The following is a 41,661-nucleotide window of genomic DNA, read 5'->3' as shown; positions in this document are numbered from 1 at the left end:
AGGTGGTCAACAATTTCATCACCATATTGTTTATTTACGTGGTCTGCATCTACTAAAGTTTGTACACTTTTTTTGATTGCTTCATTTCTGCTCGTAGCTTTAATATGTGTTTGAATATGATGTTCAGGTATGACATCTTCTAAGCTAGGTCCAACCATTTTGAAACTAGAAATATATCTTTCTCTATAATCATTAATCATGTGATTGATTTTATTTCTATCTTCTTTATTTAAAAATGGTGAAACTTCGATAGTCGGTACTGAAAAGCCATCAACCGGTACAGTTGAAAGGATATAGTCTACTCCATGTGATTTTAGAAAACTTTCCGAAATATCATAAATTGAAAAAGCATCTAAGATTTCTAATTCTGGATAAATATTCTTAATACGACTTTTCAACAATTGTGAAGTCCCAACACCAGAACCACATAACAAGATGACTTTAATTTGAGTTGTTTCTTCGCTAGATAATCGTTCTATTGAAGAAGCAAAATGCAGTGCTAAATATGCAATTTCATCTTCATTAAACGTAACTTGATATCCTTCTTCTAATATCCAAACTTATTTTTTAATCGCTTGTACTAAATCTTGATACTCTTTTAAGATTTCATTTTTCAATGGATTTGAATGTTCCATATTAAAAGTCATTCTATGGATGGCGGGTTGTAAATGTGTAACAAGACCCGTCAGCAATTTATGATCGTGAATAAGCGGAATACCTATTTGAGCACTGACTTTTTGAATGAACAAACTAGATAAATGAGATAAATTTTGTTGTGTTTCTTCTTGATGAAATTTATTTACCCTAGCACCTAATAAATGTAATGTAATAAATGCAGCTTCACTTTTAGGAAACTCAATATCAAATAATTTTTCTAACTCGGTGGTAATTTGAATTGCAATGTTAAACGCGTCCGTATTACTTAACCTCTCATACTCTTCATCAGGAATTTCAAAAACAAATTTCTTTTTCGCGCGATGAATTGCAATAATAATGTGATAAATCAATCCATCAATACCAACTTGAACTAATTGAAAATCTTGTTCACTTATTGTTGTAATGACAGCACGTCTTATTTTTTCAAGTTCATCTTTAGAAAAAATTTCAATTCCAATTTGAGCAGTAGATTTACGAAAATACTCATTCACCACGTTGGCATAAGCTTCTCTTAAATTCTTTTCATTACCTTCAATAACAAATCCTTTATTCTTTTTATATTCAAGAATAAGAGCATATTCTTCTAACCAAAGCTGTACAGACTTCAAATCATCTACAACCGTTCGGCGTGATACATTAAGAAGATCAGCTAAACTTTGAGAACTAATCGGACTTGAAGATTCAAATAAACTTAAGATAATCTGTTCTTTTCTTTCATTTTTAGAATAATGAATGTCCAATTCGACATTAGAATTTTCATTATAATTTTCTTTTTGTGATAATTTGACGCCCAAACTTTTATTTCTATCAACATCAACATTCAAATCATTTTTAAACGATTCAATAAACTCCAAATCATATTGAATCGTCCGTTCAGTAACTTGAAATAAAGATGCCAATTCAGAGATCATTACGAAGTCCTTCTCAGCTGATAAATATGACAATATATTTCTTTGACGTTTGCTAAGCAATCAAATAACCTCCTTGTTTATATTGTAAGCGTTTGCTTAAAGTTATAGATGTGTAATCTACTTCGTTTTATAATCCGAAACATTTCACATCAATGCAAATAATAAGAACTTTTAGAGTTGGGAGTGGACTTAATCTATGTCTCCAACATCAAAAAAGCTGAGACAAGTAATTTTGATCAGCATTTAAATATTTTATATAGTTGTTCATATTCAGTTCATATATTTGTATTAATATTTTATTTGTTAATAAAAACAATTAAAAGGAGAAACAATAATGAAAAGATTATTTTACAGTTCAGCAATTTACACGGCATTAGGATTATTAAGTGGACTATTCTATAGAGAAATGAGCAGAGCTAACGACTTCGAAGGTTACTCTCAATTAAATGTTACGCATACACATATGCTCGTATTAGGTACAATCATGTTTCTAGTATTCTTACTTATAGAGAAAAACTTTAGCCTAACAAGAAATCACAAACTATTTAACTGGTTCTTCATCACGTATCACGTAGGTCTACTATTAACAGTTGCTATGCAAATGACAAACGGAATTATGACAATAAAAGGTATAGAAGCTAGCCCAGCAATTGCAGGTATGTCAGGGTTAGGACATATATTCTTATCAGTTGCATTCATCTTATTCTATGTACTATTAAATAAAAGCTATGAATTTAAAAAGCATTAAGAATCAGGCTTCATAATTTAGATTGTGAATCGCACGATATCTTTGGAGTCTTCGTGCGTTATATACTTGCTTGATTTGAACTTGATAAGTTAAACGTAAAATCCTGGGACATATATCCGAGGATTTTCATTATGTTAGGGACATAATTCCGAGTAATGTCCGTAAGAGGTACTGTTAGGGACATAATTCTGAGTAATGTCCGTAAGAGGTGTCGTTAGGGACATAATTCCGAGTAATGTCCGTAAGAGGAGCTTCCTAAGGAGCACTATTCGGAATTCTGCCAGTTAGCGCTTTCTAAGGAGCACTATTCAGAATTCTGCCAGTTAGAGCTTTCTAAGGAGCATTATTCGGAATTCTGCCAGTTGGAACTTTCTAAGGAGCACTATTCAGAATTCTGCCAGTTAGAACTTTCTAAAGAGCATTATCCAGAATTCTGCCAGTTAGATCTTTCTAAAGAGCACTATCCAGAATTCTGCCAGTTAGAACAACCTAAGGAGCACTATCCAGAATATTACAAGTTAGCGCACGACCTATATACACCAAGCTCCCAATCAAGATCCACAACCAAGCCTATCCACAAACCACACATCGCCCACTTCCTCCACACTAAAAAGAGCCGAGACAATTAATTTGTCCCGGCCTCATATATTTATAGCTATGTTATGCATGTCCTCTATTAAATCTATGTGCATATTCTTTAAAAGTGATAAAGCATTTATTTTTTTCGTCATAAAGTTTATATTTTAAAGATTCGAAGCTATCTTTGATTGTAATTGTAGTTGCATGATGTAATGGTGGTGTCTTTTCATGTGCTTGTTCTAATTGATAGTTTGGTATTCTTGGGCTTAAGTGATGCACATGGTGGTAGCCGATATTACCAGTCATCCATTGTATAACTTTAGGCAATTTATAATAAGAGCTACCTTCTATAGCTGCTTTTACATAATCCCATTCAGATGACTCTTCAAAATAAGCATCTTCAAATGTATGTTGAATATAAAATAACCAAATTCCTAACATTCCAGCTATAAATAGCATTGGTAGGAATACTAGCATAAATGGAACGGCTCCAACTAAGAAGAACATACCAACATAGAATGTTAGTAATACGATATTATGAATCCAAGTATTACGTTTTTCTTTTGGTTTAGCATCTTTTGCGTTCATTCTATTAGAAATAAACAATAAGAATATAGGACCTAGTATAAACATTACAAACGGATGTCTATACATACGATATTTAAACTGAGTAAATTTCGAAGCATCATGATACTCTTCAATCGTCATAACCCAAATATCACCAATACCACGTTTTTCTAAATTACCACTACTCGTATGATGAATAATGTGTTCTCTACGCCATTTTTCATACGGGAAGAACGTCATAAGTCCAGTTATGTTACCTAATAAATCGTTATTCTTTTTCTTACTTAAAAATGATCCATGACAACAATCATGGAAGATAATGAATGATCTAATTAAAAATCCCGAAGCCAAAACGCCACAAATCAACGACAATGACCAATGTAATTGATAACTTAAGAATCCTACTACTACAAGTGCTATTAACGGAATTAATGTATTTATTATTTGTATTGTACTTTTCTTTAGATTGTTATTTTCAAATGGCTTTACCATTTTTCGTAGCAACTTCTTCTTCTCTTTTTCGATAATTCTCCACGTCCTTTTATTCAATAAATATAGAAAAAAGAAACACCTGAATGAATCAAATACTTCCATCTCTAATACTTATGATATAGCATAACAAGACACTTTACAATTAATATCTATTTCAAAAAAGTTGAATTCAATCAAGAAATATTGTTTTATTTTAATAATAATTTATTACTTGGTCATAATACTTGATGTAAAGCCTGTTATTAAAGGATTTATGCTATAACTTTTTTATTGGTCGCGATGATTATATAAAAAAGGCTCAAAAAAAGACCGAAACAAATTAATTGTCTCAGCCTCTCACTTTTTCTATTTACCACATAATATCTTTTACTGTATCGTCGTTTAATGCTTTTACGATTTCTGCTACTAATTTTACTGCGTTTAAGTAGTCTTCTTTATGAAGAATCGATACGTTTGAGTGCATATAACGTAATGGTACGCCTATTGAGATTGTTGGTGTACCTTCGTTTGCAACGTGAATACTCCCTGCGTCTGTTCCACCGCCTGTAATATTATCCCATTGTACGTCAATCCCTTTATCTTTTGCTACGTTTTTAATGAATTTTCTAAAGCCAACGTGACCAATATTCGTTCCATCCATTAATAATACAAGTGGACCTTCACCTAGTTTAGTTTCATGATCTTGACCTTTCATTCCAGGTGTATCATATGCAATTCCAACGTCTACTGCGATTGATAAGTCTGGTTTAATTTTATTTGCTGCTACTTTCGCACCACGTAAACCGACTTCTTCTTGTACTGTCGCACCTGAAACTAAATTTATACCAAGTTCATCGTTTTTAAGTTTATTTAATACATCAACACTTAACGCACAACCAAAGCGATTATCAAATGCTTTTGCTGTTAAATAGTTGCTATCACCTAGCTCTTCAAACTCTGAATATGGCGTAACCATGTTACCTATTTCTACACCTAATTTTTCTACCGCTTCTTTACTACCAACACCTAAGTCAATAAACATTCCTTTCATATCTACCGGACTTTTACGTTCTTCTGGCGTTAATACATGTGGTGGTTTAGAGCCTATAATACCTCTTAATTCTTTACCGTCATCTGTAGTAACTGTAACTTTTTGAGAAAGCATTACTTGGTTCCACCAGCCACCGATCGGCGTAAATTTAATATAACCATCTTCATCGATACGTGTAACCATAAATCCAATTTCATCTAAATGTCCTGCGATTAAAATTGTTTTAGAACCATTTTTAGCATTCTTCTTCCCGAAAATGCCCCCTAAATTATCTTCTACAATTTCATCACTTACAGGTTCTAAGTATTCTCTCATCTTAGCTTTAACATTGTACTCATATCCAGATATACCATTAATATCTGTGAGTGTTTTTAATAATTTTACTGAATCTGCCAATTTAAATCCCCCTTAAATGTAGTCAACACTTTTATAATATCACACTCTTTATAAAATGTATCTTAGAAAGGATTGATTTATTTGATTTTTCAGTATTTTTATACATTATCATTCATCATTTAGACCTTTTCCGTCGAGAATATGATCAATATATTTTTCAACTCGACTCATACGAGTCGCTTCCCGCTTCGCTTGACTAATATAATAAATATATTGGCGTTGTCGTCCAGGCGTTAAATTATAGAATGCTTCTTTTAAATTTTTATTTTGATTTAATTGTTCTTGAAGTTCTACTGGCATTTCATATTGTTCTGTCTTTTTTAATTCAACTTTAGCTCCTGATTTTTCAAGTTCAATAGCTTCAACAACATAATCTTTAATCATCTCTCTTTGTTCTTTAATTTCTTCAACGTTAGTAAACCTTAATTGTCTAGCTGCTTGTACATTTTTTGTTTGTTGTATTAATAATTTATGAGGATCTTTTAATAATGTTCCTTTATGAAATAAAAGTGCACAATACTCTTTAAAGCCATGAATGAGCACCACATTCTTACCTTTTAATGTGTAACAAGGATGCATCCATTTATAATCTTCTTCTAGCTCACACTCACGAATAATTTCTCTTAGAAGTTCAAACTCTGCTTTCCATTTCTTCTCTCGTTGCATAAAAGCTTCAACTTTAGGATGTCTATCCATGTTCCCCACTCCTTTAATCTATAATTGTTTATTTAAGATTATAATACATTATGAAAATAAAAAAGAGGCAAGACCATTACGATGACCTACCTCTCACTCTTATTATTTATCTATTTTTAATAAATGATCCGTTTCATCCTGATAAATTTCATCATTCATTTCTTGCATTTTTTGTTCTACATTCGTAATTTCAATTGAGCATTCTTTTAATTTCTCTTGGTATTGCTCAGTTAAAACGTGTGTATTCTTATATCTTAACTTATGTTCTAAACTCGCCCACATGTCCATACCTATCGTGCGAATTTGAATTTCAACAGGTATTACTTGCACACTTTCAGCTAAAAACACTGGAATAGATACAACTATATGCAAACTTTTATAACCATTTAATTTAGGATTCTCGATATAGTCTTTTCTTTTTAATAGTTTGACATCAGCTTGTCTCAGTAATAATTTTTCAATAGTATATACATCTTCAAGATAATTACAAACTACTCTCATCCCCGCTATATCTTGAATATTTTTCTTTGCCGAATCAGCATTTAAAGGGAACCCTTTACGTCCTAACTTTTTAATTAAACTCGGAAACTCTTTAACACGTTTTTCCATATGATGAATCGGATTATGCTTATAAGCAACTTGAAATTCATCATCTAAAATTTTTAATTTAGTACCAATTTCTTCTAAAGCAGCAGCGTAATTATGTTGTAATTCAATAAAATTAAAAAGTTCTTCTAAAGCTTGTTCAGATGATTGTGCATATTCAATTTCCCCTAGATTACTAGTGAATTCCTTCTTTAATTCCGCTAAATTGATAGTTGGCTTTCTCTCTATATACATAGATATTCTCCCTTATATTTTTAAATAAAAATATATAACTCTTGAATTAATTATATCACTTAGAAGATTTCTATTAAAGAAAGATGGTATGGGAAAAACGGCTGAGTTAATCTACAACTTACGCTATCTCTTCGATTAACTACCGAGTTAATCTACAACTTACACCATATCTTCGATTAACTGCCGAGTTAATCTACAACTTACGCCATCTCTTCGATTAACTAACGAATTAATCTACAACTTACGCCATCTCTTCGATTAACTGCCGAGTTAATCTACAACTTACGCTATCTCTTCGATTAACTAATGAATTAATCTACAACTTTACCCATCTCTTCGGTTAACTAACGAATTAATCTACAACTTTACCCATCTCTTCTATTAACTGCCGAGTTAATCTACAACTTAGACCATCTCTTCGATTAACTCCTATCTCACTCCTCATCTTTACTTTCAAAACAGAAAGCTGAGACAAATTAATTTGTCTCAGCTTTTTCAAATCATTTCAGTTCTGGCCAATAGCCTTTGTTTGCTTCTATTAGATCGTCTAATATATCTTTTGCTACGGATGCACTTGGTACTGTTCGAGATAATGTGAGTGCTTGCCATAATTTCTGATAAGATTGCTCTTCATAAGCTTCAACAGTCAATTTTTCTACGCCTACTTGTTGTTCCATTAAACTTTTTTGGAATCTTGGTATTTCTCCTACAGATAATGGTTCTGGCCCTTCACTACCAACTAAACATGGTATTTCAACCATTGCTGTTGGCTCAAAGTTTGATATTGCGCCTTTATTTTCAACAATCATTAACATTCTTTCTTTTGTGTTAAATGCAATTGCTCTGGCTAAGTCTACGATATAAGATGCATGTTCATCTATTGTTAGCTCTGTTCCTTCTGCAGTCCCTTTTTCAATAATACTTTTACATTCTCCAAATACAAACTTTTCTCTTCCTGCCATTACTTCATTCGCTCTTGTATAGTCTTTGTTTGAATGTTCTACTACATAATCTGGGAAGAAGTAATATTTCAAATATGTGTTCGGTAATGTATCTTTATCTAATGCTTGAACGTCACGTGCTTTTTTAAATGTATCGTTCCAACTTGCTTCTTGTTCCATTTCACTGCCCGTATCAGTTGAGTACCCAAACTTTTCTACGTGTTTAATGATACTAGGCATCAAGTCTTTACCTGATTTATCTCTAATATCTGTCCACCAACCGAAGTGATTAAGCCCATAATATTTAACGACCATTTCTTTTCTAGATTCTAAACCAATATTTGTAGCCATTAATTCTTCAATTCCTATTGGCATATCACAAATATTTAATATTTTTGAATTTGGTCTTAGTTTTCTAGTTGCTTCTGCTACTATAGCAGCTGGATTTGAATAATTGAGCATCCAAGCTTCTGGAGAATACTTTTCCATATAATCAACAATTTCAAGCACCCCTGTTATTGAGCGCATACCGTATGACAAGCCTCCTGGTCCACATGTTTCTTGACCAACAACACCATGTTTTAGTGGAATTTTTTCATCTTGTTCTCTCATTGCATATTTACCTACACGGATATGTGCCATCACAAAATCTACATTTTCAAATGCTGTTTTAGGATCTGTACTTGCTAATAATTTAACACCTGGTGCTCTTTCATTTAAAAGTATTTCGCAAGCGTCAGCTATAGTTTGTTGTCTTTCTCCATCATTATCATAAAGTTTAATTGTATCAATTGGAAAATCTTCTAAATGATCTAATAACATTAATATAATACCTGGTGTAAATGTACTTCCGCCGCCTGCTACTGTAATATTAAATTTCTTCATTATTCATGACCTCCAAATTTTTGTTTAAATCATTGTTTCAAATGAATCTCTTACTTGTGGCACACTTAACCCAACAATAACTTGTACGTTCGTACCACTTTTCGCAACACCATGTGCCATTTGGTTATGTGTGAAATAATCATTATCTTTTACTAGATCTGCATCATAAACAGTTACTCTTAATCTTGTCGCACAATTTGTTACATCTTTAATATTCTCTTTACCACCTAGACCTTCTAAGAAGTAAATGGCTCTTGTATCATATTCAGATGCATTGTTATCAAGATGCGTATCTGCACTACCTTTTTTAGATTTATAATCGTCTTTTGTATACAGTTTTGCGTCACCGTCATCAGCAACTCGTCCAGGTAAAGGAATATTGAATTTCTCTATAATAAATTTAAAAACAAAGAAGTAAATGACAACAAATATGATACCGATAATGAATTGTGCCACATAAGTACTGCCATGGTTAGAGAACAATGGAATCCAGTTAATTGCAGCAAGTTCTATTGCGCCACCACCTTGAATACCAACAACACCGAAGAGATACATAATGGTAACCATCGTTGCACCTAACAATGCATGAATTAAGAATAAGTATGGTGCTATAAATAAGAATGTAAATTCTAAAGGTTCGGTAATACCAGCGAAAATTGCAGTCAATCCAGCAGGTAATACAAGTGCTAAAACTTTTTTCTTATTTTCTTTAGGTGTTGAAGCAAACATTGCTAAAGCAATACCTAAACAACCGAACATTTTAATGTTACCTTGTAACAAGAATCCATATGGATATAATTCTTTAAGTGATTTTGTAGAATTAGAGAATTCTGTTAAATGTTCAATCCAGTAAGGTTTCAAGCCACCATTCACAACAGCTGGACCGTATTCAAACGGTGTGTAAATGAAGTGATGTAATCCTGTTGGTATAAGAATTCTTTCTAAGAAATGGAACAACCAAACTCCAACAAATCCTGAATGTAGCATTACGCCTTGTAATGATGCGATACCAGTTTGAACTGTCGGCCAAACTGTACAAACAATAAAAGCAATTGGGATCATAACAAAGAATCCAATTATAACGACGAATGGTAACCCTTGGAAAATACCAACCATTTCAGGAAGCTTTTTATCATAGAAACGATTATGTATCCAAATAACAATTGCTGATATGAAAATTGCACCGATAATACTTGTATCTAAAGTTTCAATTCCAGCTATTTCTTTAACACCTGTTAAATTTTCAACACCTTTTGATAAATCTACTCCAAAAGTTTTTGGCCAAAGTGTTAATATAGAATTTATAAAATTGTTAAATACAAGATAAATCATTAATGCAGCTAATGTTGCTCTACCTTGTGCTTTTTTAGCTAGTGAAATCGGCAATCCTATTACAAAAGCTAATTCCATATGATCAAATATCGTCCAACCACCAGCTTCAATTATGCTCCAAATTTTAAACCACATTGTGCCTTCATTTGCTATATCACCCATAATATTTGGATTTTTAAATAAAGTTGCAAATCCTACAACAATACCAAAAAATGCAAATAGCAATACCGGAACAATCATGGCACTACCAAATCGTTTAATTGCATTCATATATTAGCCCCTTTTCTGTATCAAGTTAACTCCACAATATAGGAAGCGTTTACATTTTCCAATAGGTTTGACGTAAATAGAAATCACATAGTAAACTTAGATTATATTTTCATAATACAAAAATATTTTCACTTCAAATGGAGGATTATAATGATTTTGGATAAACTGATTAATGAGCATTACCAACGACTTAACGATAATGATATACATATCATACAAATGATTAACCAAAATATTCACTTGATTCATCGCTTAAAAATTCAAGAAATAGCTGATCTATCACATACTTCAATATCTTCTATCCACCGTTTAGCTCGCAAATTAGGATTTGATGGCTATAGTGATTTCAAAGCTTACATTAAACTAAACAAACAAGTTTCTAAACCATCTAGCGATATCATAGAAAGTCTCGAGCAAGATTTACAACAATCAATAAAGCACTTAAAAATGATTGATTATGATTATATAAGTGAACAAATTGATAAATCACCATACATCTATATATATGGAACAGGTGTCGCACAATTAAATGTCGCGAGAGATGCACAACGTCATTTTCTTTCTATTAATAAAAGAGTAATGGTCATAAATGATGAAAGTGAACTTAAAATTTCAATGAATCAAATGAAAGAAGACGATTTAATATTTATCATTTCTTTATCTGGTGAAACACCACATCTTAAAGAGAATATTGAAATTATGCATACACGTAATATCAGCTACATTTCTCTTACAACTTTAAAAGACAACTACTTAGCACAAAATGCACGCTACAATATATATGTAAACAGCTCACCAATAGAACTCTACAATCAAGTTTCATATTCAAGCTTTTTACCCTATCATATAGCTTTTGAAATCATCGTACGCAAATTCAGTGAATGGAAAATGTTACACTAGGGTATAGCTAATATATATTAAGATTTGTAGGAGGTAGCAACATGAAAAAAGTATTCATAACAGGAGAAATACCAACTGAAGGCTTAAATTTATTAAAAGAACATTTTGAAGTAGATGTATTTAAAGGGGACAAATTAATCACAAAAGAAACATTACTTCAAAGTGTACAAGATGTAGATGCAATTATAAGCCCACTATCTACTAATATAGATAAAGAAGTAATCGATCAAGCATCTAACTTAAAAATCATAGCAAACTATGGCGCTGGATTTAATAATATAGACGTTAAATATGCTAGAGAAAAAGGCATCGATGTTACAAATACACCAAAAGCATCAACAAACGCAACAGCAGATTTAACAATAGGTATAATGCTCGCTGCTTCTAGAAGAATTGCTGAAGGAGACAAACTATGTAGAACTACAGGTTTCAATGGTTGGGCACCTTTATTCTTTAGAGGTAGGGAAGTCTCCGGTAAGACTGTCGGTATAGTAGGACTAGGTGAAATTGGTTCTGCAGTAGCCAGACGTGCCAAGGGATTTGACATGAATATACTTTATACAGGTCCAAACAAAAAACCAGACAAAGAAGCATCATTAGGTGCCACTTATGTCAGTCTAGATGAAATGTTAGAACAAGCAGATTTCATCATAATTAATGCAGCATACTCAGAACAATTACATCATTTATTCAATAAAGATGCTTTTGAAAAAATGAAAGAAATAGCTTATATTATCAATGCATCACGCGGACCAATTGTAGATGAAAAAGCATTAGTAGAAGCACTAAAAGAAAAAGAAATCGAAGGCGCTGCATTGGACGTATTTGAGTTCGAACCAAAAATAACAGATGAACTTAAAACAATGGATAATGTAGTACTTACACCACATATCGGAAACGCTACATTTGAAGCAAGAGATGAAATGGCACGAATCGTAGCAAACAATACAATTAAAAAACTACAAGGAGAACAACCAGACTTTGTAGTGAATTAATGTTGAGATAAGAAGATTTTTTTTAAAAAAATGAGATAAGAAAATCGCACGATATCGTCTCAGTCTTCGTGCGTTTCGGCATCCTTAGAGTCCTATTAAATTCCAATATTTTTACTTATCTCTATCTTCCTCTCTTCCAGTAAAAAAATCACAAAAAAACTGCCGGCAAAGTTCCCTACTTTGTCGGCAGTTTCATAATTTATTGATTATTTTGTTGCAGTTGCAATAATTCATCTGCTGTAAATTGTACATCTGTTCCAATTATAATTTGGATGTTTTTATCGCTTATAACTTTATTTCCTAGTGCACCTGATTTTTTGACTTTTTCTAAATCTACTTTACTTGTGTCTTTTAAAGTCAATCGTAATCTTGTCGTACAATGATCTATTACTTCGATATTGTCGTTTCCACCTATAGCTTCGTAAATAAGTTGTGTTTTATTAGAAACTTTTGCTCTACTATTGTTTGCAGTTTGATCATCGCCTTCTTCTACAAGACTTGGGTCTTGTTTAGCCGCTTCTTCCATCAAACCGTCTCGTCCAGGTGTTTTCAAGTTAAATGTACGTATAGCAAAATCAAATACTAAGAAGTATACGACACCCATTATTAGTCCAAGTAACAATAACATGAGTGGTTTATTAGCTATTGGAATACTTAAGCTTAATAAGTAGTCAATCAATCCCGCACTAAATGTAAACCCTGCTGTCCATTGGAATGTTGCTGCAATGAACATAGACACACCAGTAAGTACGGCATGAATACCGAATAACAATGGTGCTGCTACTAAGAATGAAAATTCTAATGGTTCAGTGATACCAGTAACGAATGAAGCAATTGCTGCTGTTATCATTAAAGAACCAACTACTTTTCTGTTACGTTTTTCAGCATTTTTCCAAATTGCTAATGCTGCTGCTGGTAAACCGAACATCATAATTGGGAATAAACCAGCTTGATATCGACCAGTTACACCTTGCTCGCCATTACTTGACCAGAAATTAGCGATATCATTAATACCTGCAATATCAAACCAGAACACTTGGTTTAATGCATGATGTAAACCAAATGGTAATAATAAACGGTTAAAGAATCCGTATAAGCCAGCACCAAATGGTCCAAGATGAGCTATCATCTCACCGAATGCAACTAAACCATTATAAACTGGTGGCCATATAAACATAAGTGCTATTGAAATAACCAACATTGCTGCTGCTGATAAGATTGGTACTAAACGTTTACCACTAAAGAATGCAAACGCTGTTGGTAATTTTGTATCTTTAAATCTGTTGTAAATTGCTGCAGTTACTAAACCACAAATTATCCCGATAAACACATTGCTAATACCTGTAAATGCTAAATCTACTTTATCCTCCGCAACATGTAATACTTTCGCCATAGACTCTGGCTTTAAAACTTCTGTAACAACTAAAAATGATACAAGACCACTAAGTGCAGCTGCACCATTTTTATCTTTAGACATCCCAAACGCTAACCCGACAGCGAATAGTATGGGTAAATTGTTAATAACAGCTAATCCACCATTTGCTAAAAGTTAGCAACACTGTTTCCTTCTCCGTTAATTGCTCCCGAATCAATAAAAGATGCTATACCTAACAATAATCCTGCAACCGGTAAAATTGAAATAGGTAGCATAAGAGACTGTGCAAATTTTTGCATATAAGCCTTCATGTATTTTCCCCCTAAAATTATTTGAAAACGATTTCTATATACCATATTTACCATAAAAATCATTATATGTACATAACAAATTAATTTTCGAAATTCTTAAAAAAGTCTATTAATTATTATATTCTTTAAATATTCAACTAGTGATATTAATTTATAAATAAAGAATATTAGAAAGTATAAACTGATTTAACAACATTCTTATACACAAAAAGACTAAGGATGAGACAAATTAATTGTCTATCTTCAGTCTTTATTAAATAAATCTACTTACTTACTTTTTTAACTACAGATGATTTCAGCCCTATTTGACCGAATCCTGGTATTTTACAATCGATATCGTGTCCATCTTCTGGATCCACTAATCTGATACCTTTTACTTTAGTTCCTTGTTTGATTGAATTTGAAGATCCTTTAACTTTTAAGTCTTTGACTACTGTAACAGTATCTCCATCTTTTAATTCGACGCCATTTACATCTTTAATGATTGCTTTGTCAGCGTCTCCTGATTCTTCTCCATTAGCTGTCCATTCATAGTTACACATTGGACAAATGTATGATACACCATCTTCATAAGTGTATTCTGAATCACATTTAGGGCAATTTGGTAATGTAGCTTCCATTTCTCAACCTCCGAGAGTTTATAATAACCTCTATAATTTACCATAATTTCACTCATATAGGTATTTAATCTATAAATATTTTTAATTAAATTAAGGCTTCATAATGATATATGAAGTAATTTTTTTAATCTTAGAATCTTTTTTATGATTTTCAAATTCATATATTTCAGCAAAGTGTATTGTTTCACCTGTTTGATTTATTATCGTCCCATGAGTAGAAGCTTCTTTGCCATGTGTGAGCATTGATGCTATTTCTAAACTTGATACTTTTTGTAAGTGCTCATTTATTTCTTCTATAAATGCTGCTTTACCATTTAATTCAAATTCTCCCGGGACTATCCATATAAAGTCATCAGCTAACCATTCGTTAAGGTAATGTTCATCTCCAACTACAGATGCAATTACAATATCCTGGACAATTCGTCGTTTAGGCGCATTATCACATTTCAAATCACCGAGAACTGTAAATTCCAAGTCGCTTAAATCAGCGTCTAACTTACTAAATGACATGCCTTGTTCATTCAAAGCTTCTTTTAAAATATTTATAGCTTTAGGACCAACACCGTGTAATTTCGATAAATTATGATCGTCTAGTTTAGAAACTTGTTCCAAAGTTGTTACATTAATCTTATCTAAAGCATTCGTCGCCGGTTTACCTATTTTCGGTAAATGTGTCATCTTGGTACCCCCTTTATGAAATGTCTTTACGATTAAATCCAATCAACCCTACAATAATCAAAACGACTGATATAACGATTAATATACTTATACCCGAAAAATCCATTTCTTCTACAGGAATTTCAGGAATTTCAGGAATATGTTGAAACGGTGTTATATTTTTTAGCCACTCTTTAATATTTAATAACTGCCCTAGATATACAACAAAAAATGTATAAGTTAAATATAAATACACAGCAAAATGCCATTTATTCACCCATCCTAAAAGCAGTACACCTAATGACACAAAGGATATTATCGCTGGCACATGAACGATTCCTGCCTTTATTATTGTCCAAAATTCAAAAGGATCCTTTAAAACGAAAGCTTGTGCTACATACATGCCTAATGCTGCTAAAAATATCATTAAAAATGAATTAACCAATGATACTAGCAGATAACTGCTTAATAACTTCATTCTAGAAACTTTTTTGGATAAAATATTTTCAATTCTATGTGTTTGTATTTCGTTTTTAATTTTGTAGAGACTTTGCAAAGCTGGAATTGTTGATACTATTGCCATAATAACCATTAGTGTTGGTAAAAAGGATTCTACATAATCATCACTATTACTCGAAAGCATTTGCTGTAACATTTCATTGCTCTTAATAAAATCATCTAATTCTCCAAAAATCGACCCATAAGATGCTCCAAATATAAACATACCTATTGCCCAGGAAATTATTCCTACTTTGTACAATTTTAATTGCATTCCTAATGGTGATAGCCATATTTTGTGTGCATGTTTATTACCAGGCTTAGATGGCAATAATCCAGATTCTATATCTCTTCTAAAATAAAGTGTCATTGCTATTACTAAAAATAATATTGCAGTGATTATCATAACAACAACTGGCCACCAATTATTATCAGAATATGCAAACGTTCTTGTTAACCATCCAAGTGGAGAAATCATAGATATACTATCATTTATGACGTCACCTACCGCGCGTACTAAATAACTTAACAACAACACTGTTACGCTTAATCCAGTAACACTGCTGCTTGTTTCTGTTAACTGAGCAAATATAGCTGTAATCATACCGAATAAGATACCTATAGACCCAAGTGAAACACCATATAATATAGAACCTTGCCAAGTTATACTATCTATATTTAGTAAAGGTAATGTTATAGACAATATCACAGCAATCGCTAAGTTAACTATTATCATAATGACTATCGAACTGATTAAAGGCGAAACTCTTCCTATTGGTAAAGCTCTTATCATTTCAATACGGCCATCAGATTCATCACCTCGTGTATTTTTAGAGACGAGCAATATGCTCATGATTGCAACAAGTATACTTGTAAAGAGCATCATTTCATGCGTGAACAATGCACCAACTGAAACTTGGTCAAATTGACCTGGACCCAACATAGCCTCCATTGCAGGGTTTTTAGACGTTTCAACAATTGGTTGCATATCAGCTTTATTTGGATACATTTCATAAAATGTCGGTGGGATTATAAGTGTTAATGCAACTATCCCTATTATCCAAAAAATCATTTTCCATTTATTCGTTCTTAAGTAAAATAACGTTAGTTTACCGACTCCGTTAAAGAGATTATGCATCGCTATTCACCTCTTTCAATATCAACGCCGTAATGAGTCATAAATAAATCTTCTAAAGTAGGTGGCATGCTCTCAAGTTTCAACAGTTCAAATTGACTTAAATATTTAATGACATTTGATACATGTTCAGAATCTACTTGAAAGTGATACGTATTTTCTTCATTAAAAATATCATGGATACCTGTCTGTTGGTCCAAATTCATCAATGCTTCATTAGTTTGGACAACAAAACGCATTCTTGTTAAATGTCTTAAATCATCTAACGTACCCATTTCAACAATTTCTCCCTTTCTAATAATGCCAACTCTATCGCACAGTTTTTCAACTTCACTTAAAATATGACTAGATAATAGTACACTTTTTCCTTCCTTTTTCTTATCTAATACACAATCTTGAAATACTTTTTCCATTAAAGGATCTAGACCAGAAGTTGGTTCGTCTAATATTAGAAGCTTTGCATCTGTTGTAAAAGCTGCAATGAGCGCTACCTTTTGCCGATTCCCTTTAGAATAAGAACCACATTTTTTAGTAGGATCTAAATCGAATTTTTCAATTAATTCATCCCTTTTTTCTACATTATTTGTACCACTTAACTTTAAAAATAAGTCTATAACTTCCCCACCAGTTAAGTTTGGCCATAAATTGACATCACCAGGAACGTAAGCGATATTTTTATGAATGTGAACTGCATCTTTCCAAGCATCTTTTCCAAAAATCTCAATAGAGCCACTCGTTGGTTTAAGCATCCCTAAAATTGCTTTGATAGTTGTAGATTTACCAGATCCATTAGGTCCAATAAAGCCAAAGATTTCCCCTTCTTCAACTATGAAATCAACGCCATTTAACGCTTTGAACTTTCCAAAATACTTCGTAACGTAATCCACCTTTAATAATGTCATTTCCATTCACTATCCTTTATAGGAGATTTTTAGTGTTATATAAATTATCGGTCATATTTACTTCTTATATCCATAATATACCCTTCTCTGAATGATTATTTCAAAGCGAACAAAAAAATGAGCAAACTTATATGACAGAATCTGTCATACAAGTTTACTCTTAATTGTTTATTATTGACTAAGCTGAGGCGAAAAGACTTTATAAAATTCTGCATTAGAGCTTGATCCTATTAAATTTAAAACTTTATTATAATCATTAATAATGTCTGTTAAGTTTTGATACATTTTTTCAAGATTTATTGTTGTATTTTTTTTCAAACCAAGACAAAATATAATTTGTACTTCTTTATCATCCCATGCGATTGGCTTATCCATAGTTATCATATAAATAAATGTTTGCTTTGCTAATGGCATTACCGGATGAGGAATAGCTACTAAATTTCCATATGCAGTCGATGCATGATGTTCTCTTTCTTTTACACTATCTATAAATCCACTGTAAATTAAATCATTTTTCTCCAATTGAACATTTAAATATTTTAATAAATCTTCTTTATTGTCCAATTTTGTTTTTAATTCAATAATTTCAATTAATTCATCTAAATGGTGAGTATCTTTTAAATCAATAAACTTTTGAATTTTATCTAAATCTTGTTGTGACATAATTGGATTTACATATAGTATTGGTAAATCTACATTATCATTTATTGGTACTGTTGAAATAATTAAATCCGCTTGTTCAAGACCCGTATTGTGAATGTTATATAACTCAACAATTTCAGAAATTTGAATTTGATTGCTAAAATTCTGCATTAATTTATATTTTATCAATTGCGAACTCGTTAATCCTGAATTACAAGCAAGTATGACATTCAACTTCCCTTTATCTGTCTCTATTCGATTTAAAGCCATTTCAAAGTGAAGTGCTAAATAACCTATTTCACTTTCTGATATTTGAACTTTTAAATCTTTTTCAATCATTTTACTAGCCACTAATCCTAAATCAAATGCAAAGGGATAGTTTTGCTTAATTTCATTTAACATCGGGTTTCTAATGTTCATTTTATATTTATATCTATTAATCGAAGTACATAAATGCAAATATAAATTTTTCTTCAAATTATTGTCTGAAGTTAAATCCAAATAAAAGATACGTTTTATATGATCTAACATATGTTTAATCATAGTTTCAATCATTTTATTTCTAGGTATGTTTCTCACTTCGTTCATAATACCTGTCGTCACAAAGTGAATATATAAATAATCCATTTCCTTTTTAGGTAAAATTAACTCAAAACGGTACTCTATAAAATGTATCATTTCTTCGAAGAATGATTTTAATTTGTTCGGTAATTGTTGTTCTTCAATTTGAAATTGTTGTTCTATCATGAGTTCATTTCTTATTCTAACAATTGCTATGTTAATATGTGTTACTAAATTATCTAGCTTTACTTCCGGAATTTCTATTTTGTATTTACTCAATAGTTTAATTAGATATGATTTTACACTTTTAATATCATCTTCTGTAAAACCTATATTTACATGTTGATTATTTAATAAAAATTGAGCAATAGCGTATCTTATCTGAAATTCTTTGCCAATTATTTTCATACCATAGTTCGGACGACTTACGATTTCAATTTCATATTGAGATAGTATCTTTCTCATTTCATTCAAATCATTTTTTAAAGTTCCTACACTCACAAACATACTTTCACTTAATGATTCTAACTTAGTGTAATGGTCATCTAACAATAATTTTTTCATAATATAACGAATTCTACTATCTTGATTGTTAAAATTTAAATTTTCATCTTTTAAAAATCTTTCATTTAAGAAATAATTAAATAAGCCTTCATCTATTATATGGAGTTGATAACCTTTTGATTTTTTAATTAGTATAGAGAAACCAAAATCATTACTCGCTTCATTAATAAATTTTATATGTGAGCGTATCGTTTTTGAAGATAATCCTAATAATTTGGCAATTGCATCACTATTCATATATTCATGTTGGTGTTGATATAATATTTTAACAATGTTGAGGTGTCTGGTTTCCATCACGCTCTCTCCTAATATCTTTCTTTTTATTTCATATTAGTCATTTAAACTGTTGCTTGAAGAAACTTCTTTAAACCATTTACCACTTTGCTTGATTGTTCTTTTCATCGTATGAATATCTACAGAAATAAAACCATATCTATTTTTATAAGCGTTCATCCATGACCAGTTATCCATAAATGTCCACATATGATACCCCGTACAATTCGCACCTTCTTTTATAGCTTTATTCAACCATATTAAATGTGATTTTACAAAGTCAATTCGGTAAGTATCATTAATTTGACCATCTTCTATAAATCTCGCTTCATTTTCCACACCCATACCATTTTCAGAAATAAAACTTTCTATATTGTTGTAGTTATCTTTCAAATTGATCATAATGTCATAAATACCTTTAGGGTAAATCTCCCATCCACGATATGGATTCATTTTTCTACCTGGCATTTCATAATTATCAAAGTAATACTCAGGGAAAAATGGTGCGTTAGGATTGGGGACTGTATCTCTCGCTTTAACACGTCTTGGTTGATAATAGTTCACGCCTAGTAAATCAACCGTATATTGTTTAATTGTTTTGAGATTATCTTCCGTATAAGTAGGTACCAGTTCATGATTTTTCAATATATCTACTAAAGCTTTTGGATATTCGCCTTTCGTTACAGGATCTAAGAAACTTCTATTGAAGAATAAATCTGCAATTTCAGCTGCTTTAACATCCTCTTCATTTTCACTTCGTGGATATGATGGCGTTAAATTTAATATAATACCAATTTTTCCGTCATAACCAGTTTCTTTGTACGATTGAATTACTTTGGCATTCGCAAGTACAGTGTTAAATGCAACCTGAAATCCTCTCTTTGCATCTACAATATTTGGATAATGGAAATCATATAAATAACCACCTTCTACAGGCACAATTGGTTCATTAAATGTAAACCAATATTTAACACGGTCACCAAATAACTCGAAACATTTTGTAGCATAATCCACATAATAATCAACTACTTCTAATGACTCAAAACCACCTTGTTGTTGCTTTTTATATGGCATATCAAAATGATATAAATTCACAAAAGGTTCTATATGATTTTCTTTTAATTCATTTATAACATGATTATAAAATTGAACAGCTTCTTGATTAACTTCATTCGTATCTTGATCCATTAACCGCGTCCAAGAGATAGATAATCGGAAAGAATTATGACCAGTTTCCTTCATTAATTTTATATCTTCATTAAATTGGTGATAAAAATCTGATGTATGATTCGGCCCTACACCTTCAAAAAAACGATTGGGTTCTTCTTCAAACCATTTGTCCCATATAGTTTTATCCTTGATTGAATCAGTACCTTCAGTTTGCGTTGCACTAGCAGCGCTTCCCCACCAGAAATCTTCTGGAAATACATATTTAGTCATGATTTCATCTCCTTATATAAGTCTACCATTTCATTTGCTAAATCTTTGACTGTAATTGCATTCATTAAATGGTCTTGTGAATGAATAAGTAATAAATTCAATTCACTTTCTTTACCTTGTGCTTCATTTTGTAATAATTCAGTTTGATATTTATGTGCTTTATTTATTTCTTGTTCTGCTTCTTTTATTAATGCTTCTGCTTCTTCAAAATTTCTTTCTTTTGCACATTGAATTGCTTCCATAGCACTTGACCGTCCATTACCACCGTATAATATGATTTGAAATGCTTTCTCATTAATTGAGGTCGCCATCGTAAATTCCTCCATCCTATATTACTTTTTCAATTCTTGTTTTAAATAGTTTTTGTCTAATAATTTTAAAAATGGCCACCAAATAACAAATGTGATACACAAGTTAACGAGTTGTAGCGCTGCACCTTGCCATGCATTTCCTGTTGCTAAATAACCACTTATAAATATAGGTGTAGTCCATGGCACAATAACCCCTGAAGGTTTTGGTACAAATCCAATATACATAGCTGAATAGCTTACAATCGTTATAATTACTGGTGATATAATCCAAGGAATAATCACTAATGGATTCATAATAATCGGTAATCCAAATAAAATCGGTTCGTTTACATTGAATATAGATGCTGGTGTTCCCAATTTTGCAATTTCTTTGTTTTGTTTACTTCTACAAAGTAAATAAATACCAATTACAACTGCTATTGTTCCTCCTGTTCCACCCATACCAACTAAAAATGTATCTATAAATTGTTTAGTTATTATATTTGGTAACTCTAATCCCTTTTGAAATGCTTCGAAGTTCTCATTGTTTAATGAGTACCAAATCGGATCAAACACTGTATTGACAATAATTTGTCCGTGTAATCCAAAGAACCAAAATATTTGAATGAATAAAACAGCAACAATCGTAGCTGGCAAACCTTTTCCTAATGCTGTTAGTGGTTCTTGTACAACTGTATAGATTAAATCTTGTAATGTATTAAAAGGTGTTAATGCAATTAATATTCTTATCACTAAAAATATAGTTAAAGTAAATGCTACTGGAAGTAATGCACTAAATGATTTAGATACTTGATCTGGCACACCTTTAGGCATTTTTATCGTAATGTCTTTTTTCGTAAAGAAACTATATAGCTCTGAAGTGATAATTGATACGATAATGCCCAGGAACATTCCTTTTGCACCTAATATTTCTGTAGGTATAACGCCTTCAGTTTTTCCTACTACCTGAGGAGTTAAAATTAGAACTGCACTTAGAGCTGTTACCGCTCCGTATATCCCTTCCAAACCATTTCGTTCAGTTAATTTATATCCTATTCCGATAATGACAAATAGCCCCATTATTGAAAGCGTTGCTGCTGATGCTGGTCCAACTGCATTTTGCCATGCTGCAAACTGACTTTCAGATAGTAATTTATCTAAAAATGGAAAATTTGCAATTACGACAAAGATAGAACCAAATATAATTAATGGTAAAGCAATCATAAAACCATCACGTAAAGATGCTAAATATTTATTGTTATTTAATTTATCTGCTATTGGCAGTAATACGTCTTCTAACTTTTCCATAAAAGTACTTTGCATTTTTATCACCTATTCCCCTAATAATGATAAAGCTTGTTTGAGTACGCCATCCCCATCTATTCTTCCATAACTCACTGAGTCAATTGTTTCAATTGGCATTTCTAACCCTTGTTCTTCAGCAGCTTTGATAAATTTTTTCTTCATAAATCTCATTTGTGGACCAATTAACAGAACATCATATTCATCTAAAGCTTGAAAAGCATTGTCACTGGACATAGCTTTAATATTCACTTGTATGTCTTTGCTTTCTGCTGCTTCTTCCATTTTCGTTACTAATAAACTTGTAGACATTCCCACTGAACATGCTAATAAAATATTTCTCATCTTAATTTCCCCTTTCGATTATATTTCCATTATATTTTGTATACGTTTACATATCGATATAATCATTTTCCTCTAGTAGTGGAATATCAATATGTATTATTATTGATATGAGAACACAAATAATAGTAGTATAATGATTTTTATATTGATTTTTAAATCATATTTTACACATATGTGTTAATGAGATTAAGGAGTGAGAATAAATATGGAAGATCATGAATTAAAACGGAGTATGTCGAATCGACACATTCAATTAATTGCAATTGGTGGTGCTATTGGTACTGGCCTTTTTCTAGGTGCTGGTAAAAGTATTTCATTAGCTGGTCCATCAATTTTATTAGTTTACATTATTATTGGCTTTTTCTTATTTATTATGATGAGAGCATTAGGAGAACTATTACTTTCAAATAGTGATTATAATTCATTTACTGATATAGCAGAACATTATTTAGGTCATCTATTTGGCTTTTTAACTGGTTGGACGTATTGGTTTTGTTGGGTAGCGACAGGAATCGCCGATATTACAGCTGTAGCTAAATATATTCAATTTTGGAATCCAGACATTCCCTCTTACGCATCAGCAATAGCCACAGTAGTTATTTTATTAGGTTTAAATTTAATGACAGTGAAACTATTTGGTGAAGTAGAGTTTTGGTTTGCCCTCATAAAAATTATTGCGATCGTCTTATTGATTGTTATTGGTTTATGGATGATTTTTAATGGTTTTAAATCAAGTAATGGTACTCAATCAGGATTCCATAATTTATATTCACACGGTGGCGTCTTCCCGAATGGTGCGATGGGCTTCTTACTCGCTTTCCAAATGGCAGTGTTTAGTTTTGTTGGGATAGAACTAGTCGGCGTAACTGCTCGTGAAACAAAAGATCCTGAAAAGAACTTACCTAAAGCAGTCAATTCTATCGGATATAGAATATTAATATTTTATGTATTGAGTTTATTAATTATCATGAGTATTACACCATGGAATAAAATCGATCCAGCAGAAAGTCCATTTGTTAGCTTATTTGTATTAGCTGGAATCCCCGCAGCAGCAGGTATTGTAAACTTTGTTGTGTTAACATCTGCTGCAAGTGCTGCAAACAGTGGATTATTTAGTAACAGTAGAATGGTTTATGGATTAGGACAAACTGGTCACGCACCAAAAGGATTAAGTAAAACGAATAAAAGAGGTGTGCCATATCCAGCACTTATCTTCTCAGGCGTCGTATTGTTCTTTGCAGCGATATTAAATTATTTCATACCTGATGATGTGTTCACACTTGTAACAACACTAGCAACAATATTCTTTATCTTTATCTGGTCTATTATTTTAATTTGTTATATCAAGTACAGAAAAGAAGATGCAGATTTACATAAAAAATCTAAATTTAAAAATCCATTTGGTTTAATTGGTTCTTATGTATCATTAGTGTTCTTCGCATTCGTACTCGTGATGCTGTTCTTTGCAGAAGACACACGTACAGCATTAATGTTTTCACCATTATGGATTATCCTGTTGTTAGCTGCTTATTATATAAATAAAAGTAGACAATCAACAGCACATTAATATTTTAATATGAGTATGAGAATGAGATTTCATCCCGATACTTAAAGCAACTCTCCCAAACCGTTGAACTTAAATACGGATTGAGGGAGTTTTATTTTTGTGGAATATTATAGATGTGACTTTGGATTGCGCTTACTGGCATAATTCTGAATTGTGCTCCTTAGACACTAGTTCTTACGGACATTTCTCGGAATTTTGTCCCTTACAACACCTCTTACGCTTATTATTTTTATAAAAAGCTCCAATCATAAAATTCCTAATGCAATATTTTCATTCTAAAAATATATGGCTGGAACTTATTTGTGTAATATTTGTCTATATATTCAAAATATTTTGAATATAGTATTAACTATTGCATTTTTATGTGCTAAGGTTTTCTTATTAACTTAAAAAGGGAGTGAACGCTAATGGTTAGTGAACCGCTTATTTCTGCTACTATACTATTTGCATTAATTGTTCTAGGTGAAGTTATTTCTTATGTTACAAAGGCTCGTGTTCCAATGTTATTAACTGCTATGGTCAGTTATTTACTCTTATCTTGGGCAGGTGTTTTACCAGCAAAAATACTTGATAATGCAATTTTACCTTCACTAGGTGCACTTGTTATTGCGCCAGTTATTATGCATATGGGTACTATGATGCCGCTTCATATACTTAAGTCTCAATGGAAAGCGGTTGTCATTTCAATTTTTGGGATTATTGGTTCTACTACTTTAATTTTAATTTTCGTTACACTCCTGTTTGATTTCCGTACAGCAGCTTCTGGTGTCGGTCCTATTGCGGGTGGTATTGTTGCACTTCTTATTACTGTAGAGAAACTTCAAGATTTAGGATTAGCTAATTTAATTGTTTTACCTGCTATTGTTCAGGCTTTGCAAGGTGTTATTGGCATGCCTCTTAGTTCAATACTTATGAAACGTTATTCAAAATATTATCTTGCAAATAGAGAGCACGATAAGAACGTTGCGAATATCTCTAATAAAAATGAAGATAAAAAAGAAACGATTTTTAGTAAAAGTCCATTACTTCAAAACAATGTTATTAGACTCTTTATTATGTTTTTATTAGCAAGTTTTGCTTTTATTATTGGAGAATTTACTGGCATTCATTACACACTACTTAGTTTATTATTTGGTGTAATTGGATTGAAGATTGGTTTGTTCGAACAAAAAGAAATGGAACGCAACCAATCATTCACAATTATGATGGTTATTATTATTCTCATCGTTATCGGTTCTATGGGAGGTATTAAACCTCACGACTTATGGGAATACCTACCTGCAATATTATCTATTCTTGTTATTGGTACAATCGGCATTTTAATAGGAGGCTTTGTTGGCGCGAAATTAATCGGTTGGAGACCTACTAAAGCTTTACCTGTTGCATTAACTGCACTATATGGTTTCCCAGGTGATTTTATATTATGCGAAGAAGTCAGTCGTTCAGTTACAGACAACGAAGAAGATAGAGAAGATGTATTTAATGAATTACTAAGTCCAATGATTATCGGTGGATTTACAACCGTAACAGTAGCATCTGTTATTTTAACAACTATTTTAATGAATTTTATTAAATAACGTAGGAGGAAGTTAACTTGATTTTAAAAAATATAAATTTAATAGATGGAACTGGTAATGATATTCAAAAAAACATAGATATTAAAATCGAAAATAATGTTATTGCTGAAATAGGCAAGAATTTAAATGGTGATGATGTTATAGAAGGAAATGGACAATATTTACTTCCTGGTATGATTGACAGCCATGTGCACGTAATGTTGGAAATGGAACCGTTAGAAAATCGCTTATCTACGCCTTTTTCATATAATTTTTATAAAGCTATTGATCATTTGAAACGAACAGTCGATGCTGGCGTTACAACTGTTAGAGATGCTTTAGGTGCAGATTTAGGATTAAAAGAAGCTGTAAATGACGGAATTGTACTAGGTCCACGTTTACAAATTAGTATAAACGCATTAACAATCACAGGTGGACATGGAGATAGCTATACAAAGTCCGGAATTCATTTACCACTTTTACAAGATGGTTATCCCGGTATGCCGAGTGGATTATGCGATGGCGTCATCGAAGTCCGAAAAAAAGCGCGTGAAATGCTTAGAGCTGGTGCAGATGTATTAAAAGTTCATGCAACTGGTGGTGTTACAAGTGCAACTGACCATCCAGACTACACACAATTTTCAGTAGAAGAATTAAAAGTAATTGTCGAAGAAGCACAATTTAGAAATAATCGTAAAGTAATGGCACACGCACAAGGTTTACAAGGTGTAAAACAATGTATAGAAGCTGGCATTCATTCAATCGAACACGGTATATATTTAGACGATGAAGCTGTAAAATTGATGAAAGAAAAAGATATGTATTTAGTACCTACACTTCTTGCACCATTGTCCGTTATAGAATTCGCTGCCGAATTAGGAATGAGCGAAAATTCTATAAATAAATCCAAACAAATCATGCAAGATCATATCGAAAGCTTTAAGAAAGCCCACCAAGCAGGTGTGAAAATAGCAATGGGTACAGATGCAGGCGTATTCAAACACGGTACTAACTTAAGAGAGTTGGAACTTATGGTTGAACACGGTATGACAGAAATGGAAGCAATCGTTTCATCAACAAAGACTGCAGCAGAGTGTTTAGGTTACGATGAAGAACTCGGTACTATCGAAGAAGGTAAAAAAGCAGACTTTATTTTACTAGAACAAAATCCATTAGATGATATCGCAGTATTAAGAGATCCAAACAAGATTAAAGTCGTAGCTATAGACGGTAAAATCGTAAAAGACATTAGGTAAATATATTGATATGAAAAGAGCTGGGACATAAATGTCCCAGCTCTTACTTTTTGAGTAACCTAGAGTTTAAAACTATGCTAATGATTTTGCTTTGTATTTTACATATTACCTATTGATAAATATTTCGTTTCTAAATATGGCTCTATTCCTTCTATACCGCCTTCTCGACCGTAACCACTTTCTTTATATCCTCCGAATGGTGCATGTGCTGCTGATGGTGCACCATCGTTCCAGCCTATTACACCATAATCAAGCTTTCTATATATATCAAAGCCTGTTCTATAATCATTAGTGAAGAAGTAAGCTGCTAATCCATATTCTGTATCATTTGCTACTTTAATGATGTCTTCTAAATCATCATATGTCATAACTGCTGCGATTGGTCCGAATGTTTCTTCATGCATCACTTTCATTTCAAGATTTGCATGACGTATGACTACTGGCTTCAAGAAGTTTCCGCCTAATTTCAGTTGTTCGATTGGTAATGATAGTTCGCCACCGTGTTCAACTGCATCTTCTATTTGATCTAATACTTTTTCTACTGCATTTTGATTAATTAACGGTCCCATATCTATATCTTGTTCTAAACCATTTCCTACATTCAAAGCATTTACTTTTTTAGTTAATAATTCTGTATAAGCTTGTTCAATGTCTTTATGAACAAAAATTCTATTTGCACTAATACATGTTTGACCTGAATTTCTAAATTTAGTAGCAATTGTTTGGTTAACAGCTAGTTCTAAATCAGCATCTTTATGTACAATTACTGGAGCTAATCCGCCTAATTCCATTGTTACATTTTTAACACTGTCTGAAGATGCTTTTATTAACTGTTTACCTACTGGCGTAGACCCTGTAAATGTGATTTTTTGAATAATTGGGCTTTCTGTAAAAATTCTTCCAGCATCTCGACCACTTAAAACGACATATTGTATCGCATCTTCTGGTATGCCCGCTTCATGTGCCAGTTCAACCATGCGTATCGTCGTTAACAGTGTTTCTAAGGCTGGCTTACAAACTATCGTACAACCCGCTGCTAACGCTGGTGCCATTTTTCTAGCAATCATAGCTGCTGGGAAATTCCAAGGAGTAATAGCACCAACAACACCAACTGGAAATGAGTCTGTAATAATTTTCTTGCCTTTTTGATTAGCAGGTATCGTTTTTCCATAAATACGTTTCGCTTCTTCTTGATACCATTGTATATAACTATTAGCGTAGGCAACTTCACCTAAAGCTTCTTTATAAGGCTTTCCATTTTCTAAAGTTATAAGTTCTGCTAATTCTTCTTTATGTTCATCAATTAATTGATACCATTTTAATAAAAGTGCAGAACGATCATGAGCATCTCTTTCACGCCAAGATTCATATGCTTCTTGTGCATTACTTATTTGTTGCGTTGCTTCTTCTTCAGAAGTGTATTTAATTGTCTTTACGACTTCATTCGTTGCTGGATTGTATACTTTGAGCTCTTTCAAAAGTCTCAACCTCCTTAGATTTCGTTAAATATAGAACAACTGCAATACCATACCAAACACATACGATAATCCATTCATTTGGCCATATAAGTGATGAAGGCATTCCTGGCAAATAAATTACTATAAATGCGATGCTTAAAATAACAGCCGTCCAACCTACAAACTTGCCACTTTTAATACGATACGGTCTTTCTAAATTAGGTTCACTTTTTCTTAACTTCAAGAAAGAGAATGCAACTAGTAAATAACCTAATACAACACCAATTCCACCTGCATCAACGATCCATACGAGTGCCGGACGTCCAAGCAGTGGTGCAACAAATGCTAGTACACCTAGGAATAAAATACCATGTGTCGGTGTTTTATATTTAGGATGAATAAATGCAAACCATTTAGGAATCATATTATTTTTAGCCATAGCATATAGAATGCGACTACCACCAATAATAAAAGCATTCCAGCTTGTTATAATACCTGCAACGCCACCTATTACAAGTAATACACCAAATCCACTAGATCCAAATAAATTGACCATAGCATCCGCTGTAGCTAATTCACTTGAGCCTAACTGACTAGGTGTTAACCCTGTCGCTACACCGAATACAATTAATAAGTAAAATATCACTGAAGCAATGATTGAAATAATAAGTATGCTACCAATCTTTTTAGATGGTGCTTTAACTTCTTCAGCTATTTGAGGTATAACATCAAACCCTACAAATAGAAATGGAATCATGATGAGAACTGACATTGTTCCTCCAACACCATGGCTGAATAATGGTTTAAGTTGAGTAAATTCACCATTAAAGCTCGCTCCGAAAAATAATAACAATCCTACGCCTACAATAAATATAGTAAACACTGTTTGCATAATAGCAGCTGGCTTAACGCCAAAGTAATTTAGTGAAGTTAAGATAACACTGCCAATAGATCCTATTAGAACCCATGTTAAGTAAACGTCCCAACCTGCTAAGTTCCACAACAATCCTGTATGTTCAAAAGGTATAACGTAATCTATAACTGTCGGTAATGCAACAGCTTCAAATGTAATGACTGATACATATCCAAATAATACTGACCAACCTGAGAAGAAAGCTACACCTGGACTGAACGCTTTCTTAACAAAGACGAATCCGCCTCCTGTTTCAGGTATTGCAGATGCTAGCTCTGCATACGTCAATCCTATAAATATTACTAATAAACCACCTATTACAAAAGCTATGATACTTCCTAAAAATCCTGCTTCAGAAATCCATTCTCCCGAAAGTACAACCCAGCCCCATCCAAGCATGGCTCCAATCGCGAGAAACAATACATCTGCTATGTTCATTGTTTTATTAAATTGAGAATTCATATTCATACCCCATTTTCATTAGTCCTATTTATTAAAGACTGGATTCTAAAATCGATAAACCTTTGTTTAGTTCTTCGTCTGTAATGACTAAAGGTGCTAAAAATCTAATCACGTTACCGTTTATACCAGCTGATAATAATAATAACCCATTATCGTTAGCTGTTTTCACAATTTCTGATGTTTTTAGCTTATTTGGTGCGTTTGTTTCTGGATCTACAATTTCCATTGCGACCATTGCACCTAATCTACGAATGTCTCCAATATAATTATGTTCTAATTTAAATGATTGTAATGTTGTTTCTAGAGTTGCGCCAAGTTGCTCAGCTTTAGCATTCAAGTTTTCTTCTTCTATAATTTCTATAACTTTAAGTGCAGCTTCACAAGCTAGAGGATTTCCGGCATATGTACCACCAATCTCACCTGGGTTTGGGCTATCTATAATTTCACTTCTACCTACAACACCGCTTAATGGAAAACCTGCTGCAAGAGATTTAGATACCGTCATTAAATCAGGTACAACATCAAAATGCTCTATCGCGAATGTCTTTCCTGTTCGAGCAAATCCAGTTTGTATTTCATCTGCAATAAATACAATTCCATGGTCTTCACAAATATCTTTTAATGCATGAATGAATTTTTTGTCGGGGATAATAAATCCACCTTCACCTTGTACTGGTTCAATAACGACACAAGCAACTTCAGTAGGATCAACTGTAGCTATAAAGAAGTTCTTTAAATCTTTAATGACTGAGTCGATATACGCTTCATCACTCAAACCTTCTGGCTTATCAGCTAAATAAGGATAAGGTGCTTGATATACTTCTGGTGCGAAAGGTCCAAAACCAAATTTATATGGTCTAACTTTACTAGTCATAGACATTGTTAAATTTGTTCTTCCGTGGAAACCTCTAATGAAAGATACAACTTGTTGTCTTCCTGTATATTTACGAGCTATTTTTACTGCATTTTCTACAGCTTCAGCTCCTGAATTAAGTAATACTGTTTTCTTTTTATGATCTCCTGGTGTAATCTCAGCTAATTTTTCAGCTAACTTAATATAGCTTTCATACATAATGACATTAAACCCAGGTAATATAAATCGTTCTAATTCATTTTTTAGATGTTCAGTAATTTTCGGATGTGAATGACCGACATTTAATGTACCAATTGCGCCTGCAAAGTCTATCCATTCTTGTCCCTCATTATCTGTAACAGTTGCCCCTTTAGCAAAGTCAGCTATATGTGTATTTCCATTACTGACACCTCTTGCTACATATTCGTTACGTAGAGATACTAATTCTTCTTGAGTCTTACCCATCTAAAATCCCTCCTATTGTTTATTTAATACATATTAAAAAATTATTGGTATAATGAAAAGTACCAGTTTTCATTAATTTATAGTACCAGAGGGGTGAAAAGTATGACTCAAACTTACAAATATAGAGAAATTTATCTCAAAATAAAACAAGATATTCTCTCGCAACAATATAATAGTCACGAAAAACTACCTTCAAAAAGACAACTTGCAAATGATCAAAGTGTAAGTATAAATACTGTTAAAAATGCTTATGAACAACTGTTTGCGGAAGGTTACATTTATACGAAGGAAAGACAGGGGTATTTTGTTGAAGCGTTAAACAAACTGATTATACAAGATCATCACGTTTCACAACCATTAAACAATAATCCAACTCAAATTAAATCATCATTTCGCTATTCTTTATCTCATATGACGACAGATATCTCACAATTTCCAATTGATTTTTGGTCTAAACATGTCAAAGAAGCTTTTTCTACCTTCAAAAATGAAATGTCAGAAATACCTATTTACAAAGGACCTTTAGAACTTAGAAAATCTATTGCACAACTCATCTCATATAAAAGAGGTGTATCCTGTTATCCTGAACAAATCATAGTAAGCTCAGGTACAGCTAATTTATTAAGTACGTTATTTAAGACACTATCCGACAATCAAAAAATCGCAATTGAAAATCCCGGATATTCACGTATGAGAAAACTGTTTATAGATATGGGGCAAGAAGTCGTAAACATACCACTCGATCATAAAGGATTATCGGTTAATACATTAAAGACAGAAAAACCAGATTTCGTTGTGACGACACCTTCTCACCAATTTCCTACTGGAACAATTATGCCTATATCTAGAAGAATAGAATTATTAAATTGGGTGACTGAACAAAATAAATACATTATAGAAGACGATTACGATAGTGAGTACAAATACGGAACAGACAATATCCCCTCATTATATAGTTTAGATAAAAATGACCGAGTCATATATTTAGGAACATTCTCAAAAACTTTAATGCCAAGCTTAAGAGTGAGTTATATGGTATTACCATATCCACTACTTTATAAATTTGATTTAGCAACAGAGACTTCAATTACCGATTTAAGTTCAATTAATGCCTATGCACTACACCTTTTTATCAAATCAGGAAATTACGAGAAATATATTCGAAAAATGCATCACATATATACAGAAAAAAGAGAGCTATTCTTAAAAATATTATCAAAAGAATTTAAAGAAGATATCACGATTTATGATATGCAAGCAGGTCTTCATTTCTTATTAAATATAAAAACCACACTGAGTTATAAAGAAATAGAACAAAAAGCACATGACAATAGTATAGAACTCTATACATTAAGAAGATTTATGGTTGAAGAACCAGCAAATTCATCAATCAAAACGTTGATCATAGGATTTGCTAAAATAGAACTAGAAGATATTGAGCCTGCAATATTAAAATTAAAAGAAATCATTTATAACTAATTTAGGCTTAAGCAGATTTGAGCCGAATCGCACGATATCTCTGAAGTCTTCGTGCGTTTTAACCCGATTTGAGCTGAATCGCACGATATCTTTCTTCTTACTTATCTTTAGTTTTAATTTGGTAACTTGTTTCACTACTAAATGTTTTGCCATTTCTTAAAATAGAAGGTGCACTATCACCTAACAAATGTATATCATCAGGTATAGATTGTGTTTCTAAAGTAAAACCGCCGTGCTCTTGAATTGTGTGATCATGGTCGTTCCAATCTACATCATTCAAAGTGAAAATAACTACATGGTCTTGATCAGTTTTCATTTCAATTTCCAATTCATCATTTGAAACTGTAAATGACTCATCTCCTAATTTAACAGGATGATCTATTCCGTTAAATTGCTTAATTTGTTCCAAGCCACTCTCAAAAACATCTCTAAAAGTAAGTATCTCTTTTCCTATTTCTTCATTAATATTTACTGTATCCAATGACTTCACAATTTGATTTTCTTTTAATGGATAAAATTCAATTTCATTATGAATTCTATGATTTTCAATCGTTTGATTCGTCTTATTCAAATTAAAATACACATGATTCATTGGGTTAAATAAAGTATCTTCCGTACTCGTAGCCTCATAATGAATTGACCACATCATTTGAATTAAATCATATCGGTGCGTTACTCTTATTTGTATATTACCTGGGAAATAGTCATCTTCGGATTTCATATCAGCTGTATAAATAACCGTAACAATCTTATCTTCATTTATAATTTCATAATCAAATACGCGTGAATGCAACCCATTAGATCCACCATGCAAATTATGTTTAGCATCATTTTGTTCTAATTTATAATTTTGACCATTCAATTCAAATGTACCATTTTCAATTCTACCACCGTATCTACCAATAGTAGCTCCAAAGAAATAAGGATTTTCTTCATAATATTGGACTAAGTCATCATTCTCATTTGGACCAAGAACGATAGACCTACCATCAACTTTCCAATCTACAATTCTCATGCCAAAATTAGTGAATTTAATTTCTGAATTTCCGTCATAAATCGTAATTAAATCTATATTATTAGCATCATCCAGAATCTCAATGTTAAAAGCCATTTACATTCCTCTATTCTTTAAAATTAACGTTATTTAGTTAAATTTTAGCATATCATATAATTGTAATTCTAATTAAGTTATACTTTTTATATACATATTAGTAAAGAAACGTTTTAAAAGGAGGCATATCACATAATGGTAAAATCTTTTTTAACACACTTTATAGGCTTTTTAATTATTTTTTCAGCACTTACATATTTCTTTAATAGAGATTACACCGCGATAGAAATCATTATTGTTTCTATAGTTTATGGTATTATTATGGCGCTTATTAATAATAAAAAGAAAAAGGAAAAATGACGCATATTGCTCATTTAAAATATCAATGATACCATTTTAATTAAATAATTAATTTCCGAAAAGAGGACACTTTATGAAAGTATCATGGATATTATGGTGGATATTAACTGTTATTGAACTTGGATCATTTATTCTTATGGCTATCTTTTTATGGTTTAGAGAAATTGATGCTACCGGTGCTGTTCAAACAACTGAATTAAAATGGTTGTCTATCGGTATGGTCGCCACACTCTTTATCATGCCTTTTTTAACTCAAATAGTTTGGCTAATAATCAATATTATTACTTCAAAAAAAATGAAAACCCAACAATAAACTTTGTTTGAATTACAAAGTAACATTTCGTAATAGGTTAGAGTATTGTTTGAGCCGAATCGCACGATATCTCTGAAGTCTTCGTGCGTTTTGCACGGTTTTCACCGAATCGCACGATATCTCTGGAGTCTTCGTGCGTTTTGAACCAGACCTTCAACCGAAATAAAGCACTACTACTCACCTTACCAAATACTTGATAAATAAAACCCGCTTCCTGAAATCCAGGAAACGGGTTGTTTTTTATGCTTTTGATTCTATCGGTTCATTCATACGTTCGTCTAAATATAGTTCTATTTCTTCTAAAGTCTTTCCTTTTGTTTCATAAAGTATATATTTCGAGAATAGGAAGCCTACTACACATATACCTGCAAACATAAAGAATATATTACTTAAACCAATACTTTGCATTAAAATCGGGAAGAATAGCGCTACTACAATATTACCTAACCAGTTAACCATTGATGCTATTCCTGTTGCCATCCCTCTTGCTTCACTCGGAAATAATTCTCCAACCACAATCCACGTAACTGCAGCCCATGAATATGCATAAAATATGACATATATACAAATAAATATAAATACGAGTGATATAGCCCACGTTTGTCCAGAATTTGTATATGGATAAATAATTCCTACTAGTAATAAGCATAATCCCATTCCAATTGAACCGGACATAAATAATGTTTTTCTATTAAATTTATCTACTACAAATAGTGTCGCTATTGTTGCTAATACAAAAACGATTCCTACACCTACTGTTGATATAACACCACTAGCTGTTGATCCAAATACATCTCCTAGTATTTGTGAAGAATAATAAAATATCGTATTTGCCCCTTGAATTTGTTGTAAAAACGTAACACAACAGCCTACAAATACTGAAAACGTAACTGCTTTTGTTAATTTAAAAGTCTTTTGTTCTTTACTGATTTCATCATTAATTTGTAAAATTTCTCTGTATTCTCTTTCAGCTTCACGCTCTGGTCTAATTCTTTTTAAATTAGATAATGCTAAATCTTTAAAGCCTTTTTTAATTAAAAATCTAGGTGACTCAGGTAAAATAAATGCGCCTACAAATAAAATAATCGCAGGTATAACAGCACCACCTAGCATCCATCTCCATCCTTCAAAAACATCTATAAATGCATAGTTTACACCGTAAGATATAAGCATACCTACAGTTATCATTAATTGATTTAATCCTGATATTTTCCCCCTAATCGCTGGTGGTGATATTTCTCCCATATACATAGGTACTAAAGCTGATGCAGAACCAACAGAAATACCTAGTACAAATCGGGAAAAGATTAATATTCCAGGACTTCCAGAAAAGGCACAAGCTAAAGAACCAATTGCAAAGATAATAGCTGTTATTAAAATCATCATTTTTCTACCAAATCTATCCGCTAAAGATGCCATCGAAACTGCACCGATCATTGCTCCAAGGAATAAGATAGAAGTTATTGTTCCTTCTAACATTGGGCTGACTTCCCATGTTTCTTTTATTCCAGGCAAGGCACCATTTATAATTCCTATATCATAGCCAAATAAAAATCCACCAAATGCACCAAACGCGTATATCAAATTTGTTTTTGGTTTTTGATTTCCCATTATGATTCCCCTTTGTTATTGAGATTGAAAATTATCACATTTGCTTAGTTAATCAACACATATTCTAAATTGAATAAAGTGGCTAAAGTGATGACTTGGTCTTTTGTTAAACTTAATGATATGACAGTATGATGTCCCCCACCTTGTTTGATCCATTCTTTAATGCCATTTTTAAAGTCTGGTTTTACTTTCCAAATGACACGAGCAACTGGTAAATTTGGTGCTTCTTCTTCAGGAACAAATGATTCAACCTCATTTATTAACATTCTAAAGTTTGTACCCATATCTGAAATAGAAACAACTACCCCTTCACCTGCTTTACCATCGAACACTAATCTAGCAGGATCGTTCTTCCCTCCAATACCTAGAGGATTAACAACTACTTTAGGCTTTGTTTCTGCTAAAGTTGGATCAACTTCTAACATATGAGAACCTAAAATCGCTTCTTGTCCAGTTCTCATTTCGTAAGTGTAATCTTCCATAAATCCAGTTTGTTTATTGTGTGACATCACTTTTAGCAACCTATCAAGTGCTGCTGTTTTCCAATCACCTTCACCTGCAAAACCATATCCTTGCTCATTTAATCTTTGAACTGCTAAACCAGGTAATTGCTCCATTCCATATAAATCTTCGAAATTAGTAGTAAACGCAGTATAGCCACCCTCATCTAAAAATTGTTTAATACCAATTTCATATTTAATTTGTTCTTTAACTGATGACTCCCATTCATCCACTTCATATTTACCATAATCAAAATCATATAATTCTTTATATTGTTCAAATAAATGTTCTATTTCATTATTAGAAACCTTATTAATAACAGTTGTTAAATCGCCAATTCCAAAGTAATCAACTGTCCATCCTAATTGAATTTGTGCTTCTATTTTGTCACCTTCAGTTACAGCAACATTTCTCATATTATCTCCGAATCTTGCAACTTTTATATTGAAGCTTTCGTTATATGCATATGCTACATTCATCCATCGTCCAATTTGTTCTTGTATTTCTTTTTCTTGCCAGTGACCTACAATTACTTCATTGTTTTTATTTAGTCTCTCATTTATGTAACCATACTCCCTGTCACCGTGAGCCGATTGATGTAAATTCATATAATCCATATCGATTGTTTCCCAAGGAATGTGATTGTTAAATTGAGTAACAAAATGTAATAAAGGTTTTTGCAAAATTTTTGTACCTCTAATCCACATTTTTGCTGGAGAGAAGGTATGCATCCACGTGATCACACCTTGTACTTCATCTTTGTAATTAGCTTCTTTCATAACTGAAGTTATAATATCTTGTGATATAGCTAACTCATCTTTTAATTGAATTTTAAATGGAAAGCTCCCTTCTTTATTTAATGTATCTACAATAGTTTGTGCATTTGATTGTACTTTTTTTAGTGCTTCTTCTCCGTATAATTCTTGAGAACCAACTAAAAACCAAAAAACTTTTTCTTCACTCATTTTAATTTCCTCCTTGAGATGCTTGTCCGTAATATGAATTTTTTCCATGTTTTCTTTCATAATGTTTATTTAAAATTCTATTTGGTAAATACTCACTTGATTCATTTAATTGTTTAGTAAATAAATTCATCTTACATACTTCTTCAAGAACAACTGCATTCATTACAGCATGCTTCGGACTATCCGCCCACACAAATGGTGCATGTCCATGCAACAATACACCAGGTATTTCAAGTGGATTAATATCCTTTTCTTTAAAAGTTTCAACAATTACATTTCCAGTTTCATGTTCATAATTTCTGTTGATTTCTTCCTCAGTTAAGTGTCTAGCACAAGGAACTGGTCCAAAGAAAGTATCAGCATGTGTTGTGCCATAAACTGGTACATCTAATCCCGCTTGTGCCCAAATTGTTGCCCATGTTGAATGTGTGTGTACAATACTTTTTATATCTTTAAATGATTTATATAAAACAGCATGTGTTGGCATATCAGATGATGGATTAAGTGAACCTTCAATTATTTCACCTTCTAAATTGCAAACTACCATGTCGTCTGCAGTCATAACATCGTAATCTACACCACTTGGTTTGATAACAAATAAATTACTTTCTCTATCAATTGCACTCACATTTCCCCACGTATATTTAATAAGTTCTCTTCTTGGCAATTCTAAATTCGCCTCAAATACTTCTTTTTTTAATTTTTCTAACATGTTTTCACTCCTAAATGACATATTGATTAGCGTTTCTTTCGATGTCTAATCCTTTTTTATATTTTTGGATGAACTCTTCATATTCTTGTACATCTTTTTCAGTTGGATAGATGATATTACCGTCTTCCTTATCAAAAATATACTGCTTTAAATATTGATTTAACGGTAACGACTGCTCATTGTTGACCATGTAGCTTGCAAGTACTGCCATTCCCCATGCTCCACCTTCATTAGCAGTCTTCAAAACTTCAACTGAACTATTTAAAGATGCTCCTAATATTCTTTGTGCGATATTTTTTGTTTTAAATATTCCGCCATGTACAACAAATGAATCAATCGCTACTTGTTCTTCTTCTTTAAGAATATCCACACCCATTTTCAATGTACTAAACGCTGACATAATATGCGTTTTCATAAAATTAGCTAAATTAAATTGACTATTTGGGTGTCTTAAAAACATAGGAACACCTTCATTGATTTTAGTTATGTTTTCTCCAGATACGTATCCATAAGATAATAGATTTCCATTTTCTTCATCTGCCTGTTGCGAATGGTTGAATAGTCGTTCAAACAATTCATTTCTATCAACGTCTACGTTCATTAATTCAAAAGCTTCTTCAAATAAATTCACCCAAGCATTTATGTCTGAAGTGCAATTATTTGTATGTACCATAGCAACTAAATCTCCTACTGGTGTTGTTACAATATCTATTTCTGGATAAACTCCATTTAATGATTTATCCAACACGATCATTGCAAATGCACTTGTTCCAGCTGAAATGTTACCTGTTTTCTTTTCTACACTATTAGTCGCTACCATTCCCGTTCCTGCGTCTCCTTCAGGTGGACAAAGTGGCACTCCTGCTTCTAACTGACGAGAAGGGTCTAATAAACTTGCACCTTGTTCTGTTAAACGACCTGCTGATTCTCCAGCTTCTAATACTTCAGGAAGAACTGATTCGATAGACCAATCAAATTGTTCATTTTTAATTAAATTATCAAATTGATTTAATTTTTCTTGGTCGTAATTTTTGGAGTTTGGATCTATCGGAAACATGCCTGATGCATCGCCAATACCTAACACTTTTTGCTCTGTAAGATACCAATGAATATATCCTGATAAAGTTGTTATAAATTTAACTTCCTTAACATGTTGTTCTTTATTTAAAATTGATTGATACAAATGAGCAATGCTCCAACGTTCAGGAATATTGAAGTCAAAACACGCTCTCAAATGATTTGCCGCTTCTTCTGTATATGAATTTCTCCATGTTCTAAATGGAACAAGTAAATCGTCATTTTTATCAAAAGCTAAATATCCATGCATCATACCGCTAATTCCTATAGATTTTACTTTCTTTATAGAGATATTAAATTTTGATTGAATATCATCTGTCATAGATTTATAACTTTTTTGTAAACCTATCCATACATCATTAATTGAGTATGTCCAATAACCATTTTCAAATTTATTTTCCCATTCATAATATCCAGAGCCTATCGTTTCAAAGTCTCTGTCTATCACAACTGTCTTAATTCTTGTTGAACCTAATTCAATACCTATAGATATTTCTCCATTCAATATTTCTGAACGAATTCCATCTTTATCCAAAATACCGCCCCCCAAATGCAATCGCTTTCAAAAAGAAATATAACACCACTTGACCGTACATGTCAAATTTATTTTTAATTTGTCCATATATGTATTTCGATCAAAAAAAAGAAGAAGTGCTTAATATTAAGCATTTCTCAGATGATATCGAACTAGAAGATATTAAATATTTAGATACTATTCAGTCAATTGAAGAGTCAATAATGGTAAGTCTACTTATGAAATAGCTGTTGAAAATTCACCATTTGTTTATCAAGTAAATTATTTTATTAAATTTAAAAAGATATGCCCTTAGACATATCTTTTTAAATGTTGATATACAAACACCAATATTAAACAAGTGATCATAAACACAGTGAATGAAATTAAGTAAAAACCTGTATTGGAATCAAACAGAGCACCCGCAATTAATATACCTAGTGGCATAGTAATTTGAGATAATGTTTGTTGAGTAGCAAAATATTTAGCTTTTATTTCTTCTGGGACTTGTTTTTGAACATATATATTTATAGGAATATTACTGAGCATTACTCCAATACCTATTAAAAACATTCCACACATATAAACAACAAGAATAATAAGGTCTTTAAACATAAATACAAATGGTAAACATATAATCAAAGTGCCTATGGAGATTATCAAATACGCTAATTGCACATTTAAGATTATTCCACCCTTTTTCTTAAAATAAGGATAGATAATTGCAAACAAAAAACCAGCTGTAGGAAAAGTCGCTTCTAAAAATCCAAGTTCTTTAGAACCCATATCGAAATATGTTACAAAACTTGCAGGTATACCTAAAGTTATAAAAGCAAATAGAAAATTAATTATTATTCCAGAAGTCACGACAAGTAATATATCTTTTTTTCTCTTAACAAAATTCCATACAGTTTTATAACTTTGTATGAAACTTTCACCTTTTGACTTTTCTAAAGCTTCAATTTCCTTATTTTTATACGTCAATAATAGTGCTAAAACCAATGTAATAGTTTCTGTAACTAGCATAATAATTATGAAATTTTGAACTGGCATAATTGCATATATCAATCCACCAAGTATTGGCGATCCAATTTGAACACCATTTTGAATCGCACTTCTATGTGAAACTGTTATATCAATATATTTTTCACCAACTAATTCCAGTAATCCGCTATTGAACGATAAACTCACCACTATGTCAGTAATATTCAAAATAATAACTAATATATAAATATATACTAAATTATTTAATGATTGGTCAATAATCGAATAGGCTATTATAGTTATAATTGTCAACAATTGAAAAGAAGTGATGAGTAATTTTCTAGGTAGCTTATCAATGAAAAAACCAGCTATAGGACTACCTACAATAAATAATACTGAATATATTACAAC

Annotated in this window: 35 protein-coding genes and 2 pseudogenes; 10 read left to right on the top strand and 27 right to left on the bottom strand. The window is 32.1% G+C overall.

What is annotated here, in order from left to right; translation table 11 throughout:
• Positions 1 to 398 (bottom strand): PTS sugar transporter subunit IIB domain-containing protein (locus CD129_RS13350; RefSeq protein WP_478335182.1); only part of this gene is annotated, 398 nt, incomplete at its 3' end.
• Positions 399 to 494: 96 nt separating this feature from the next.
• Positions 495 to 1,568: pseudogene (locus CD129_RS00450) on the bottom strand (BglG family transcription antiterminator); the annotation flags it as partial.
• 334 nt (positions 1,569 to 1,902) lie between these two features.
• On the opposite strand from CD129_RS00450, the gene CD129_RS00445 reads away from it, so the two are divergent.
• Positions 1,903 to 2,316 (top strand): DUF2871 domain-containing protein, encoded by a 414-nt coding sequence (locus CD129_RS00445; RefSeq protein ID WP_078357911.1) that lies wholly within the window; start codon positions 1,903 to 1,905, stop codon positions 2,314 to 2,316.
• A gap of 660 nt (positions 2,317 to 2,976) precedes the next feature.
• Here the strand turns inward: CD129_RS00445 and desA are convergent.
• The 6 genes from desA to CD129_RS00415 form a co-directional block, all read right to left on the bottom strand.
• The gene (gene desA, locus CD129_RS00440) at positions 2,977 to 3,954 is read right to left on the bottom strand and encodes a Delta(5) desaturase DesA (RefSeq protein ID WP_420897004.1); all 978 of its coding nucleotides are present in this window, start codon (positions 3,952 to 3,954) and stop codon (positions 2,977 to 2,979) included.
• 349 nt (positions 3,955 to 4,303) lie between these two features.
• Positions 4,304 to 5,380 carry a M42 family metallopeptidase gene (locus tag CD129_RS00435; RefSeq protein ID WP_107509198.1) on the bottom strand — a complete coding sequence of 359 codons (1,077 nt, stop codon included), beginning with the start codon at positions 5,378 to 5,380 and terminating at the stop codon, positions 4,304 to 4,306.
• A 108-nt stretch (positions 5,381 to 5,488) separates the two neighbouring features.
• Complete coding sequence (locus tag CD129_RS00430) at positions 5,489 to 6,076, bottom strand: YdeI/OmpD-associated family protein (RefSeq protein ID WP_115337810.1); 588 nt, start codon at positions 6,074 to 6,076, stop codon at positions 5,489 to 5,491.
• 102 nt (positions 6,077 to 6,178) lie between these two features.
• The gene (locus CD129_RS00425; protein WP_115337811.1) at positions 6,179 to 6,916 is read right to left on the bottom strand and encodes a GTP pyrophosphokinase; all 738 of its coding nucleotides are present in this window, start codon (positions 6,914 to 6,916) and stop codon (positions 6,179 to 6,181) included.
• 500 nt (positions 6,917 to 7,416) lie between these two features.
• Complete coding sequence (locus tag CD129_RS00420) at positions 7,417 to 8,742, bottom strand: 6-phospho-alpha-glucosidase (protein ID WP_107509195.1); 1,326 nt, start codon at positions 8,740 to 8,742, stop codon at positions 7,417 to 7,419.
• Positions 8,743 to 8,766: 24 nt separating this feature from the next.
• The gene (locus CD129_RS00415; protein WP_115337812.1) at positions 8,767 to 10,344 is read right to left on the bottom strand and encodes an alpha-glucoside-specific PTS transporter subunit IIBC; all 1,578 of its coding nucleotides are present in this window, start codon (positions 10,342 to 10,344) and stop codon (positions 8,767 to 8,769) included.
• A 150-nt stretch (positions 10,345 to 10,494) separates the two neighbouring features.
• Between CD129_RS00415 and CD129_RS00410 the strand changes: the two genes are divergently transcribed.
• The gene (locus CD129_RS00410; protein WP_107509193.1) at positions 10,495 to 11,244 is read left to right on the top strand and encodes a MurR/RpiR family transcriptional regulator; all 750 of its coding nucleotides are present in this window, start codon (positions 10,495 to 10,497) and stop codon (positions 11,242 to 11,244) included.
• Between the two features lie 41 nt (positions 11,245 to 11,285).
• Positions 11,286 to 12,239 (top strand): 2-hydroxyacid dehydrogenase family protein, encoded by a 954-nt coding sequence (locus CD129_RS00405; RefSeq protein WP_115337813.1) that lies wholly within the window; start codon positions 11,286 to 11,288, stop codon positions 12,237 to 12,239.
• Positions 12,240 to 12,438: 199 nt separating this feature from the next.
• Here the strand turns inward: CD129_RS00405 and nagE are convergent.
• From nagE to CD129_RS00355, 10 genes and pseudogenes are all read right to left on the bottom strand, one after another.
• Positions 12,439 to 13,925 (bottom strand): annotated as a pseudogene (gene nagE / locus CD129_RS00400) (N-acetylglucosamine-specific PTS transporter subunit IIBC).
• Between the two features lie 263 nt (positions 13,926 to 14,188).
• A complete protein-coding gene (locus CD129_RS00395; protein ID WP_078358522.1) occupies positions 14,189 to 14,545 on the bottom strand; it encodes a zinc ribbon domain-containing protein YjdM in 357 nt (118 codons plus the stop codon).
• Between the two features lie 90 nt (positions 14,546 to 14,635).
• The gene (locus tag CD129_RS00390) at positions 14,636 to 15,223 is read right to left on the bottom strand and encodes a helix-hairpin-helix domain-containing protein (protein WP_115337814.1); all 588 of its coding nucleotides are present in this window, start codon (positions 15,221 to 15,223) and stop codon (positions 14,636 to 14,638) included.
• A gap of 13 nt (positions 15,224 to 15,236) precedes the next feature.
• Complete coding sequence (locus CD129_RS00385; RefSeq protein WP_115337815.1) at positions 15,237 to 16,838, bottom strand: ABC transporter permease; 1,602 nt, start codon at positions 16,836 to 16,838, stop codon at positions 15,237 to 15,239.
• A gap of 2 nt (positions 16,839 to 16,840) precedes the next feature.
• Positions 16,841 to 17,737: an ABC transporter ATP-binding protein gene (locus CD129_RS00380; protein WP_107509231.1), complete on the bottom strand. Its 897-nt coding sequence runs from the start codon at positions 17,735 to 17,737 to the stop codon at positions 16,841 to 16,843.
• A gap of 171 nt (positions 17,738 to 17,908) precedes the next feature.
• Positions 17,909 to 19,798 (bottom strand): BglG family transcription antiterminator, encoded by a 1,890-nt coding sequence (locus tag CD129_RS00375; protein ID WP_115337816.1) that lies wholly within the window; start codon positions 19,796 to 19,798, stop codon positions 17,909 to 17,911.
• Positions 19,799 to 19,834: 36 nt separating this feature from the next.
• On the bottom strand, positions 19,835 to 21,217 hold the full coding sequence (locus CD129_RS00370) for a glycoside hydrolase family 1 protein (protein ID WP_078358356.1): 1,383 nt from the start codon (positions 21,215 to 21,217) through the stop codon (positions 19,835 to 19,837).
• Positions 21,214 to 21,528 carry a PTS sugar transporter subunit IIA gene (locus CD129_RS00365; protein WP_078358355.1) on the bottom strand — a complete coding sequence of 105 codons (315 nt, stop codon included), beginning with the start codon at positions 21,526 to 21,528 and terminating at the stop codon, positions 21,214 to 21,216. Before CD129_RS00365 ends, CD129_RS00370 begins: the two co-directional genes overlap by 4 nt.
• Positions 21,529 to 21,549: 21 nt before the next feature.
• A complete protein-coding gene (gene celB / locus CD129_RS00360; RefSeq protein ID WP_078358354.1) occupies positions 21,550 to 22,830 on the bottom strand; it encodes a PTS cellobiose transporter subunit IIC in 1,281 nt (426 codons plus the stop codon).
• A gap of 9 nt (positions 22,831 to 22,839) precedes the next feature.
• Positions 22,840 to 23,154, bottom strand: a complete 315-nt coding sequence (locus tag CD129_RS00355) for a PTS sugar transporter subunit IIB (protein WP_115337817.1) — start codon at positions 23,152 to 23,154, stop codon at positions 22,840 to 22,842.
• A gap of 205 nt (positions 23,155 to 23,359) precedes the next feature.
• On the opposite strand from CD129_RS00355, the gene CD129_RS00350 reads away from it, so the two are divergent.
• From CD129_RS00350 to CD129_RS00340, 3 genes are all read left to right on the top strand, one after another.
• Positions 23,360 to 24,721, top strand: coding sequence for an amino acid permease (locus tag CD129_RS00350; protein ID WP_115337818.1), 1,362 nt, complete (start codon positions 23,360 to 23,362; stop codon positions 24,719 to 24,721).
• A gap of 407 nt (positions 24,722 to 25,128) precedes the next feature.
• Positions 25,129 to 26,298 carry a hypothetical protein gene (locus tag CD129_RS00345; protein WP_107509376.1) on the top strand — a complete coding sequence of 390 codons (1,170 nt, stop codon included), beginning with the start codon at positions 25,129 to 25,131 and terminating at the stop codon, positions 26,296 to 26,298.
• Between the two features lie 17 nt (positions 26,299 to 26,315).
• Complete coding sequence (locus CD129_RS00340) at positions 26,316 to 27,533, top strand: metal-dependent hydrolase family protein (RefSeq protein WP_115337819.1); 1,218 nt, start codon at positions 26,316 to 26,318, stop codon at positions 27,531 to 27,533.
• Between the two features lie 98 nt (positions 27,534 to 27,631).
• Here the strand turns inward: CD129_RS00340 and CD129_RS00335 are convergent, their stop codons facing one another.
• From CD129_RS00335 to gabT, 3 genes are read right to left on the bottom strand one after another with little or no spacing between them, the layout of a single operon-like run.
• Positions 27,632 to 29,011: an NAD-dependent succinate-semialdehyde dehydrogenase gene (locus tag CD129_RS00335; protein ID WP_115337820.1), complete on the bottom strand. Its 1,380-nt coding sequence runs from the start codon at positions 29,009 to 29,011 to the stop codon at positions 27,632 to 27,634.
• Complete coding sequence (locus CD129_RS00330; protein WP_115337821.1) at positions 28,974 to 30,365, bottom strand: APC family permease; 1,392 nt, start codon at positions 30,363 to 30,365, stop codon at positions 28,974 to 28,976. Before CD129_RS00330 ends, CD129_RS00335 begins: the two co-directional genes overlap by 38 nt.
• Positions 30,366 to 30,396: 31 nt before the next feature.
• Positions 30,397 to 31,683 carry a 4-aminobutyrate--2-oxoglutarate transaminase gene (gene gabT / locus CD129_RS00325; RefSeq protein ID WP_115337822.1) on the bottom strand — a complete coding sequence of 429 codons (1,287 nt, stop codon included), beginning with the start codon at positions 31,681 to 31,683 and terminating at the stop codon, positions 30,397 to 30,399.
• A 102-nt stretch (positions 31,684 to 31,785) separates the two neighbouring features.
• Here gabT and gabR point away from each other — a divergent pair, with 102 nt between their 5' ends.
• A complete protein-coding gene (gene gabR, locus CD129_RS00320) occupies positions 31,786 to 33,162 on the top strand; it encodes a MocR-like transcriptional regulator GabR (protein WP_115337823.1) in 1,377 nt (458 codons plus the stop codon).
• A gap of 97 nt (positions 33,163 to 33,259) precedes the next feature.
• Here gabR and CD129_RS00315 read toward each other — a convergent pair whose 3' ends face one another.
• On the bottom strand, positions 33,260 to 34,273 hold the full coding sequence (locus tag CD129_RS00315; protein ID WP_115337824.1) for an aldose epimerase family protein: 1,014 nt from the start codon (positions 34,271 to 34,273) through the stop codon (positions 33,260 to 33,262).
• A 135-nt stretch (positions 34,274 to 34,408) separates the two neighbouring features.
• Here CD129_RS00315 and CD129_RS13135 point away from each other — a divergent pair, with 135 nt between their 5' ends.
• Entirely contained in the window at positions 34,409 to 34,573 is a 165-nt protein-coding gene (locus CD129_RS13135; protein ID WP_157946491.1) for a hypothetical protein, read from the top strand.
• Positions 34,574 to 34,646: 73 nt separating this feature from the next.
• Positions 34,647 to 34,886 carry a DUF3923 family protein gene (locus tag CD129_RS00310; RefSeq protein ID WP_107509382.1) on the top strand — a complete coding sequence of 80 codons (240 nt, stop codon included), beginning with the start codon at positions 34,647 to 34,649 and terminating at the stop codon, positions 34,884 to 34,886.
• 240 nt (positions 34,887 to 35,126) lie between these two features.
• Here the strand turns inward: CD129_RS00310 and CD129_RS00305 are convergent, their stop codons facing one another.
• Genes CD129_RS00305 through CD129_RS00290 form a run of 4 tightly spaced genes read right to left on the bottom strand, consistent with a single transcriptional unit; the run spans position 35,127 to position 40,287 of the window.
• On the bottom strand, positions 35,127 to 36,497 hold the full coding sequence (locus tag CD129_RS00305; RefSeq protein WP_115337825.1) for a sugar porter family MFS transporter: 1,371 nt from the start codon (positions 36,495 to 36,497) through the stop codon (positions 35,127 to 35,129).
• 44 nt (positions 36,498 to 36,541) lie between these two features.
• Positions 36,542 to 37,969 carry an L-arabinose isomerase gene (araA, locus tag CD129_RS00300; RefSeq protein ID WP_115337944.1) on the bottom strand — a complete coding sequence of 476 codons (1,428 nt, stop codon included), beginning with the start codon at positions 37,967 to 37,969 and terminating at the stop codon, positions 36,542 to 36,544.
• Entirely contained in the window at positions 37,965 to 38,675 is a 711-nt protein-coding gene (locus CD129_RS00295) for an L-ribulose-5-phosphate 4-epimerase (protein ID WP_115337826.1), read from the bottom strand. Before CD129_RS00295 ends, araA begins: the two co-directional genes overlap by 5 nt.
• 10 nt (positions 38,676 to 38,685) lie before the next feature.
• Positions 38,686 to 40,287: a xylulokinase gene (locus CD129_RS00290; protein ID WP_115337827.1), complete on the bottom strand. Its 1,602-nt coding sequence runs from the start codon at positions 40,285 to 40,287 to the stop codon at positions 38,686 to 38,688.
• Positions 40,288 to 40,346: 59 nt separating this feature from the next.
• Here CD129_RS00290 and CD129_RS13130 point away from each other — a divergent pair, with 59 nt between their 5' ends.
• On the top strand, positions 40,347 to 40,514 hold the full coding sequence (locus tag CD129_RS13130) for a hypothetical protein (protein ID WP_160149125.1): 168 nt from the start codon (positions 40,347 to 40,349) through the stop codon (positions 40,512 to 40,514).
• Between the two features lie 64 nt (positions 40,515 to 40,578).
• Here CD129_RS13130 and CD129_RS00285 read toward each other — a convergent pair.
• Positions 40,579 to 41,661: MFS transporter (locus tag CD129_RS00285; RefSeq protein ID WP_126577718.1), on the bottom strand; the 1,083-nt coding region annotated here is incomplete at its 5' end.

It is taken from the genome of Mammaliicoccus fleurettii, from assembly GCF_003970575.1.
Taxonomy (GTDB): Bacteria; Bacillota; Bacilli; order Staphylococcales; family Staphylococcaceae; genus Mammaliicoccus; species Mammaliicoccus fleurettii.
This window is presented reverse-complemented; position numbering and strand designations above follow the sequence as displayed.

Bases quoted from the DNA above. Each gene is read 5' to 3' on its own strand.
- CD129_RS00445 (WP_078357911.1), top strand. From the start codon at position 1,903: ATGAAAAGATTATTTTACAGTTCAGCAATTTACACGGCATTAGGATTA.
- CD129_RS00390 (WP_115337814.1), bottom strand. From the start codon at position 15,223: ATGACACATTTACCGAAAATAGGTAAACCGGCGACGAATGCTTTAGAT.
- CD129_RS00415 (WP_115337812.1), bottom strand. From the start codon at position 10,344: ATGAATGCAATTAAACGATTTGGTAGTGCCATGATTGTTCCGGTATTG.
- CD129_RS00330 (WP_115337821.1), bottom strand. From the start codon at position 30,365: ATGAATTCTCAATTTAATAAAACAATGAACATAGCAGATGTATTGTTT.
- CD129_RS00425 (WP_115337811.1), bottom strand. From the start codon at position 6,916: ATGTATATAGAGAGAAAGCCAACTATCAATTTAGCGGAATTAAAGAAG.
- CD129_RS00310 (WP_107509382.1), top strand. From the start codon at position 34,647: ATGAAAGTATCATGGATATTATGGTGGATATTAACTGTTATTGAACTT.
- CD129_RS00350 (WP_115337818.1), top strand. From the start codon at position 23,360: ATGGAAGATCATGAATTAAAACGGAGTATGTCGAATCGACACATTCAA.
- CD129_RS00355 (WP_115337817.1), bottom strand. From the start codon at position 23,154: ATGAGAAATATTTTATTAGCATGTTCAGTGGGAATGTCTACAAGTTTA.
- CD129_RS00315 (WP_115337824.1), bottom strand. From the start codon at position 34,273: ATGGCTTTTAACATTGAGATTCTGGATGATGCTAATAATATAGATTTA.
- celB (WP_078358354.1), bottom strand. From the start codon at position 22,830: ATGCAAAGTACTTTTATGGAAAAGTTAGAAGACGTATTACTGCCAATA.
- CD129_RS00380 (WP_107509231.1), bottom strand. From the start codon at position 17,737: ATGACATTATTAAAGGTGGATTACGTTACGAAGTATTTTGGAAAGTTC.
- CD129_RS00370 (WP_078358356.1), bottom strand. From the start codon at position 21,217: ATGACTAAATATGTATTTCCAGAAGATTTCTGGTGGGGAAGCGCTGCT.
- CD129_RS00430 (WP_115337810.1), bottom strand. From the start codon at position 6,076: ATGGATAGACATCCTAAAGTTGAAGCTTTTATGCAACGAGAGAAGAAA.
- CD129_RS00385 (WP_115337815.1), bottom strand. From the start codon at position 16,838: ATGCATAATCTCTTTAACGGAGTCGGTAAACTAACGTTATTTTACTTA.
- gabT (WP_115337822.1), bottom strand. From the start codon at position 31,683: ATGGGTAAGACTCAAGAAGAATTAGTATCTCTACGTAACGAATATGTA.
- CD129_RS00305 (WP_115337825.1), bottom strand. From the start codon at position 36,497: ATGGGAAATCAAAAACCAAAAACAAATTTGATATACGCGTTTGGTGCA.
- CD129_RS00395 (WP_078358522.1), bottom strand. From the start codon at position 14,545: ATGGAAGCTACATTACCAAATTGCCCTAAATGTGATTCAGAATACACT.
- CD129_RS00405 (WP_115337813.1), top strand. From the start codon at position 11,286: ATGAAAAAAGTATTCATAACAGGAGAAATACCAACTGAAGGCTTAAAT.
- gabR (WP_115337823.1), top strand. From the start codon at position 31,786: ATGACTCAAACTTACAAATATAGAGAAATTTATCTCAAAATAAAACAA.
- CD129_RS13135 (WP_157946491.1), top strand. From the start codon at position 34,409: ATGGTAAAATCTTTTTTAACACACTTTATAGGCTTTTTAATTATTTTT.
- CD129_RS00410 (WP_107509193.1), top strand. From the start codon at position 10,495: ATGATTTTGGATAAACTGATTAATGAGCATTACCAACGACTTAACGAT.
- CD129_RS13130 (WP_160149125.1), top strand. From the start codon at position 40,347: ATGTCAAATTTATTTTTAATTTGTCCATATATGTATTTCGATCAAAAA.
- CD129_RS00365 (WP_078358355.1), bottom strand. From the start codon at position 21,528: ATGGCGACCTCAATTAATGAGAAAGCATTTCAAATCATATTATACGGT.
- CD129_RS00375 (WP_115337816.1), bottom strand. From the start codon at position 19,798: ATGGAAACCAGACACCTCAACATTGTTAAAATATTATATCAACACCAA.
- CD129_RS00345 (WP_107509376.1), top strand. From the start codon at position 25,129: ATGGTTAGTGAACCGCTTATTTCTGCTACTATACTATTTGCATTAATT.
- CD129_RS00295 (WP_115337826.1), bottom strand. From the start codon at position 38,675: ATGTTAGAAAAATTAAAAAAAGAAGTATTTGAGGCGAATTTAGAATTG.
- desA (WP_420897004.1), bottom strand. From the start codon at position 3,954: ATGGTAAAGCCATTTGAAAATAACAATCTAAAGAAAAGTACAATACAA.
- CD129_RS00420 (WP_107509195.1), bottom strand. From the start codon at position 8,742: ATGAAGAAATTTAATATTACAGTAGCAGGCGGCGGAAGTACATTTACA.